Source organism: Mesorhizobium sp. CC13, assembly GCF_039907765.1.
In the GTDB taxonomy this organism is placed as follows: Bacteria; Pseudomonadota; Alphaproteobacteria; order Rhizobiales; family Rhizobiaceae; genus Aminobacter.
This window is the reverse complement of the sequence record NZ_JARDJI010000001.1, coordinates 110,711-168,190: the sequence shown is the minus strand read 5'-3', so window position 1 is coordinate 168,190 and position 57,480 is coordinate 110,711. Positions and strand designations below refer to the sequence as shown.

The following is a 57,480-nucleotide window of genomic DNA, read 5'->3' as shown; positions in this document are numbered from 1 at the left end:
GACCTTTTGATCGTGGCGCGTGGCGGCGGCAGCCTCGAGGATCTCTGGGGTTTCAACGACGAGGCGCTTGTCCGCGCCGTCGCCGCCTCGCATATTCCCGTGATTTCAGCCGTCGGCCACGAGACCGACTGGACGCTGGTCGACCTCGTCGCCGACATGCGCGCGCCGACACCTACGGGCGCTGCCGAACTCGCCGTGCCGGTGAAGGCGGAGCTTGAGGCGACACTCGCCAATCTGCACGCCCGCCTGAAAGGCTGCGTGTCGCGCAATGTCGAGCGCAAGCGCCAGGCGGTTCGGGCTGCTGCCCGCGCCCTGCCGACGCCCGACCAGTTGCTCGCGCTGCCGCGCCGGCGCTTCGACGAGGCAACGAGCCGGCTCGGACGCGCCCTCACCGTAGCGACCGAGCGCAAGCGCGCCAGGCTGTCGGCGGTGCGGCTGTCGCCTGCAACGCTGTCGCGACGGATCGCCGAGACCCGTCGGCACCTCGACCGCGACATGCTGCGGGCGGACGCGGCGCTGCGGGCCATGGTGCGCGAGAAGCGCATCCGCTTCGACCGCACCCAGGGGCGGCTGTCGCCCGAGCCGCTGGCACGCAGGCAACTGGCCTCCAGAGACAAGGTGACCCTTTTGGAGCGCCGTGCCACCCAGGCCGTTGGCCTTCGCCTCGAACGGGCGCGTACCAGGCTGTCGCAGGCGGACCGGCTGATGGCGACGCTGTCGCACAAGGCCGTTCTGGCGCGTGGCTTCGCGCTGGTGCGCGATGCCGAAGGCACCGTGCTCAAGCGCGCCGGTGACGTCGCTGCCGGCATGGCGCTTTCGATCGAATTCGCCGACGGGACCGCCGACGCCGTGGCCACCAGCGGAGAGGGACGACCGAAGGCGGCCAAGCCGGCCGCCAAGGCCAGGGAGACGGGCAAGCAAGGCAGCCTGTTCTAAGGCTGAGGCAGTTCAGTCGCGCGAGGGCACCGGCGGCGCCACGGTCTCGGGTGCCACGAGCGGCGAGATGAACGGCGCTCCCCAGGAGCCGCCGACGAAGAAGGCGATGCGCTTGGCGAGGTTGCTCGTCGAGGCTGTTGTATCCTTCGGCTCGATCGCGCCCGACAGGGCGAGCCCGCGGCCGAGATAAGGCACGATGCCGGTGAGCCAGATGCGGTTGGCGGGCGTGCGCGCCTCGGCCTTGTCGATCCTGGCCACGCCGTTGGAGATCGCCGCCTTCAGTTCGACGCCGTCGACCGGCAGCGTTCCTTCCGCAACCTCGTCGAGAGAGAAGAATCCGCCTTCCGCCGCGCGCGCCGCGAAGGCCTGCAGGTCGAGACCGGCAATCGCACCGACGCCGAAGGTGGCCGAGACCGAGCCGTCGGCGTTCTGCAGCAGGGTTTCCCAGCTCGTACCCGGTCCCTTGAGGATCACGGAAACCGTTCCGCGGCCGATCGGCACCATATGGCTCATGCCAGCCGCCGTGCCGAAGGCGCCGCCGTCGATGTCGGAAGCAAGCAGGCGAAGCTCGGCCTGCGTGCCGCCCGGCTTGCGGTCGAAGCGGACGCCGGCCTGGACATTGCCGCCGAAGGCCTCCGCGTCGGAAATGTCGAATGCCGCGAGGCCGCCCTTGACCTGGGCGGTTGCAGCCACCTCGGCCAGGGTGATGGAGCCGGCGGTCGCCTTGGCGGCAGAGAGCCTGAGGTCGAGATTGACATGGTCGGCGAAGCTGGTGTCGATCGCCGTGGGGCTGCTGCCGGCCGGCGCGAAGGCCGACGCGAAGGCGATGACATCGATGGTGTCGAAGGCAAGCGTGCCGGCAATGGAAGGCACCGAATGCAGCGACAGTTCGAGCACGCCCGTGCCGGGACTGCCGTTCAGCGTGACCTGCGCGCCTTCCAGCTTGAGGCGTGCCGGGTTGCCGGAGACCCTCGCCGAAATGGCGATCGGTCCGACCGGGCTGTCGGGCAGGATGCCGGGGCGGGACCATTCCATCACGCGCCTCAGCGAAGGTGCTGCGAGCTTGGCCTGGCCGTCGAAATGGGCTTCGCCGGCGAAACCTGCGAGGCCATCGAACGACGCCTCGACCGGCGCAGCCTTCAGCGAGGCGGTGAGCGGCGCCTCGCCTCCGGCAAACAGGAGCAGCGGACGCGGCGACGACATTTCCACCGCCACCGGCTCGCCCCGCCACACGCCGGTTGCACTGAGGCTGCCGGATTTGTTGAGCGCGCCCCAGGCGACCTTGCCGGTGAGGTCGCTGAGCACCTCGTCCTCGCCCTTGTCTGTCACGGCGACGACGCGGCCGTCGACGAACTCGATCACGCCGAACTCGTCCGAGGGAAGACTGGCGAGATCCGGCGCGGCCGGATTGGACGAGACGGTGCCCCGGGCCCGTTCGATCGAGCGAATGATGCGCCCGCCGCGCGAACGCGGCCACTCGTAGGTGCCATCGGCCGCGCGTTTGAGGCGAAGCGTCGGCCGTTCGAAATGCGCATCGGAAAAATCGACATTGCCCAGGGCGGCCGACAGCGACGACAGCTCGATCTCGACGCGCTCGGCCTCGAAGACCGGCGCGTTGCTCGGGTCTTCCCAGTCGCTCAGCGTCACGTCGGTGAGCGTAGCCCGGAAGTCGGGCCATATCTCGATGACGGGTGCACCTTCGATGGAAACGCGAAAGCCGCTCCATGCGCTCAGCTCGAAGGCAATGCGATCCCTGACGATCCGGGTGGAGGCGATGAAGGGCAACGCGACGATCACGGCGGCGACCAGGACGGCAATGCCGGCAATCGCCCAGATGCTGCGCCTGAACAGTGGTGATGGCATGTTGCCCTTGTGCCGCCCGTGCTGCGCCTTTGTGAGAACCGGGTGTAACCGACCGGCGCGGCATTTCAAGTCTTTGTGGCCATGCGATGGCGTTTGCGCACAGCGCATTGGCGCAAACCGACATCTCCTTGATCTGCTGCAGTGCGACATGCATAAACCAAACCGGTTCTGGGAGAGACGCAGATGTCAGTTGAAATGCCCCTCTGGACACCCTCGGCCGAGCGGATCGCGGCGGCACCGTTGACGGCCTTTGCGGCGAAGGCGGAGAAGCGGGCGGGACGGTCGCTTTCAAGCTATGCCGAACTGCATGCCTGGTCGATTGCCGAGCGCGAGGCATTCTGGGACCTGGTGTGGGATTTCTGCGACGTCATCGGCCAGAAGGGCGGCCGCGTGCTTGCCGACGGCGACCGGATGCCGGGGGCGAGGTTCTTCCCCGACGCACGGCTCAATTTCGCAGAGAACCTGCTGCGCGGCTCGGGCAGCGGCGAGGCGATCGTCTTCCGAGGCGAGGACAAGGTTTTCCGCCGCATGAGTTGGGACGAGCTGCATAGTCTCGTGTCGAAGCTGCAGCAGCTGTTCGTTTCGCTCGGCGTGACCAGGGGCGACCGCATCGCGGCGATGATGCCCAACATGCCCGAGACGATTGCCGCGATGCTGGCGACCGCCTCGCTCGGGGCGGTGTGGTCGTCCTGCTCGCCCGACTTCGGCGAACAGGGCGTGCTCGACCGCTTCGGCCAGATCGAGCCGAAACTGTTCATCGCTCCCGACGGCTACTGGTATGCCGGAAAGCGCATCGAGGTCGGCCAGAAGATCGCCGCGGTGGCCGACAGGCTGACCAGTGCGACCAAGGTGCTGGTGGTCGACTATCTCGGCACGGCGAAGGAAGTAGCCGCTGGCATCGCCAAGGCGGAAGCGCTGGAGGATGCGCTGGCGCCGTTTGCGGCGCAGCCGGTGACGTTCGAGCCCCTGCCCTTCGACCATCCGCTCTACATCCTGTTCTCTTCGGGCACGACGGGCATTCCCAAATGCATCGTGCATTCGGCCGGCGGCACGCTGCTGCAGCACGTCAAGGAGCACCGGCTGCATGCGGGGCTCGTTCCGGGCGACCGCTTCTTCTACTTCACCACCTGCGGCTGGATGATGTGGAACTGGCTGGTGACGGGGCTCGCCTCGGAAGCGACGCTGTTGCTCTATGACGGCTCGCCCTTCCATCCCGACGGCAACGTGCTGTTCGACTTCGCCGACGCCGAGAAGATGACCTATTTCGGCACTTCGGCGAAGTTCATCGATTCCGTCCGCAAGGCCGGCCTGCGCCCCATCGCCAGCCACGACCTCGGCGCCGTGCGCACCTTGTCGTCGACCGGCTCGCCGCTGTCGCCGGAGGACTTCCAGTTCGTCTATGACGGCATCAAGCGAGACGTTCATCTCGCCTCGATCTCCGGCGGCACCGACATCGTTTCGTGCTTCGTGCTCGGCGTGCCGACGGAGCCCGTCTGGACGGGCGAGATCCAGGGCGCGGGGCTCGGCATGGCGGTCGACGTCTGGGACGATGCCGGCCGGCCGGTGCGCGGCGAAAAGGGCGAGCTCGTCTGCACCAGGGCTTTCCCGTCGATGCCCGTCGGCTTCTGGAACGATGCCGGCGGCGAAAAATACCACGCCGCCTATTTCGACCGCTTCGACAATGTCTGGTGCCATGGCGACTTCGCCGAATGGACGGCCCATGGCGGGCTGGTCATCCACGGCCGCTCGGACGCCACGCTAAACCCCGGCGGGGTGCGCATCGGCACGGCCGAGATCTACAACCAGGTCGAGCAGCTGCCGGAAATCCTGGAGGCCCTGTGCATCGGCCAGGACTGGGACGGCGACGTGCGCGTCGTGCTGTTCGTCCGCCTTGCGCCCGGCGTCGCCCTCGACGCCGACCTCGAAAAGCGCATCCGCACAAAAATCCGCACCGGCGCCAGCCCGCGCCATGTGCCGGCGAAGATCGTCGCCGTCTCCGACATCCCCCGCACCAAATCGGGCAAGATCACCGAGCTTGCCGTGCGCGACATCGTCCACGGCCGCCCCGTCAAGAACAAGGAGGCACTTGCCAATCCCGAGGCCCTCGAACTCTACAGGGATGTCGAGGAGCTCAGGAACTGACGGGCCGCGGCCGAGCTATGGTAAATGACTCGTAAAGGGCAAATTTACCTAGACTTCATGAGTGGTACACTTTGGTAAATGTTTCATATGCGCGGTAATGAGTTGTTAAGGTTCGGCCTCGATAGTCGAGCCTAACTTGAGGGAGAAATCCCTTTCCTCGCAGGAGGATGGCGTTTTTGCTCAAGTCCCCGTTGAAACAGCATCATCTCCAGGGCGCCCGTCGGGCGCCTTTTTCTTTGCGTTCTGACCGGAGGTTGGAACCTACAGCGAAGCCTCGGCGTCGCGCACCAGCGCGCCCGACAGCAGCACCACCGGCACCATGGCGGTGATGATGATGACGATCGCAGCCACAGCCCCTTCCTCAGGCACGCCGCGCGAGGCGTTCTCGTAGACATAGGTGGCGAGCGTGCTGAAGCCGAAGGGCCTGAGCAGGATCGTCGCCGACAGTTCCTTCACCGTGTCGACGAAGACCAGCACCGCGGCGGTCAGGATCGCCGGCCGGAGCAGCGGCAGCAACACCTTGGCGGCACTCTGGCTGGGCGTCTTGCCGAGGCTGCGGGCTGCCTCGTCGAGGCTGCCGGGGAGCTTTTCCATGCCGGAGCGGATCGCGCCCTCGGCGAGCGCGACGAAGCGTATGGTGCAGGCAAGCACGACGGCCGCCGCCGATCCGGTGAGCAGCAAGCCCGTCGAGAAACCGAACTGGGCGCGCGCGAAGCCGTCGACGACATTGTCGAAGCGCGCCAGCACGAAGAGCAGGCCGAGGCCCAGGATGCCGCCCGGCAGCGCATAGCCCACCGAGGCGAGCCGCACGGTCGCCGCCATGGCGCGGCCCTTGGACAGGCGCTGCGCATTGAGCAGGAACAAGGCGATTGCCACGGTGACGATCGCCGTGATCGAGGCGGTCATCAGGCTGTTGAGGAAGGCCTTGGCCACATCAGGCGAGGTGAACTGTTCGAGCCTGCGCGAAGCGTATTGGCCGAACACGGTGATCGGCACGCCGAAGCCGCACAGGATGGGCAGGGCGACCGCGAGCGGCAGGGCGTAGCGCGTCCACCCCTTCAGGGCAACGCGCGGCGGATGCACCTTGAGGTGCGTGCCGCGCCCGGCATGGAAGCGCTGCCGCCGGCGCGCCCACTGCTCCGCCACCAAAAGCAGGACGACGAGCACCAGCATCAGAATGGCGATCTGCGCTCCGCCTTCGAGACTGCCGCGGTTGAGCCAGGTGGTGTACACGGCGACCGTCAGGGTTCGCACGCCGAAATATTCGGCCGCACCGATGTCGTTGATCGTCTCCATGAGCACCAGCGCCACGCCGGCGACGATGGCCGGCCGGGCCACCGGCAGCAGCACGCGCCAGAACACGCGCGCCGGACGGGCGCCGAGCGTGCGGGCGACGTCGGCGATGTTGCGCCCCTGCATGAGGAAAACGATGCGGGTGGTCAGATAGACGTAAGGGTAGAGCACGGAGCCGAGCACGAAGGCCGTGCCCCAGGTCGAGCGAATGTCGGGGAACCAGTAATCGCGTATCGTCTCAAAACCGAAGAGTGCGCGCACCAGGCTCTGCACCGGCCCCTGGTACTGGAAGAACTCGCCGAATGCATAGGCGGCGAGATAGGGCGGCACGGCCAGCGGTAGGACGAGCGCCCAGGATAGGATGCGGCGGAATGGAAATTCGTAGGCGACGACCGCCCAGGCGCAGGCGACGCCCGCGACCGTCGTGAGGACGGCGACCATGGCCAGCAAGGCGATCGTCGTCCGCGTCGCGCCGGGCAGCACATTGTCGATCAGGTGAGGCCAGTCCTCGCCCGTGCCGGAAAGCGCGACGAAGGCCAGCGACAGCACTGGCAGGACCACCACGAGGCCGATGGCGAGCGCGAAGGCGCTGTGGAGCGGATGACGCAGACGTTTGACCGGCAGCGGCCGTCCGTTCGGGATTTCGGCTGCCCCGATCAATTCGCCGCCCTTGTTGCCGCCCGTCAGCAAGTCATTTCCCCTGCAACGCGGAAAAGCCGGGCCGATTGCCCGGCCCGGCCAAGTCCGCAGGTCCTGTCAGCCCGATCAGCTGTTCGGGCCGTCGTCGAGGCCGACGCGGTCGACCATCTCGGAAGCGGCCTTGCGGCCCTTGGCGATGTCGACGAGCGGCAGCGTATCGGCTTTGAGCGTGCCGAAAGCCTTGACCGTCTCGGACGGCTCGAGGCCCGGTTCCACCGGATATTCGTAGTTCTTCTCCGCGTAAACCTGCTGCGCCTTGTGGCTGGCGAGGAACCGGATCAGCTTGACCGCGTCATCGCGGTTCGGCGCATATTTGGCAAGGGCCGCGCCGGAGATGTTGACGTGGGTGCCGCCGTTCTCGAAGGTCGGGAACAGCACGTTGATGGCGTTGCCCCACTCCTTCTCCTTCGGGTCCTTGTCGTTGTTGCGCATCAGGCCGACGTAATAGGTGTTGCCGATGGCGATGTCGCATTCGCCGGCGGCGATGGCGCCGGCCTGCGGGCGGTCGCCGCCGTCGGGCTTCTTGGCGAGATTGGCCTTGAGGCCCTTCATCCATTCCTCGGTCTTTTCCGGGCCCCAGTGGGCGATCGCGGCCGAGAACAGCGCGAGATTGTAGTCGTGCTGGCCCGAACGCATGCAGATCTTGCCCTTCCACTTCGGGTCGGCGAGCTCGGCATAGGTGATGGCGGTGTCCTTGACGCGCTCCTTCGAGGCATAGATGACGCGGGCGCGCTTGGTCAGGCCGAACCAATGGCCCTCGGGGTCGCGGTATTCGGACGGCAGCAGCTTATTGACCTCTTCGTCGACCAGCGGCTGGGTGACGCCCTTTTCCTTGGCCGAGGTCAGTCGGGCGATGTCGACGGTCATGATGACGTCGGCCGGCGAATTCTCGCCCTCGGCGAGGATGCGCTCCTCGAGACCCTTGTCGAGGAAGAGCACTTCCGTCTTGATGCCGGTTTCGGCGGTGAAGGCGTCCAGAACGGGCTTGATGAGGTCGGGCTGACGATAGGTATAGATGTTCACCACGCCGTCGGCGAGCGCCGAGCTGGTGAAAAGGGCCGCAAGGGCGAGGCCGGCCACGATCGACCGCGCGTTTCCAATCTTCATCTTTCTCTCCTGGCCAAAGGGGTCAAAAACCCTCGGGGGAACAATTCATCGCAGCCTCACAAGCGAAGCTGACTTCCCTATCACCAATCTGACTGGAAAGGTCAAGATTAAAGTCCAGCAAATTCAATAGTTTAGAACCATTCTAAACTGGACTATTGCGCACTGGATTCAAGACCTTGCCGGCGTCGCAGGGCAAATATGCAATCAACAGCCGCAACCGGCGCGCACAATGCCGCAGGTCTACTCGGCAAGCACGCGCGTGGACGGGAACGTGACCTCCACCAACGTCCCCTCGCCAGGGGTCGAGGCGATGCTGAATCGGGCGCGGTTGGCCTCCACCATAGCCTTGGTCAGCGGCAGGCCGAGGCCGGTGCCGTCGCCGCGCGCGCGCTTCAGCGAATTGATCTGCTTGAACGGCTTCAGCGCTTGCTCGATCTCGGCCTGCGACATGCCGATGCCGGTATCGCGCACACGCATGACGATGTCGCCCGAGGCCTCATATGCGGTCGACACGATGACCTGGCCACCCGCCTGGGTGTAGCGGACCGCATTGGAAAGGATGTTCAGCGCGATCTGGCGAACGCTGCGCCGGTCGGCGACGACCTCGGGAAGCCGCGAAGCCAGGCTCGACCTGATGATGACGCGCTCGCGGTTGGCCTGCGGCTGCATCATGGCCACGGTCTCGGCCAGCGTGTCGTTGAGCGACACGGCCTCGTAATCCATCTCCTGCTGGCCCGCCTCGATCTTGGAGATGTCGAGCAGGTCGTTGACCAGGTCGAGCACATGGTTGCCGGAGCGGTTGATGTCGCGCAGATAGTCGCGGTAGCGGTCGTTGGCGACAGGCCCGAACTTCTCGTCGATCATGAGTTCGGAGAAGCCGATGATGGCGTTGAGCGGCGTGCGGATCTCGTGGCTGATGCGGGCGAGGAAATCGGTCTTCTGGGACGAGGACCGCTCGGCCGCGGCGCGCGCCTGCGTCAGTTCCTCCTCGGCGCGCTTCCAGGGCGTGATGTCGCGCACGACGGCGCAGAAGCCGGCATCGCTCGGCAGGCGGCCGATGGTCATGAACAGCGGAATGAAGCGGCCCTGGGCCTCGCGGCCGATCACTTCGCGGCCGTCGTTCAGCACGCTCGCCACGCCGTGCTCGGAAAGGCCGGAAAGGTAGTCGCGCGCGGCGCGCTGGCTTTCGATGGCAAAGAGCGAATGGAAGGGCTTGCCGGCCACCTCGTCGCTGTCGAAGCCGAACAATGCCTCCGCCGGGCGGCTGATCGAACGGATGGTGCCGTCGCGGTCGATCAGCACGACCCCGTCGGTCGCCGTGTCGATGATGGTGCGCATCTCGGCGAGGCGCCCTTCGAGTTCGGCCACCTCGTCCGCCACGCGCATGTCGTGGTCGCCATCGCCGGCACGGCGCACGACCAGCATCAGCGCCTTGCCGTCCCGCCAAGGCACCGAGCGAAGCACCGCTTCAATCGGGAACTCCTCGCCGTCGCGGGTCTTCAACCTCAGGTCATGGTCGGAACCCGCCTCGTCGCCGTAGCTCTCGGCAAACAGCGCATCGAGCCCGCCTGCGCGCGCCAGTTCGTCGGCGGAGCCATAGCCGGTAAGGCTCAGGAACTCGGCATTGGCATAATGCAGCACGTCGCCTGCGTGGATGAGCACCGGCACCGGCAACTGTTCGAGGATCGGCGCATCCACCGGCATGTCGCGGCCGCCCGCGAACATTTCCCGGGGAATGATGTCCTCGGCCCTGAGCGCCGGCTTTGCGGGCCGCTCCGCCGCCGTGTCGCGACCGGTTTCGGCTTCGACCGGCCGCACGGAGGACAGGTTGACGACCTCGCCGCTGGACGGTGAACCGCCATGCTCCGCCGCCGCGGCCTCCGAATAGGCGGCGATCTCGGCCGAGTTCTGCTCGCCGTTTTTCTGTTCGACGGCGGGCTGGCCCGCAGCCTTGTCCTGCTGCTGCCGCGCGGCGACAACCTCGCTCGCCCGTTTCAGGCGCTCGCCGATCTCACGGAAGGCATGCCGCTCGACATTGGACAGCCCCTTGCCGTTGCCCGGCTCGGCCGGGCGGTGCTCCGCGAGATGGATGACCTTGTCGGAACGATCGAGGCCGGCCTCATCAGTCGAAGCCAAATCGGCGCTAGGCTGCGTCTCCAAAGACTGCCCGGACAGGTCGTCCTCCGTCGCCTGGGTCGGCTCCGCTTCAGCGTGCGGCTCAGGCTCCTGGTCAGGCTTGCCGTTGGGCACCAGCGCCAGCCCGATGCGCTCGTGATCGATGACGGCCTCGCCCGGACGCGCCACGCCGAAGCCGCGGAAGCCTTCGAAGCTGCGGTCGCGGCCGTAGACCGGCAATGCGGCCAGATCGACCGGGATGCGCCGGTCCGAGCCCGCGACCGGCCAGAGCACCGAACGGCCGGACCACGTGTCGCGCCGCTGCAAAAGGCCGGCGATCTCGCCGGACGGATCCAGTTCGAAGGTGTTGGACACATCCTCGAACCGACGACCGACGACGTCGGCGGCATGCTCGCCAACCAGGGCGACGAACTCCGCCGAGACGGCGCTGAACCGGCCTTCGGCGTCGGTGCGCCAGACGAAGCGCACGGGCGCGGCCGAGCGGCCGGCAAGCTCGTCGCGTTCGGCGACGGCCGGCTCGACCGGCCGGGCTTCCGCGGCAGGGGCGGCGGGGGCCGCTTCGGCCTTTTCAGCCTCCTCCTGCGCCGGCGCGGGCGCTTTGGTCTTCGCTGCCATCTCGCGGACGACGAGGCCGGCCTTGCTCTCGCGCTCCTCGGGGCTGAAATACCAATGGTCGTGGTCGGCGGGCTGCTCCTTGGCCGGAGCCGCAATGGCCACCGGCGGCACTTCCGGGCGCGGCGCAGCCGCCTCCGGGCGGTCCTCGCCCGCTTCGTCGACTACGCCGGCGCGCTCGTCCACCACCACCAGCAGATGGCGCTCGTCGGTCAGGCGCGCGATGCCCGCCGGCACATGGCCGGCGGCGGCGGGAATGGCCCGCTTGATCATCCGGTCGCGTTCGCCGGCAACCGCGGCGACCAGCCCGGCCAGCGTCGGCCGTGCAATGCCCAGTCCGGAAAAGCCGTCCGTCGCAGCCACGACATCGCCGCGGGCATCGACGAAGGCGAGGAAATGGCCAGGCGCTGCAAAGCCGCTGATGGCGGCCGCGGCGACCTCCCCGGCAGAGCGGGACGCGGCGCCGGTGGCCGGCACGGCGAGCAGGATGCCTGGCTCGCCGTCGGGCAGGCGGACCGAACCCGCAACGAAGGCGACGGCCCGGCTGCTCAGGCCGGAGGCCACGCGCACCATGATCGACCGGTCGCGGCCGATGTCCGGAAAGCCCGAGGTGGCGGCGATCTGCCGGCGGGCGGCGAGGCCGAGCCGGGCCGGCGCGCCGATGACCGCGTCGACGTCGCCGTAGCCCAGGACTGAGGCGCCCGGGCCGTTGGCCCACAGCACCTGCTCGAGGTCGACCGACAGCACGACGACGGCGTCGCCGGCAGCGAAACGCTGCCTTACGCCATCGACCACGGCGACGTCGATGAAGGAGTAGGCTGCTGACGGCATTCACATAACCCGCAAGGCACACATTCTCGCAATTAACGGTTTGTTAATAAAAGCCGTCATCGCCTAGGTCTAGCAAACAGCTGTCATAGAGCGTGATTATTCTCGCCATGTGGTTAACCGAGGTGCCCGGCTGATCATGTTGCGCTGCAACATTTTTGTTGCAGCGCACAATGACATGAACTATATCACTGATGCGAATAAACGAGGCGGGTGCCCACCCGTCCAGTCCACAGGGTGAGACAATGTCCAAGACCAAGACCGCAGAATTCGCAGATACCGTCGAAATGCCGAGCTTCGACGTTTCCAAGGCCACCGACCAGTTCCGCGCCTTCGCCGAGAAGGGCGTCGAGCAGTCGAAGGAGGCCTACACCAAGCTCAAGACCGGCGCCGAAGACGCCCAGAAGACGCTCGAGACCACCTACGAGACCGCCCGCAGCGTCGGCAGCGAGCTGTCGCTCAAGACCATCGCCGCGCTGCGCACCAACGCCGAGGCTGGCTTTGCGCATCTCGAGGCGCTGGCCGGCGCCAAGTCGCTCTCCGACATCTTCGAGCTGCAGACCGCCTATCTGCGCAAGCGCGTCGAGCTGAGCGTCGAGCAGGCCAAGGAATTCCAGGCGGTTGCCTCGAAGGCCGCCGAGGACGTGGCCAAGCCGGTCAAGACCGCCTTCGAGAAGGCCCTGAAAGACCTGAAGGCCGCCTGAGGGCGAGCCACACGAAATCCCGGCGGGCGGTTCTCCTCCCTCTGTCTGCCGGGCCAAGCGGCCAGCTCGCATTCCGCTGGCCATGCATAGGAAAAGGCCGGCTCCTCCTCCCGCCGGCCTTTTTCTTTTTTCCGGGGTTGAAAAGCCCGGCAATCAAGGGCTTCGCGGCGGCGGCATAAATCACCGCAGTGGAATATGCGCAAAGCTCTTGAAATGCGGCGGAATTGTCCGTATGGACGCGGCACCAGAGCAAGGCACGCGGTTGTAGCTCAGCTGGTTAGAGCGCCGGATTGTGGATCCGGAGGTCGCTGGTTCGATCCCAGCCAACCGTACCATCTTCTTTTCCAAGACAATCAAAACCGACGACGCATCGAGCGTGCCTCTGGCTCGTCTCGGCGGTTCCACCAGAAGCCGCCGAATCCGATGGATCAGCCAAGCTTCCTAGCGCCGTAGCCGGAAGACCGCCAAAGAAAAACGGCGCCCCTCCGCGAGGAGGCACGCCGTTCGTTGCTGAGGCGGCCCGGAGCTGCCCGTGATTCCATGCCGTTACTGGCAGGGGGCCAGATAGGTCACCGGCCTGCCGTCGCGGTCGTACATCGGCCGGCCGCGGCTGTCGTAGCGGTGGTAGCGGCATTCGCCGGGAGCCGTGCCCGCGCCGATCATGGCGCCGGCGAGGCCGCCGATCACCGCGCCCGCCACCGTGGAACCGGTGTTGCCGCCGATGGCCTGGCCGACCAGGGCGCCGCCCGCCGCGCCGATGGCGCCGCCGCCGACAGCGCGCTCCTGGGGTGTATTGCAGGCAGCAACGGCCAGGCCGGCAAGGGTCAGCGCGGCCGCGGTAACGATCAAATTCGCCATAAACTCAACTCCTTAAGTTCATCGCGGCGACGCTACCACGGCAATCCTTCCACATCCAGTAACCTTCATGCGCAATGGTTGACGGGATTTGACGAACAACCACAATATTGTTGACAGCGGCCGATCCCGCCCGCACCGCGCTCAGTGGCGCTGGGCCATCCGCTCGTCGCGCTGCCGCTGGGCCTCGCGCTGCTTGTTGACCAGCGAGGCGGCGATCACGCCCACCGCGACGACGCCAATCAGGATGGTGCTGGCGGCGTTGATCTCCGGCGTGACGCCGAGGCGCACCTGGCTGTAGATCTTCATCGGCAGCGTGGTTGCCCCCGGCCCCGACGTGAAGCTCGAAATCACCAGGTCGTCGATGGAGAGCGTGAAGGCCAGCATCCAGCCCGAGATGATCGCCGGCAGGATGACCGGCAGCGTGATCTGGAAGAAGGTCTTGACCGGAGGGGCGCCGAGATCCATCGCCGCTTCCTCGAGCGAGCGGTCGAAGGTGACCAGCCGCGACTGCACCACGACGGCGACGAAGCACATGGTGAAGGTGATGTGCGCGAGCGTCAGCGTCACGAAGCCCCTGTCGAGGCCGACGGCGACGAAAAGCAAAAGCAGCGACAGGCCGGTGATGACTTCCGGCATGACCAGCGGCGCAAACACCATGCCCGAGAACAGCACCCTGCCCCTGAAGCGCGTGTAGCGCGTCAGCGTGATGGCGGCGAGCGTGCCGAGCACGGTCGACACGGTCGCGGAGATGAGGCCGACGCGAACCGTCACCCAGGCCGCGTCCATGAGGCCCTTGTTGCGGAACAGTTCGCCGTACCACTTGGTCGAGAACCCGCCCCAGACGGTGACGAGCTTCGATTCGTTGAACGAGAAGATGACCAGCAGCAGGATCGGCAGGTAGAGGAACGCGAACCCCAGGACGATCGCACTGATGTTGAAGCGGCTCCAGGTCGAATTCATGTCAGCGCCCCTGCTCCTGGGCGCGCGCCTGCGCCTGCTGGAAGAACATGATCGGCACGACCAGGATAAGCAGCAGGATCACCGCCACGGCCGAGGACACCGGCCAGTCGCGGTTGGCGAAGAACTCGTTCCACAGCGTCTTGCCGATCATCAGCGTCTGCGAGCCGCCGAGCAGGTCGGGAATGACGAACTCGCCGACCGCCGGGATGAAGACCAAAAGGCAGCCGGCAATGACTCCCGGCAGCGACAGCGGGAAGGTGATCTTCCAGAAGGCGGTCATCGGCGGGCAGCCGAGGTCCTGGGCGGCCTCGATGAGCGAATAGTCCATCTTCTCCAGCGCCGAATAGAGCGGCAGGATCATGAACGGCAGGTAGGAATAGACGATGCCGATGAAGATGGCCGTATGAGTGTTGAGGATCACCAGCGGCTGGTCGATGATGCCGGTGGCGAGCAGGAACTGGTTGAGCAGGCCTTCGGGCTTGAGGATGCCGATCCAGGCATAGACGCGGATCAGGAAGCTGGTCCAGAACGGCAGGATCACCAGCATCAGAAGCGTCGGGCGGATGGCCGTGGGCGCGCGCGCCATGCCGTAGGCGATGGGATAGCCGACAAGCAGGGCCAGCAAGGTCGAAACCCCTGCGATGACGGCGCTGGAGATGTAGGCCGTGTAATAGAGCGGGTCCTCGGTCAGCCAGAGATAGTTGTCGAAGCTGAATTCGCCGAGCTGCGCCATGAGCCCCGAAAAGCCTTCGGAGATGTCGAGCGCCGGGGTGTAGGGCGGCATGGCGATCGCCGTCGTCGACAGCGAAATCTTGAAGACGATGAAGAACGGAACGAGGAAGAAGAACAGCAGCCAGACATAGGGGACGAGAATGACCAGGCGGCTGGTGACGGCTGACGTGAGGCTCTTCATCGCCGCTCCTATCGCGTCAGCAGGACACCGGCATCAGGCCGGAAGCTGATCCAGGCCCTGTCGTCCCAGCTCAGCGGATCTTCCGTGGCGCGGGTCGCGTTCATCGAACTCGCCTTGACCACCTGGCCGTTGCCGAGCTTGACGTGGAAGATGGTCATGTCGCCGAGATAGGCGATGTCGTAGATTTCGCCCTCGAGCACGTTGTCGCCACCCTCCGGCTTCCTGGACGACACCTTGATCTTCTCGGGGCGGATGGCGAAGGCGATGTCGGAGCCCACCGGCGTCTCGCCGGCATTGGCGGCCTTGATCGTCACTCCGCCGGTCCCGGCGATGGTGGCGCCGCCGCCGTTGCGGTCCGTCACCTTGCCGTCGAACATATTGATGTTGCCGACGAAGTCGGCGACGAAGCGCGAGGTCGGCGCCTCGTAGACCTCTGCCGGCGTCGCCACCTGCATCACTTCGCCCTTGTCGAGGATGGCGATGCGGTCGGCCATGGTCATGGCCTCCTCCTGGTCGTGGGTGACGATGACGAAGGTCAGCCCCAGTGTCTGCTGCAGGTCCATGAGTTCGAACTGGGTTTCCTCGCGCAGCTTCTTGTCGAGCGCGCCGAGCGGCTCGTCGAGCAGCAGAACCTTCGGCCGCTTGGCAACCGCACGGGCGAGCGCGACGCGCTGGCGCTGACCGCCGGAAAGCTGGTGCGGCTTGCGCTTGGCGAACTGGCCGAGCTTGACCAGCTTCAGCATCTCGCCGACGCGCTTTTCGATTTCAGGCTTCGGCATGCCGTCCTGCTTCAGGCCGAAGGCGATGTTCTGCTCGACCGTCATGTGCGGGAACAGCGCATAGGACTGGAACATCATGTTGACCGGCCGCTTGTAGGGCGGAATGCCCCTGAGGTCCTGCCCGTCGAGCAGGATCTGCCCCTCGGTCGGCTCCTCGAAGCCGGCGAGCATGCGTAGAAGCGTGGACTTGCCGCAGCCGGATGCGCCCAGGAGCGCGAAGAACTCGCGCTCGTAGATCGACAGCGACAGGTTGTTGACTGCGGTGAAGTCGCCGAACCGCTTGGTGACGTTCTTGAACTGGATGTACGGCCTGGCGTCGGGCTGGTTCCAGGGCGCAAACTCCCTGCGGATGTTGCCGAGCGATTTCATGTCCTCTCCGTCCCCCTGCCCACGCCGGAACATCCCGGCGCCCAGGGCGCCGGGATAGCGTGCGACCGTTACTGCCCCGTGACGACCTTGGTCCAGCTGCGCGTCACCAGGCGCTGGCTCTTGGGATCGTAGGGCGACACGGTGAACAGCTTCTGGAGGGTGGCATCGTCAGGGTAGATGGCCGGATCTCCGATGATGTCCTTCTCGATGAACTGCTGCGACGCCTTGTTGCCGTTGGCGTAGTAGATGTAGTTGGAGGCCTTGGCGGCGACTTCCGGACGCATGATGTAGTTCAGGAACTCGTGCGCCTCGGCGACGTTCTTGGCATCCGCCGGGATGGCCATCTGGTCGAACCACATCTCGGCACCTTCCTTCGGCACGACATAGTCGACGACCACGCCCTGGTCGGCCTCGGCGGCACGGTCGCGCGCCTGGAAGACGTCGCCCGACCAGCCGACGGCCAGGCAGATGTCGCCGTTGGCGAGGGCGTTGATGTATTCGGACGAATGGAACTTGCGGATCGACGGCCGGATCTTGAGCAGTGCCTCTTCGGCCTTGGCGAGATCCTCGGGCGTACGGCTTTCCGTATCGATGCCGAGATAGCGCAGCGTCGTCGGAATGATGTCAGTCGGCGAATCGAGCACGTAGACGCCGCAATCCTTCAGCTTGGCAATGGTGTCGGGATTGTAGACGACATCCCAGCTGTCGATCTTGTCGAGGCCGAGGGCTTCCTTCACCTTCTTCTCGTTGTAGCCGATGCCGACGGTGCCCCACATGTAGTTGATGGAGTATTCGTTGCCCGGGTCGTACTTGGCGGTGCGCTCGTTGACGACGTCCCACATGTTGGAGAGGTTCGGCAGCTTCGACTTGTCGAGCTTCTGGAACACGCCGGCCTCGATCTGGCGGGCGAGGAAATTGGCGGTCGGCACGACCACGTCGTAGCCGCTGCCGCCGGCAAGCAGCTTGGTTTCGAGAATCTCGTTGGAATCGAAAACGTCGTAGACGACCTTGATGCCGGTTTCCTTGGTGAACTCGTCGATGATCGAGGAATCGATATAGTCCGACCAGTTGTAGACGTTGACGACACGCTCCTGGGCGGTGGCACCGGTTGCGGCAATGGCAATCAGAGCTGACGCGGCGGTCAGCCAAAGCGATCTGCGGTTCATGATAGTCTCCTTCCTTGGGCGCGACCTTTCGGCTGCGCCCTGCTCCCTGGGCAGATTCGGGTAATGAGGGTGGCGCTCCCGCCGGTAGGCGGCGTCGCGCTAACATACTGGCGATTTACGTCTCCGGACACCGAAGCCCCGGCAGTGAGACCTGGCAAGATACGCCTGTCTTGTTGTTACCCTCGACCGCAGCCTGCCCGCCCGACAGGTGTATTGTCAATGCCCAACAACCGGCCGCTCAATTGGGCGTCGGTACGCCCGTGACGCCTGGTTTCTGCGCGCGGGCCTGGCGCTTGAATTCGAGCGCGAGATGGACGATCAGCGCCGCGAAAATGACGGCACCGCCGGCGATGGTGCGCGACGACGGCACTTCGGCATGGATGAGCCAGACCCAGATCGGGCTCAGCAACGTCTCGAAGGTTCCGAGCAGCGCCACGATGGCCGCGGGCACGAGGCGGGCACCGGTGGCGAACAGGGCAAGCCCCAGGCCAAGATTGACCGCGCCGAAGGTGAACAGAAAGCCCATGTCGCGCGGTGACATGGCGAGCGTCGATGCCTGGGAAGCAGCGAAGGTGGCCGCAAAGATGGTGCCGAGGCAGGTGGCGGGTGTCATCCGGACATGGGCGAAACGGCGGGTGATGACCGTGGCGATGGAAAAGGCCACCGCGATCAGCAGGGCCAGCCCGTCGCCGACCGGCGAGACGGCGCCTCCGAGCGATTCCGAGACCATGATGGCCACGCCGCCGATGACCGCCGCGATCGCGACCCAGGTGGCTGCCGACACGCGCTCGCCGAACAGCGCCCAGGCGAACAGCGCCGCGAGCAGCGGCACGCCGGCCTGCATAAGCACGATGTTGGCGACCGTCGTGTAGGCGAGTGCCACGACGAAACAGGTCGAGGCGATGCCGAAGCAGGAGGCAACGAGCAGGCCCGGCAGGCCCATGTCGCGGAACAGCCTGAGCGTGCCACGTCCGCCGTCGCGCCAGGCCATGAAGGCGAGCAGGAATGCCGCCGCCCAGAACGAGCGCCAGAACACCACCGTCCAGCTGTCCGGCGCGTCGATGAAGCGGGCGATGGCGCCCCCAAAACTCCACATCAGCGCCGAGAGGAACACCAGAAGCATGCCGACGCGCTGCTCGCGGCCGGTGGCGACGGCGCCGCCGACGGGTCCCAATCCGGATGCTGACGCCTGTTCGCTCATTTGAGGTATCGCCGTAGTTCGAGGCCTCCGCGGTTCGACCGCGCATAGTCACCCATTAGTCAGGCACATTCGATTTCGCGAGGTCCAGTGCTTCCGGCTCATTAGGACACTCGAAAGTAGCTCGTGATCATGACGGCCAGGCTGCGCTCTCGGAAGCTTGCGCAGGGTCGTCAAACTGTCTTGCCCCGTCCCCGGCGGCATTTGATTCGCCCGGGCCCGGCCGGCAACAGATCGGCAAGAATTCGGGTCTAAGCACTGCGGAGCAGTCTCGGGAAACTCGCATGCTGACCGTCATCAATTGCATCGTCTACGCGCATGACTACCGCTTCGTGGCAGCGGCACTCTTCATCTGCACCATCGGTTCCATCGTCACCATCCGGCTGTTCGCGCGCGGGCGCCGGGCCGTGCGGGCCAAGCATGCCGTGCTCATCCTGATGGCCGGCCTCGCCGGCGGCATGACGATCTGGACGACGCATTTCCTGGCGATGCTCGGTTTCATGCCCAAGGTCGACCACGGTTTCGAGCCGATCTACACCCTCGCGTCGCTCGCCGCAGCCATCGCGACCTCGACCGCGGGCCTGTTCCTTGCCGCAAGGCGGCAAACCGGACCGATGGTGGAGTTCGGCGGTTTCATCCTGGGCTGCGGCATTGCCGCGATGCATTTCCTCGGCATGGCCGGTTTCGTCGTTGCCGGCCGCGTCGACTACGATCCTGCCTTCGTCGTTACCGCCATCGTCGGCGGTGCGGCACTTGGCATGTTAGCCACCAACCGCGTCGCCGACGGCAAGGGGCGCCACGGAGTGGTGCTCGGCATTGTCGCGCTGATACTCGGCATCGGCTTCATGCATTTCACCGCGATGGGAGCGGTGCAGATCACGCCGGACCCGCGGGTGGCGGTGCCGACGCAGATTCTCTCCGTACCCGTGATGGTGACCCTGGTCATGGCCATGACGGTGCTTGTCATGCTCCTGGGCCTGGCCACCCACATGGCCGAAGAACAGGGCGAGAAGGAAGCCGTGGAGCACTACCGCCATCTGGCGCTGCACGACCCGCTGACCGGGCTGCCGAACCGCGCCGCCGTGCGGGACGAACTGCCTCACCGGCTCAAGGACGCGGCAGGCATGTCGCTCGCCATCATTGCCGTCGATCTCAACCGGTTCAAGGAAATCAACGACGTCTACGGCCACGCGGCCGGCGACGTGGTACTGACGCAGACCACGGCACGCGTTCGCGCCGCACTGGCGCGCGATGAATTCTTCGCACGCATCGGCGGCGACGAGTTCCTCGCCGTGAAGCCGTTCACGCGGGAAAACGAGATCGAGGAGTTCGCCGCCCGCATGGCAGACGCCTTCTCGCGCCCGAACGAACTCGGCAACGCCACCTTCCAGGCGAGCGCCAGCATCGGCATCGCCGTGTATCCCAAGGACGGCGTCAACATCGACGAGCTCACCATGCGCGCCGACCTCGCCATGTACCGCTCGAAGAAGAGCCAGAGCGGCGCCTGGTGCTGGTATGACGCCGACGCCGATGAAGACGGCAGGCGGCGCGGCCTGATCGCTATCGGCCTGCGCAGTGCCGTGGCCGACGGTGCGCTGCGCCTGGTGTTCCAGCCGCAGATCTCGATGAAGAAGCGCGACCTCCTCGGCTTCGAGGCGCTGCTGCGCTGGGACAGCCCGCAGCTTGGCGAGGTCTCGCCATCGGACTTCATTCCGGTGGCGGAGCAGACCGGCATCATCGTCGGCATCGGCGACTGGGTCTTGCGGGAGGCGTGCCGCGAGGCGACGCAGTGGCCGGAGCCGCTGGGCGTGGCCGTCAACGTCTCGCCGGTGCAGCTGACGCGCCCAAATTTCGGCGACCGGCTGAAGGAGATCCTCGACGAGACGGGCCTCGCCCCCTCGCGCCTCGAAATCGAGGTTACCGAGACGGCGCTGATCGAGAACCCCGGCCAGGCGCTGCTGATCCTGCGCCAGATCAAGACGATGGGCGTGCGCGTCGCCATGGACGACTTCGGCACCGGCTACTCGTCGCTGTCGACGCTGTTTTCCTTCCCGTTCGACAAGATCAAGGTCGACCGTACCTTCCTCAAGGCGCTTGGCCGGCAGGCCCAGGCGACCAGCGTCATCGAGACGGTGATCGAGCTCGGCCACAAGCTGTCGATCCCGGTGCTGGCGGAAGGCGTGGAGACGGATTTCCAGGCCGCATTCCTCAAGGACCGCCGCTGCGACGAGGCGCAGGGCTTCCTCTACGGCAGGCCGCTCGATTCCACCGCCGCCCGGGCCATCGCCAAGACCGGCATCGACAAGGAAGCGCAGGCGGCGATCGCCCGCCTGATTGCCTGACCGCTACTGGAAATCGAAGGCTGAAAGCCCGGTCACCATCTCGTCGAGGCCGAGCGGCCGGGTGACCGGCGGCTCGGCGCGCGACAGGCAGCCCGAGCGCTCGCACAGGCGGCAGGCCGGACCAACCGGCGTCGCCTTGACCGCGCCCGGCTTGCCGCCGAGGGCGCCCGGCAAGGCGGCGCCATAGACAATCTCGTCGCGGAAGGCGATGTCGCAGCCGAGCAGGATGGCCGTGCGCCGCGGCCGTTCGCTGAACGCACCCTGCGGGCCCTCGAGCGTGCGGGCGACGCAGAGGAATTCGGCCCCATCGGGCATCTCCACCGCCTCGACGAAGATCTGGCCCGGCTGGGTGAAGGCCGCGTGCACAGGAAGCTTTGGACAGCCGCCGCCGAAGCGGCTCTGCGGGAAACCCTGCGCGCCGGCCTTGCGGAAGCGGTTGCCGGCGTTGTCCACCTCGAGCATGAAGAAGGGCACGGCCGAGGCGCCGGTCCGCTGCAGCATGGTCAGCCGGTTGGCCGCCTGCTCGAACGATACGCCGAAACGCGAGCGCAGCACGTCGACGTCGTAGCGGGCGCGCTGCGCCGCCGAGTGGAACGCCTGATAGGGCATCATCAGCGCGTGCGCGGCATAACGGCCGAGCTCGAAGCGGGCCAGCCGCCTGGCCTCGTCCGACGACAGCTTCAGCGCCTGGATTTCGGCCGCGACCGCCACCTGCATGCGGATCAGGCTCGCCTCCATCGCCACCTCGCGTAGCTGGTCGAAGGGCGACAGGCGCTCGGACAGGAACAGCCGCTGCGAGTGGCGGTCGTAGCGGCGGCGCCAGTTGGGCATGGTGGCCACCGGCAGCACCTTGACGACGATGCCGTGCTCGCGCTTGAGCCATGCCTTCAGCGCGCCGAACAGATCGTCGCCGGGATCGAGCAGCGAGGTGAAGGCCTCTGCCTCGCCCTCCAGCGAAGCGAAGTGGTTCGGCCGTCGCTCGAACACCTCGTGCACCTCGTCGATCGGCAGGCGCGCTCCGGACAGCGCCGTCGTATGACCTTCACGGGCGAGCAGTTCGGTGAGGTCGGTCAGCCGCTCGGCCTGCTCGCGATAGGCACGGAATAGCTTGATCACGGCCGCTGCCGCGTTCGGTGCGGCCTCGGCAATCTCGATGAGCTCCTGGTCGCCCGGCAATTCGCCCGACAGCAGCGGATCGGCGAAGACCTCGCGCAGCGCCGCGATCGACCCCCTCGCCTCGCCCTGCAGCTCGTCGGGATCGACCTTGTAGACGGACGCCAGCTTGAGGATGAGCTGCACCGTCAGCGGCCGCTGGTTGCGCTCGATGAGGTTGAGGTAGGAGGGCGATATGCCGAGCCCTTCGGCCATGGCCGTCTGGGTCAGCCCCTTCTGGTTGCGGATGCGCCGGATGCGCGGTCCGGCGAAGATTTTTTGCTCGGCCATCGGCTTTTACACCAATTTTACAACGAAAGTAGGGGGCCAACCCTACCCAAACATTTACATTCTTTACAATTTTACAGCGCCTCATTGTCAAACGCAACACAGATTTTCCCTTAAATCAGCTGCATTTTGTTGATTTATCTGGCTGCTTTGGCGCTGCAATGTAAAACAAGTCACATAGAAACCGCCAACAAGCTCCCATGAGGCGGCGGTTCTAGAGGAACCCAGTTTTACCAGACGGAGTCGACAATGACCGATTTTTACAACCTCGTCCCCTCGGCTCCCGAGGGTCGCTTCGACGGCATCGAGCGCCCCTACTCGCCGGAGGACGTGAAGCGGCTGCGCGGCTCCGTCCAGATCAAGCACAGCCTCGCCGAAATGGGCGCCAACCGCCTGTGGAAGCTGATCCACGAGGAGGACTTCGTCAACGCGCTCGGCGCGCTCAGCGGCAACCAGGCCATGCAGATGGTCCGCGCCGGCCTCAAGGCGATCTACCTGTCCGGCTGGCAGGTCGCTGCCGACGCCAACACCGCATCCGCGATGTACCCGGACCAGTCGCTCTACCCGGCGAACGCCGCCCCCGAGCTCGCCAAGCGCATCAACCGCACGCTGCAGCGCGCCGACCAGATCGAGACCTCGGAAGGCAAGGGCCTGTCGGTCGACACCTGGTTCGCGCCGATCGTGGCCGACGCGGAAGCCGGCTTCGGCGGCCCGCTGAACGCCTTCGAGATCATGAAGGCCTTCATCGAGGCAGGTGCTGCCGGCGTCCACTTCGAGGACCAGCTGGCCTCGGAAAAGAAGTGCGGCCATCTCGGCGGCAAGGTGCTGATCCCGACCGCGGCGCACATCCGCAACCTCAACGCAGCGCGCCTCGCCGCCGACGTGATGGGCGTGCCGACGCTGATCGTCGCCCGTACCGACGCGGAAGCCGCGAAGCTGCTCACCTCCGACATCGACGAGCGCGACAAGCCGTTCGTGGACTATGATGCCGGCCGCACGGTCGAGGGCTTCTACCAGGTGAAGAACGGCATCGAGCCGTGCATCGCCCGCGCCATCGCCTATGCGCCGCACTGCGACCTGATCTGGATGGAGACCGGCAAGCCGGATCTCGACCAGGCCAGGAAGTTCGCCGAAGCCGTGCAGAAGGCACACCCGGGCAAGAAGCTTGCCTACAACTGCTCGCCGTCGTTCAACTGGAAGAAGAACCTCGACGACGCCACGATCGCCAAGTTCCAGCGCGAGCTGGGCGCGATGGGCTACAAGTTCCAGTTCATCACGCTGGCCGGCTTCCACCAGCTGAACTTCGGCATGTTCGAACTGGCCCGCGGCTACAAGGATCGCCAGATGGCGGCCTATTCGGAGCTGCAGGAAGCGGAATTCGCGGCGGAAGCCAACGGCTACACCGCGACCAAGCACCAGCGCGAGGTCGGCACCGGCTACTTCGACGCCGTGTCCATGGCGATCACCGGCGGCAAGTCGTCGACGACCGCGATGCACGAGTCGACCGAAACCGAACAGTTCCGCCCGGCCGCCGAATAGGCCGAGGCCTAGCGACAATTCCGGAGGCGCGGTAGCCTCCGGAAGCCAGGAAATAGCCCCGAGGGGCACAAGGCAACACTCCGAGGAGAACCACAATGGCACCGCGCACCCGTGTCAAGGAACGAGCCGAAGAACAGGCGACCACCATGAGCGCCGACCAGCAGGCCGTGATCCGCATCGTCGCCAACGACCTGCACCGGCTGAACCAGTCGGTCATGAAGGCGGTCGAGGCAGGCGTGTCGGTGGAACTGGTCCGCTCGGCCCGTCACCATGGGGGTAACGGCAACTGGGGTGATCTGCTGATCCCCGTCATCGTCACCCAGCAGCCGCACGGCTGACCCGCCAAGCATGCCCCCAAAGATCCCGTCCGCGGTTCGCCGTGGACGGGATTTTTGCATTTGGACCAATGGAAAGAGCGGCTTCAACCCGAGGTTATAGAACTAAATTCACGTATCGTGATGCGCGAGACACTTGACACTTCTCATACATCCGGGCGTAACTCGTCGGACGCAACCAGCCATTGAATCAACGCCCCCCCAAGCTGTCGGTCGCGCTAATGAAAAGAAGAGACATCGGTCCGGGACCGCACCCGGATGCGAATTCGCGCAGCCCCGCGACGCAAGGATCAGCTACAGCCGACCTCAACCGGGTGCTCGTCGTCGGCCGATCGCAGATCAATCGCGTCGTCGTCGCAAAGATCGTCGAACGGTCGGGCCTAAGGCCGGTGACGGAAGGGCCAGACACGGCGGAGCTGGCGCTGCGAAGCCTGGCGCCCGGCACGATCATCCTCGACGGGGGCAGCGACAACAGGGACTGCGATGCGCTGCTGCCGTCGATCGTGTCGCTGCGCCTTGCATCCGGTTCCAACCTGCCGGCGGTCATACTGCTCTCGACCAAGGCGGGCACGCCGGAAAGCCTGTCGCTTTCGACGGCCGTCGACATCGTCGTCGCCAAGCCGATCACGCCGGAGCGGTTGCAGCCCGTTGTCGAAAAGCTTCTCGGCCGCGTCTGACATCAGCCCAGGCTTCGCAGCAATTCCTCGAGTTCGCCGAGATGCCGCAGCTTGCGGAAGCGCTCCGCGCCCGCCGGCTCGTCGACATGCTCGTAGGCCCAGGTCAGGTCGTGCGGCACGTAGACGCCCCAGCTGCCGGCCTCGATCGCCGGCACGACGTCCGATTTCAGCGAGTTGCCGACCATCATCGCCCGGTCCGCGCCCTCGCCGTGGCGGGCGAAGATGCGCTCGTAGGTCGGTCGCGACTTGTCGCTGACGATCTCTACGGCGTCGAAGAAATCGCCGAGGCCCGACTGCGCCAGCTTGCGTTCCTGGTCGAACAGGTCGCCCTTGGTGATGAGCACCAGGCGGTAGCGTCCGGCCAGCCCCTCCAGCGTGTCGTGGACGTGCGGCAACGTCTCGATCGGGTGGCTCAGCATGTCGCGACCGGCGGCCAGGATCTTGCCGATGACCTCGGCCGGCACACGCCCCTCGGTAACGTCGATGGCGGTCTCGATCATCGACAGGGTGAAGCCCTTGATGCCGAAACCATAGGTGCCGAGATTGCGCTTTTCGGCTTCGAGCAACCGGGCCAAGAGATGGTCGGCCTCGCCATGTTCGGCCAGCAGCTCGGCGAAGTGCTTTTCGGTCATGCGGAAGAACTGCTCGTTCTGCCACAGCGTATCGTCGGCGTCGAAACCGACGGTGGTGAGGGTCGGAGAAGCATAAACCATGGCGGCTATCTAGGCCGAAATCGGCCCCAAAACCAGCAGATGGAGGCCAAGGTCCCCGCGGAATCGGTCATTTGCCCCCCTTTTCTTATTTCACGGGCCCCGGCTATACTCCGCCATCTGCAACGACAATCTGGTGATTGATGCCGCCTGCAAAGAAGGAAGTCCGTCCGTCGAACCGGGGGGGACGAGCCCGCACGCCCGCATTTGTGAAGAACAGGCGAGGCGTGAAGAATTGGAAGGAAGCCTCCGAGTGGCTCGAGTGGCGCGGCATCGAAGACATAGAGTGCATCACGCCCGACCAGGCCGGCGTTGCCCGCGGCAAGATGATGCCGTCGAGCAAGTTCACCTCCAACACATCGCTGGCCCTGCCGTCCGCACCGTTCATGATGACGATTTCGGGCGACTACCCGGAGAACGGCAACGGATTCCAGTATCCCGAGGACGACGGCGACCTGAAGCTCGTGCCGGATCTCTCGACGCTGTCGGTGGTGCCATGGGAGGACGATCCGACCGCGCAGGTGATCTGCGACCTCGTCCACCAGGACGGACGCAATGTCGAGTTCACCCCGCGCAACGTGCTGAAGCGCGTGATGGCGGCCTATGACAAGCTCGGCCTCAAGCCGGTCGTCGCGCCCGAGATCGAGTTCTACCTCGTCCGCAAGAACCCCGACCCCGACTATCCGCTGACCCCGCCGGTCGGCCGCTCGGGCCGCCCGATCGGCGGCGGCGCCGGCTATTCGATCGCCGGCGTCAACGAGTTCGACGAACTGATCGACGACATCTACCATTTCTCCGAGGCCCAGGGCCTGGAGATCGACACGCTGATCCATGAAGAGGGTGCCGGCCAGCTCGAGATCAACCTGCGTCATGGCGACCCGATCGAGCTCGCCGACCAGGTGTTCATGTTCAAGCGCACGATCCGCGAGGCGGCACTCAAGCACGATACCTACGCCACCTTCATGGCCAAGCCCATCCAGGGCCAGCCGGGCTCGGCGATGCACATTCACCAGTCGATCATCGACAAGAGGACCGGCAGGAACATCTTCACCAAGGAGGACGGCTCGGAGACCGAAGCGTTCACCCATTTCATCGGCGGCATGCAGAAGCATGTGCCGAACGCACTGGTGATGCTGGCGCCTTACGTCAATTCCTATCGCCGGCTGACGCAGGCGGCCTCCGCCCCGGTCAACAACAAGTGGGGCTACGACAACCGCACCACCGCCTTCCGCGTGCCGCGCTCGGACCCGGCGGCGCGGCGCGTCGAAAACCGCATCCCGTCGTCGGACGCCAATCCTTATCTGGCGCTTGCCGCCTCGCTCGCCTGCGGCCTGATCGGCATGAACAACAAGCTTCCCTGCGAGCCGCCGGTGCTGACCACGGCCAACGAGGACGAGATCGACCTGCCGCGCGGCCTGCTGGAGGCCGTCGACCTGTTCGAGAGCGACGACGAGCTTGCGGCGATGCTCGGCAACTCCTTCGCCTCGACCTTTGCAGCGATCAAGCGGGCCGAGTTCGAGACCTTCATGGAAGTGATCAGCCCGTGGGAGCGGGAGTATCTGCTTCTCAATGTGTGAGGAAGTGAGTGCGTAGGGAATAGTGAGTAGCGAATAGCGAACAAGCGCCATTCTACTCACTGCTCACTACTCACTATTCCTACTGCCTGAAATCCCGGACCCCTCTCCGCATCATGCCCTACCAATCCCCCATTTCCCCCGGGTTGTCCTGGTACGAAGATACCGCCGGACCGCGGCCCGAATACCCCGCCCTCGACGGCGACCGGCAGGCCGACGTCGTCATCGTCGGCGGCGGCTTCACCGGGCTGTCGGCGGCCGTGCATCTCGCCAAGGCCGGCACCAATGTCGTGCTGATCGAGGCGCATCGCTTCGGCGACGGCGCCTCGGGCCGCAACGGCGGCCAGATGGGCACCGGCCAGCGCGCCTGGGCCGAGGAACTCGAAAGCGAATACGGCTTCACCCGAGCGAAGGCGCTGTTCGACCTCGCCGAGGAAGCCAAGGCGCATCTGCTCGACTTCTCGGCCGCCAACGGCATCGACATCGACTACATGCCGGGCCAGATGTCGGTGGCGCACAAGCCGCGCTATGTCGACGACTACAAGGCGCACGCCGACATCATGGCGAGCCGGTTCGATTATCCGCACGTCAGGTTCATGGATGCCAAGGAGACGGCCGAACGGCTGGGCTCGACGCATTATTACGGCGGCACGCGCGACAGCGGCACCGGCCACATCCATCCGCTCAAGCTGGTGATCGGCACCGCGCGCGTGGCGGCGGCGTCAGGCGCACAGATCTTCGAGATGACGCCGGCCACCGGCATCGCCCCGCAAGGCGGCAAGGTCCGGGTGACCACGCCGCGCGGCACGATCACGGCCCAGAAGTGCCTGATCGCGACCAACGCCTATGGCGGCAAGCTGGAGCCGATCAGCGCCTCGCACATCATGCCGATCGGCTCGTTCATCGGCGCGACCGTGCCGCTGGGCGCCGACAGCAAGGTCATCCCCGGCGGCGAGTCGGTCGACGATTCCCGCTTCGTGGTGCGCTATTTCCGCAAGTCGAAGGACGGCAGGCTCCTGTTCGGCGGCCGCGAGATCTATGCGGTCAACGATCCCAAGGACATCCATATCCACATCCGCAAGCAGATCACCGAGATCTACCCGGAGCTGAAGGACGTCGAGATCACCCATGGCTGGGGCGGCTATGTCGGCATCACGGTGCCGCGCAAGCCCTTCGTGCGCGAGGTGATGCCCAATGTCATCTCCGTCGGCGGCTACTCAGGCCACGGGGTGATGCTGTCCAACTTCTTCGGCAAGCTCTATGCGGAGACCGTGTCGGGCAACCGCGACCGGCTGAAGCTGATCGAGGACCTGAAGATCCCGCCGTTCCCCGGCGGACGCCGCTTGCGCGCGCCGCTCCTGTTCCTGGCGCTCAACTGGTTCGCCCTGAGGGATCGCATCTAAGCCGGCCAGCGCCGGGAACCTTTTTCGACAGGCAGCATCCAATGGTTCGAAGCCGCCGCACGACGCGGGGCACGCGACACAAGGAGATGCCCGATGAAAATGGTTTCCGCTGCACTCGCCGTATTGCTCGTCGGTTCGCTGCCGGCATTGGCCGAGGACGTGAGCAAGGCACCGCCCCCGGGCGCCTTCAAGGCGGTGAGCAGCCTGGTCAAGCTGCCCGACTTCCTGCCCGGCATGGGACAGCTGTTCGTCGATCCGGCGACCCTGCCGGCCGGCCCCTTCCTCGCCTACGACCATGACGGCAAGCTGGTCAGCACCATCTACATGCTGCCGGTCAAGGACTTCAATCCGGACAAGCGCTTCGACGACCTGGCCTCGCCCGGCGGCAACGTCGACCACGTAAGCGTGTACTACAATGCCGGCCACCCCGGGGTAGAGGAGCCGCATGTCCACGTCGTGCTGTGGCATGTGGCGAAAGCCGACGAGGCACGGGTGGCGAAATGATCGTCACGCGCAGAACCATCATCGAAGCCGGCGGGGGATTTTTCCTCGCCGCGCTTCTGGCGAGGCCGGCTGCCGCTGCCGGCAATGTCGTCGACCTCGAGATTCGCGGCAAGGACGATGGGGCGCATGTCTGGTTCGACCCAATCGGCATCCGCATCGAGCCGGGCCAGACCTTGCGCTGGACCAATCGAGATCCGGCCAATTCGCACACGGTGACGTCGTATCATCCCAGGATTTTCGACCGGCCGCTGCGCATCCCGGCAGGTGCCGCGCCATGGGACTCGGACTATCTGCTGCCGGGGGAAAGCTTCTCGGTGACCCTGACGGTGCCAGGAGTATATGATTACTACTGCGTACCGCACGAACAGGCCGGCATGGTCGGACGCATCGTTGTGGGGGCGCCGCAAGCTCAGCCGCCGGTCGCTGCGGATCCGTCGCTGACGCCGCTGCCGGAGGTCGCATCGAACGGATTTCCGCCGGTCGCGGAGATCATCGCCAAGGGCATCGTCCGTCGCGCTTAGCGGCGGCGGCCGGAAATGGAGGCGAAAAATGCAACTGGCAGTCTTGCGGCAAGGCGTCGACCTCGACGGCCTTCTCGACGAGGAACTGGTGGCGCTCGCGCGCCACGGCGGCGAGAACGCGATCCGCGCGCTCATCAAACGCAACAACCAGAGGCTCTTCCGGGTCGCCCGCTCTGTCCTGCGCAACGACGCCGAAGCCGAGGACGTGGTGCAGGAGACCTACGTCAGGGCCTTCACCCGGCTCGACGGTTTCAAGGGAGATGCCGCGTTTTCGACCTGGCTGACGCGCATCGCGCTCAACGAGGCGCTGACCCGCGTCCGCCGGCGACGCCCCATGGCGGGCATCGAAGAACTCGACAGCGCAGCCACGGCGGATGGAGGCCGTGTGATCATGTTTCCGACATCGCTCATACCGCCGGGCGCGGATACCGAGGCAGGACGCAGCCAGGCAAGGGAGTTGCTCGAACAGGCGATCGACGAGTTGCCGCAGATGTTCCGCATCGTCTTCATCCTGCGCGACGTCGAGGACATGAGCGTCGAAGAGACGGCCACCCAGCTCTCGATCAGGCCCGAAACCGTCAAGACGCGCCTGTTCAGGGCACGCCGGCTGATGCGCTCGGCCATCGAGAGGCGGCTGTCGGCCGGCTTTGCCGAAGTGTTCCCGTTCGACGGCAAGCGCTGCGAGACCATGGCCGACCGTGTCGTCGACAGGCTGCGAGGGGCTACAACTTCCTGACGATCACGCTGCCGGCGGAATAGCCGGCGCCGAAGGAGCAGATGACGCCGAGGCTGCCCGAAGGCAGGTCGTCGGAGAACCTGGAAAACGCGATGATCGAGCCGGCCGACGAGGTGTTGGCGTAGTCCTGCAGCACGTTGGGCTGCTCGGTGCGGGTCGGCTCGCGGCCGAGCACCCTGGAACCGATCAGGTCGTTCATGCCCTTGTTGGCCTGGTGCAGCCAGAGCCGCGACAGGTTTTGGGGCTCGATGCGCTGCTCGGCGAGATGGGTGAGCATCAGTTCGGCCACCATCGGCACCACCTGCTTGAAGACCTTGCGGCCCTCCTGGTGGAACTGCATGTCGCGGCGGTCGGCCATGCGGCCCTCGCGGGTGCGGCGCAGGAAGCCGTCGTTGTTGCGGATGTTGTTGGAGAACTCGGTGAGGCAGCGGGTGGCCAGCACCTCGTAGGCATTGTCCGACTTCACCTCGTCGGCGCGCTGGAGCACGACGGCGGTGCAGACGTCGCCGAAGATGAAGTGGCAGTCGCGGTCGCGCCACTCCTGGTGGCCCGAGGTGATCTCCGGATTGACCATCAGGATAGCCCGGGCCGAGCCGGCGCGGATCATGTCAGTGGCGAGCTGGATGCCGAAGGTCGCCGACGAACAGGCGACGTTCATGTCGAAGGCGAAACCCTTGATGCCGAGCGCCTGCTGGACCTCGATGGCGATGGCCGGATAGGCGCGCTCATGGTTGGAGGCGGCGCAGATGACGGCGTCGATGTCTTGGGCGGTGAGGCCGGCCTTCTTCATGGCCTCGTCGGCCGCCTTGACCGAGATTTCGGCCATCAGCGACAGCTCGTCCTCGGCACGCTCGGGCAGCACCGGGTGCATGATGCCGGGATCGAGGATGCCGAACTTGGAGATGACGTGGCGGCGCTCGATTCCGGAAGCCTTGACGATGAACTCCTCCGACGACATCGCCATCGGCTCGCGCTCGCCGGCCTCGATGGCGTCGGCGTGCAGACCGTTCTGGCGGTGCGCATACTCGTTGTAGGAGGCCACCAATTCGGCGTTGGTGATGATCTCCTGCGGCGTGAAGACGCCGGTACCGCTGATCGCAACCCTGTGCATGGCGTTTCCCATTGGTTTTGGCCATTGGAATAGGGTCTGCGCCTCCGTGGTCAAGCGCGGAGGCCGCCATTTCGGCCCGATCTGGCGGTTACGGTGCGGAACTTCGCCTCAGATGCAGCGGCCGCCGTCGACTTCCAGCGCCACGCCGGTGACCAGCGATGCTTCGTCCGAAACGAGGTAGAGGGCGGCATTGGCGATATCGAGCGGCGTCGAGAAGCGTCCGAGCGGGATCGACGAGCGGAACTTCTCGCGGATCGCGGGCGTGTCCTTGCCCATGAATTTTTCCAGCATGCCGGTTTCTCCTGCGACCGGGCAAAGGCAGTTGACGCGGATGTTCTTCGGCGCAAGCTCGATCGCCATGGACTTGGTGGCCGTGATCGCCCACCCCTTGGAGGCGTTGTACCAGGTCAGCCCCGGGCGCGGCCTGAGGCCTGCGGTCGAGGCCGTGGTGAGGATCGCGCCGCCGCCCTGTCGCTCCATGATCGGCACCACCGCGCGCGCCGCATGGTAGATCGCCTTCATGTTGACTGCGGTGATGAGGTCGAAGACGTCCTCCTCGACGTCCAGCATGTCGCCGTTGCGATGGGTGTAGCCAGCGTTGTTGACCATGATGTCGATGCGGCCGAAGGCGCCCATGGCGGCATAGACCAGTTCGTCGAATTCCGACTTCAGCGACACGTCCGTTGTGACGGCAATGGCGTTCTTGCCGATTTCGCCGGCGACGCGCTCGGCCTCCTTGGTGTTGAGGTCGGCCACGACGATCCTGGCCCCCTCCTCGGCAAAACGCTTGGCCATGCCCTCGCCGAAGCCGGCCGCAGCGCCGGTAATGATTGCAACCTTGCCCTTGAGACGCATGGTCCTTCGATCCCATCTTTTCATTCGCCTCCGGTCTAGCCGCCGATGATGCGGGCGGCAATGCCTGCCGCCGCGCAGCAGCGGCCAAAGGATCGGGCCAGAGCTTCCGGCTTTGGATTTTGCAGTGGCGAGGGCTTATGCTCGGCCGCGCAAACGCCGAGCGGAAACGAAACTGTGACACCATGGCGCTGGCTTGGGGCTGGCGCTTTTAAATCGATTAGATTATATCAGTCGGCGACGCGACGACCGTCAGGAAATCGGAAAGCCCATGACCAGCCAGATCATCCCCGTCGAACCCTTCGACTTCATCATTTTCGGGGGCACCGGCGATTTGTCGGAACGCAAGCTTTTGCCTGCTCTCTACCACCGGCAGCGCGACCACCAGTTCTCGGAGCCGACGCGCATCATCGGCGCCTCGCGCACCAAGATGGACGACAAGGAATTCCGCGCCTTCGCCAGGAAGGCGATCTCCGATCACGTCAAGCCGGAATATATCGAGGAGAAGGAACTCAAGACCTTCCTCGATCGCCTGAGCTACGTCACCGTGGATGCCAAGTCGGGGGAAGGCTTCGAGGACCTCAAGACGTCGCTGTCCGACAGCAAGCGCATCCGGGTCTTCTATCTCGCAGTTTCGCCGATCCTGTTCGGCGACATCTCGGACAATCTCAAGCAGCAGAAGCTGATCACTCCGGATTCGCGCATCGTCGTCGAGAAGCCGATCGGCCGCGATCTCGAATCGGCCAGGGCGCTGAACGACACCATCGGCGACGACTTCGGCGAACACCAGATCTTCCGCATCGACCACTATCTCGGCAAGGAGACGGTGCAGAATCTGATGGCGCTGCGCTTCGCCAATGCGCTCTACGAGCCGCTGTGGAACTCGGCTCACATCGACCATGTGCAGATCACCGTGGCCGAGACCGTCGGCCTCGAGGACCGCGTCACCTATTACGACAAGGCGGGCGCGCTGCGCGACATGGTGCAGAACCACATGTTGCAGCTGCTCTGCCTCGTCGCCATGGAGGCGCCGGCCTCGATGGAAGCCAATGCGGTGCGCGACGAGAAGCTCAAGGTGCTGAACGCGCTGAAGCGCGTCAATGGCAACGAGGCGCCCAAGCACACGGTGCGCGGCCAGTATCGCGCCGGCGCCTCCGCCGGCGGCCCGGTCAAGGGCTACGTCGAGGAACTCGGCGCCGAGAGCACCACCGAGACCTTCGTCGCCATCAAGGCCGAGATCGCCAACTGGCGCTGGGCGGGCGTGCCGTTCTACTTGCGCACCGGCAAGCGGCTCGCGTCACGCGTCTCCGAGATCGTCATCGAGTTCAAGCCGATCCCACACTCGATCTTCGGCGAGAGCGCCGGGCCGATCTTCAACAACCAGCTGGTCATCCGCCTGCAGCCCGACGAAGGCGTCAAGCAGTACATCATGATCAAGGACCCGGGTCCGGGCGGCATGCGCCTGCGCCAGATCCCGCTCGACATGAGCTTCGCCCAGTCCTTCGACGGTCGCGCGCCGGACGCTTACGAACGCCTGATCATGGACGTGGTGCGCGGAAACCAGACGCTGTTCATGCGCCGCGACGAGGTCGAGGCCGCATGGAAGTGGATCGACCCGATCCAGCACGCCTGGGAGGCGAGCCGCCAGGAAGCGCAGGGCTACACCGCCGGCACCTGGGGCCCGTCGGCATCGATCGCGCTGATCGAGCGCGACGGCCGTACCTGGCACGAGAGCAACTGACGCCATGGCAGCTCCTCGCTGGAACGAGTTCGAGACACGCGACGAGCTGGCGGCAGGCCTTGCCGCCAGGATCGCCGAGACGCTGAAGGCAGCCATCGCCAACCGGGGCGCGGCGTTCCTCGCCGTATCGGGAGGCACGACGCCAGGCCGCTTCTTCGCCGCGCTGTCCAAAGAGACCCTCGACTGGAGCAAGGTCATCGTGACGCTGGTCGACGAGCGCTTCGTGCCGGAGAGCTCGCCGCGTTCCAACGCGGCGCTCGCCAAGTCCAGCCTGCTGCAGAACGAGGCGGCTGCCGCCAACTTCGCACCGCTGTTCCATGAGGCTTCGTCGGTCGAACAGGGCGCGGACATTGCCGACGCCGACCTCCGCCCCCTGCCCTGGCCGCTCGACGCGGCGATCCTCGGCATGGGCGGCGACGGCCATACGGCCTCGTTCTTCCCGGACGCCAAGGATCTGGACGCCTTGCTCGACCCGGCATCGAGCCGTCTTGTAATGCCGGTACACTCGGAAAATGCCGGCGAGGCACGGCTGACGCTGACGCTGCCGGCGCTGGTCAATGCCAGGCTCCTGGTCGTGCATATCGAAGGCGCCGAGAAGCGCAGCGTGATCGAGGCGGCACTCGCTGCCGAGAAGGCACTGCCGATCCGTAGGGTGATCGACCGGTCGCCGCGCGCCGCCGAAATCTACTGGGCGCCCTGACGGACGCCTCTCCGCGCCGCATGCCGGCAAGGCGTGCGACGTCATGAACGCCGAATTCATGCATGGTCCGACGCAATCGGCTGCGCCGTCATCAGGTCCATGCGCCAGCCCGAAGCTCCTCCCAATTCGGGCACCGAGTTGAAAGGACAGGCCATGACCGCCAGGAAAGACATCCAAGCCATCACCGAGCGCATTCGCGAACGCTCGAAGGTCAGCCGCGAAACCTATCTCGGCCGCGTCGACGCCGCCGCCGGAAAGACCGCCAACCGCGCCGTGCTCTCCTGCGGCAACCTCGCCCACGGCTTTGCCGTCTGCAGCCCCTCGGAGAAGGTCGCGCTCGGCGGCGACAAGGTCGCCAACCTCGGCATCATCACCTCCTACAACGACATGCTGTCGGCGCATCAGCCGTTCGAGACCTACCCGCAGCTGATCAAGGATGCGGCGCGCGAGGCCGGCGGCATCGCCCAGGTGGCGGGCGGCGTGCCGGCGATGTGCGACGGCGTCACGCAAGGGCAGCCAGGCATGGAGCTGTCGCTGTTCTCGCGTGACGTGATCGCCATGTCGGCTGCCATCGGCCTCAGCCACAACATGTTCGACGCCGCCGTCTATCTCGGCGTCTGCGACAAGATCGTGCCGGGCCTGGTGATCGCGGCACTGACCTTCGGCCACTTGCCTGCGGTCTTCGTACCGGCCGGGCCGATGACGTCGGGCCTGCCGAACGACGAGAAGGCCAAGGTCCGCCAGCTCTATGCCGAAGGCAAGGTCGGCCGCGCCGAGCTCCTGCAGGCCGAGTCCAAGTCGTATCACGGCCCGGGCACCTGCACCTTCTACGGCACCGCAAACTCCAACCAGATGCTGATGGAGATCATGGGCCTGCACACGCCAGGTGCCTCCTTCGTCAATCCGGGCACGCCGCTGCGCGACGCGCTGACGCGCGAGGCCGCAAAACGCGCACTCGCGATCACAGCGCTCGGCAATGCCTACACGCCTCTCGGCCGCATGATCGACGAGCGCTCGGTGGTCAACGGCGTGGTCGGCCTGCACGCGACCGGCGGGTCGACCAACCACACCATTCACCTGATCGCCATGGCAGCCGCCGCCGGCATCCGCCTGACCTGGCAGGACATTTCCGACCTGTCGGACGTGGTTCCCTTGCTCGCCCGCGTCTATCCGAACGGGCTTTCCGACGTGAACCACTTCCAGGCGGCCGGAGGCATGGGCTTCCTGATCCGCGAACTGCTCGACGCCGGCCTGCTGCACGAGGACGTGCAGACCGTGTGGGGCGAAGGCCTGCGCCCCTATGCCGTCGAAGCCAAGCTCGGCGCCGACGGTTCGGTGGTGCGCGAGGCAGCCCCCGAGGTCAGCGGCGACGAGAAGGTGCTGGCGCCAGCCGCCAAGGCGTTCCAGCCGACCGGCGGGCTCAAGGTGCTGGGCGGCAATCTCGGCCACGCCATCATCAAGACCTCGGCGGTGAAGCCCGAGCGGCGCGTCATCGAGGCGCCGGCGCTGGTGTTCGACAGCCAGCAGGGCCTCAACGACGCCTTCAAGGCCGGCCTGCTCGACCGCGACTTCGTCGCCGTCATCCGCTTCCAGGGCCCCAAGGCCAACGGCATGCCGGAACTGCACAAACTGACCACGGTGCTCGGCATCCTGCAGGACCGCGGCCACAAGGTGGCGCTGGTCACCGACGGCCGCATGTCTGGCGCTTCGGGCAAGGTTCCGGCTGCAATCCACGTCACGCCGGAAGCGCTCGAAGGCGGCTCCATCGGCCGCATCCACGACGGTGACATCGTCCGGCTCGACGCCGAAGCCGGCACGCTGGAAGTGCTGGTGCCGGCGGCCGAACTGGCCAATCGTCCGAAACCCGTCTGCGACCTCTCGGAGAACGAGCACGGCATCGGCCGCGAGCTGTTCGCCGGCTTCCGCCAGATGGTCGGCCGCGCCGACCACGGCGCGAGCGCCTTCGGCACGGCGTGACCTCAGCTTGAAAGTAAGGCAGTTCTGCCTTACTTTTCAGTTTGGAGGTCCACCATGACCATTCTGACCGTCACAGCCAAGGGGCAGGTCACGCTGCGCAAGGAAGTGCTTCAGCATCTGGGCGTCAAACCCGGGGACAAGATTGCCGTCGACGTTCTGCCCGACGGCAAGGCAAGCCTCAGCGCGGTCAAGCCGAAGGACGCGTTGAAAGGCTTCGTCGGCAGCTTGCATCGACCTGGCGAGCCTGCCCGCTCCCTCGAGGAGATCAACCAGGCCATTCGCGATGGCTGGGCCGGCAAGCGGTGAAGATTACGACCGACACAAACGTATTGGTGCGGATTGCGACGATGGACAACGAGGTCCAGACCGCCATGGCGCTGCAAGCACTGGAAAAGGCGGAGGCCATTGTCGTGCCCCTGACCACGCTCTGTGAGTTCGTATGGGTACTGAAGCAGAGCTACAAGCGCCCCGCTGCAGAGGTCGCGGGGTCGTTGCGGAAATTGCTCTCGTCAAGCATCGTCGAGACCAACCGTCCAGCTGCGGACGCAGGACTCACTGTGCTTTTGGCCGGTGGCGATTTCGCCGATGGCGTCATCGCCTTCGAAGGAGCCCAGTCAGGCGGATCGACCTTCCTGACGTTCGACAAGAAGGCGGCAAGGCTGATCAAGAAGATCGGGATCGAAGCAGAACTGCTGGCCTGAGTGTGCCCTACTTCACCGCCTCACACGAAAACACCGCCGGCGCGTCCTCACCCTTGAACAGGTCGTAGAGATCGGCGTTGTCGCCCTTGGTCCACCAGACATATTGCTGGCCGGCATATTTGGCGCCGCTGCCGCTGAGCACGTTGACGGTCACGACCGTATCGTCGCCGAGCGTCAGCACCGCGAGCGAGGTACTGCCGGCGTTGATGTACTCGGCCTTCACGGCCTGGTTGCCGCATTTGTAGCCGACGGTGTTGCGCTCGACTGCAACTTCGCCTGGCAGCTCGAACGTCACGGTCGAGGCCATCGCGGCGCTGGTCGCGGCGGCAAGAATGATCGCGGTAAAGGTCAGGCGCATGGCAGTCTCCGATTGATCCTTGCGTGGACGTTAGCATGACCGGCAAAGGCTATGCGCCGTTTCGCGCCACGTCGGCGAAGAAGGCCTCCGGGCTCTCGACCTCGACCAGCCGCCGCTTCTCGATCTGCCAGAAGCGGTTGCCTGTGGCGCGTACGAAGCTGCGGTCGTGCGACACCAAAAGGCAGCTTGCCTCGTGCTTCAGGAGCTCGTCTTCCAGCGTCTCCTGCCCTTCGATGTCCAAGTGGTTGGTCGGCTCGTCGAGCAGGTAGAAATTGGGGTTGGTGAGCCGCAACACCAGCATGCCGAGCCGCGCCTTCTGGCCGCCGGAGAGGCGGCCGATCGGGTTCGACTGCATGTCGACATTCATGCCGGCGCCGGCGAGCAAGGTGCGGGCGCGCTGCTCGCCAAGGGCGAAACGGCGCGTCAGCACGCCGAGCGGCGTGTCCTTGTCGGGGAGGTCGGAGAGGCCCTGGTCGCCATAGCCCAGCACGAGCGACGGCGTCGCCTTGATGCCGTCGACGGCAACGTCGGGCTGAGCGATGGCGCGGCGGAGCATGCTGACCAGCCGTGTCTTCCCGGTGCCGTTGCGGCCGAGCAGGACGACGCGGTCGCCCTGGCGGATCCACAGCTTGCCGGTCCTGAACAGCAGCGTGCCATCGGGCGTCGTCACCGGCGCGTCGTCGAGCGTCACCAGCACCTTGACGTGCGTGCCTCGGTTGGCGAGCCTGATCGAGCCCGCCGAGCGCTCCAGGTGGGCGGGGCGCGCCGTCTCCTCGATACGCTCGGCCCGCTCCTTCAGCTGCTTGGTCTTGACGACCAGAAGATCGCTGCCGGAGTTGATGCCAATGTTGTTGAGCTTGGCCGCCTGGCGGCGCAGCTGCTGGGCCGTCTTCATGTCCTTCTCGAAGCGCCGCGCATCGGAGGCGTCGATCTCGTCTAGCGCCTCCCGCGCCCTGGAATAGGGCAGCGAGAAGGCTGGCGAGTTCTCCGGCCGCAGGAACAGCGTCCTGTTGGTCACCGCGTCGAGGAAGGCACGGTCGTGGCTGCAGATCACCACCGGCACGTCGCGCGGCAGGGCGTTCAGCCATTCTTCCAGTTGCCCGATGCGCGCGAGGTCGAGATGGTTGGTCGGCTCGTCGAGCAACAGCATGTCGGGCTCGGTCACCCAGACACGCGCGAGCAGCGCCAGCCGTTGCCAGCCGCCGCTCAGCTTCGACAGCGGCCGATGGCGCAGTTCTTCCGGCACGTCGAGTTCGCCGAGCGCCACGTCGACGCGCCAGCTCTCGCTGTCGGCCTGCTCAGCCGGCAGGGCCTGCAGAACGGCGTCGTAGAACGTGGCGTCCAGCAGGCTCGCCGGCACGTCCTGCTCGACATGGCCGACGCGCAAGCCGCGCGAACGGGTGATGTCGCCTGACGTCGGCTCGAAGCTGCCGGTGATGGCGCGCAGCAAGGTCGACTTGCCGCGGCCGTTGGCCGCGACGATGCCCAGGCGGTCGCCCGGTTCGATCGACAGGTTGAGATTGGAGAAGAGCGGCGCACCGATGGTGACGCCGAGCGACCGCAGATTGATCAAAGCCATTTTCGTTCTCTGGTCTGTCCAGACCGTCGCCCGCATCCGCTAGAGCGGGATGCACAATGGGGAACACCGGGTCCGGTGGGGATCTCACGATGCAGGCGCGAGTGAAAAGGCTCAGCGCTGCATCACCACAAAGGGCAGACCGGAAAGAGAACAGCTTCAATAAGGCTGGCGTCTCGTCTGTGGTCAGCCCTGCAAACGCATTTGCAGGGCGTGGACGGGGCCGCGCTGGCGGTGGAGATAAAAATGCTCGATCACGCAGCCCTCCTTTCCTTTTCGAGTTGCGCCGCCTTCATAGCCGCAATGGCGGGGCGAGACAATCCTACTGGACGGTGACCTACTGGACGGTGAGCTCGGTGCGCTCGCCGGCCTTGACGGCGGTATTGGCCTCCTTCTTGCCGCTGTCGCCGAGGTCGATCTCGACGACATAGTCGCCCGTCGGCAAGGTCGTCTGGTGCTTCTGGTCGTAGGTGTAGCCGAAGTCCTTGCGATTGCCCTGGATATCCTTCTTGGCTGAATAGACCCGGATTTGCCTGGCGCCGGGAGCGTCGATCGCCAGCACGCCGGCGTCGAGCACGGCCGTCACGTCACCCGCTTCGCCGACGCGCGCGTTGAACGCCTGTTCCACCTCGGCCTGGTCCATGCGCACCACCGCGACATAGTCGCCGGCAGGCAGGTCGAACTTGTTGTCAGGGCCGTAGCCATAGGTCACCTGCTCACGCGTGCCGTCTATCTTCTTCCTGGCCTTGTAGATCTTCACGTCGAGGCCGCCGGCATCGACCTTGTCGCCGCCCTGGGCGTAAAGCGCGTTGACGACGACGCGGCCAACGCCGGCGACGATGTCCTTCTCCGCGGTCTGGCCGGCCGCCAGTTGGATCGTCTCGTTCGCCTCACCCTGTCCGATGGTGACCTTCACCTTCTGCTCGCCGGCGGGCAGAACCACCTTGGTCTCGCCATAATAGGTCGCCGGGTTCTCGGCGCCGGGGAAGTCTATGACGACAGCTGCACTGGCATTGATGTCACCGCCCTCGCTCGGGCGCGGACGGATGACCAGCGTGCCGGCATCGAGAACGAAGGTCGGCTTGTAGACCTGGCCTGCCTCGACCTCGAGCGGCTGCTCGACGCCCGCTTCGCCAAGCGTGGCGCGGATGACGTAGTCGCCCGGCTCGAGCGAGCCCTTGTAGTTATTGTATTCGGTGGTTAGCCGCTCGCCCTTTGAACCGTCAGCATTGGCCTTGTAGATTTCCCACGCGTTGCCCGCGTCCTTGAGCGGCTCGCTGCCCGCGGCCATCGTCAGTTCGGGCACGAAATTGAACTCGGGCTTGGCAGGCTCGGGCGCCGGCTGGGGAGCGGGAGCCGGCGCGGGCGCCGCCACCGTCTGGACCAGTGCCTCCTCGAGACCATTGGCGTCGGAGGCCTGGATGTATTTGCCGCCGGTGTTCTGCGCCAGGCACGCCACCTGCCTGCCCTCTTCCGCCGTGAGACCGAAGCCGACGACATGGGCGGTGAAGTCGACGCCCGCCTGCTCCAGTTCCTTGCCCAGTGCGCAGGCATCGGCGTTGCAGGTCTCGAGCCCGTCGGTGATGAGAATGACGGTCGCCTTGTCCTCCGTGTATTTGAGGTCCTCGGCAGCCTGCTTGACGGCAGCCGTCAGCGGCGTCTTGCCCAGGAATTTCAGGCTGTCGGCAGCGGCGGTGATGGCACCAGCAGAACCGGCCGCCGGCGGCACCACCAGCTCGATGTCGGTGCAGCTGCCCTTTTCGCGGTGGCCATAGGCCATGAGCCCGAGTTCGGTGTCGGCGGGAACCGTCTTCAGCACCGAGCGCAGCGCCTGACGGGCGATCTCGAGCTTCGGCTTGCCGTCGATCTGTCCCCACATGGATCCTGAGGCGTCGAGCACGATGATGGCGCGCTCGGCGGCATGCACGGCTACCGCGCCCGACAGCATGAACATGGCCGTCAGGATTCCTCGTGAGAACGTCTTCATGCTGCCCCCTCGCCGGTTCAGATGTTCCGTTCAGTGGAAGCTAAACAAGCCCGCAGGCCCTGACAACCCTGCAGCCTAGTAGGTCGTCCGCCGCTCCTCGCTTGGCGGGCGGCCGAACTGGAGGCGGTAGCTCTGGGCGAAATAGGAATGCGAGGTGAAGCCGGTGGCGATCGCCACGTCGAGGATCGGCATGTTGGTCTGGCGCAGCAGTTCGCGGGCGCGCTCGAGCCTCAGCCGCATGTAGTAGCGGCCGGGCGTGACGTTGAGATGGCGCAGGAACAGCCGCTCGACCTGGCGGACCGAAAGCCCCGCCGTCTTGGCGAGCTGCACGGCCGACAGCGGCTCGTCGAGGTGATCGGCCATCAGCTCGACGATGCGCTTGAGCTTGTCCGACTTGCCGGTCAGGTCGCGTTCGGGGCCGACGCGCTGGCGGTCGCCGGCGTTGCGGATTCGCTCGTGCTGGAACTGGTTGGCGACCTCGTTGGCGAGATTGGAGCCGAAGTCGCGCCGGATGATCTCCAGCATCAGGTCGATCGAGGTCGTCACGCCGGCGCAGGTGTAGCGCTTGCGGTCGATCTCGAAGACGTTGTTGGTGCAGTCGATGTCCGGGAATTTCTCCATGAACCCGGCACGGTTTTCCCAGTGGATGGTGCAGCGATAGCCGTCGAGCTGGCCGGCCTCGGCCAGGATCTGGGAGCCGACCGAAAGCGCGCCGAGCGCGCCGCCCCGCCGCCCCCAGGAGCGTAGTGCGCCGAGCACCTTGCTCTTGCCGGGGAACTCCGTGACCACGCCGACGCAGACGAACAGGATGTCGACCGGGGGTATATCGGCGACGCTGTAGTCGACCTTGAGCGGCAGGCCGTTAGAGGCCATGACGGCCTCGCCATCGGCAGAGACCGTGGTCCAGCTGTAGATATCGCGGCCGATCAGGCGGTTGGCCGAGCGGCAGGTGTCGATGGCCGCGACCAGCGAGAACATCGAAAACTTGTCGACCAGAAGGAAGGCGAACTGGCGATGTTCGGGATCGGCATTCGACATGGGGGCCAAATCTACAGGATGCTTCGAAAGAAGGCAGCGCCGGGCTGGACAGCGCCGCCCCTGCTCAGAAGGCCTGACGGCCCACGCCCGCGTGCCGGGATGCCGACACCAGCGTGTTAGCCATCAGCATGGCGATGGTCATGGGGCCGACACCGCCCGGAACCGGGGTTATGGCGCCGGCCAGCCGCTCGGCTTCCGCATAGGCGACATCGCCCACCAGCTTCGCCCTGCCCTCGCCCTTCTCCGGCGCGGGAACGCGGTTGATGCCGACATCGATGACGGTGGCACCGGGCTTCACCCAGTCGCCCCTGACGATTTCGGGCCGCCCCACTGCGGCGACCAGGATATCGGCCGTCCGGCAGAGCGCCGGCAGGTCCTTGGTGCGGCTGTGGGCGATGGTGACGGTGGCGTTGGCGGCAAGCAGCAAATTGGCCATCGGCTTGCCGACGATGTTGGAGCGGCCGACCACCACGGCGCTGAGACCGGAAAGATCCTTGCCGTGGCGGCGCTCGATGAGCAGCATCGAGCCGAAGGGCGTGCAGGGCACGAGTGCTGTCTCGATCTCGCCGGTGGCGAGCTTGCCGACGTTGATGAAATGGAAGCCGTCGACGTCCTTGTCCGGCGCGATCGTCTGGATGATCCTGCCGGCGTCGATGTGGGCGGGCAGCGGTAGCTGGACCAATATGCCGTGGATGGCCGGATCGGCGTTGAGCCGCTCGACCAGGGCGACCAGCTCGGCCTCCGAGGTTTCGGCGGCCAGCGTATGCTGGACCGAATGGAAGCCGCATTCCTTGGCCGTGCGCGACTTGTTGGCCACATAGACCTGGCTGGCCGGATCCTCGCCGACGATCACCACGGCGAGGCCCGGCTGGACGCCCTTGGCAGCGAGTTCGGCAACGGACTTCTTGACGCCCGCGACCACCTCGGCCGCTACACTCTTGCCGTCTATGATCTCTGCCATGGGCTTTCTCCGTATGCCTTCAGTCTCGCGGCGGCATTGTCACCATATTTTCGACCTGCAACACCGCCAATGCGGCGTCCAGTGCCGTAAACTCGAAACCGAAGTCTATTTCAGAAATAGCGACGCGCCCGCCGCTCCCGCAGCAGATTCAGCTCCTTGCGCAGTTCGCGCAAGCTCTCGCTGATTTCATCGATCTGGCTCCGCGACGCATGCTCGGACGACGACGCGGCCACCGGCTCGGCCGGCTCGTGCCGCGGCCGGTCGCTGCCGCGACGTTCGGCGGCCGTTTCCGCCCGCGGCGCGGCCTGTCCATGGCCGGGGCGCGGCGACACCGGCGGAGCATCGCTGTCCGCATCGCGCGACCGGGGCTGGGACCATTCCCTTTCCGTGGCATGGTTCTCGGACGTCGTGGCCACTTCGGCGAATGCGGCAGCGGCGGGAACATCACCACCCATCATCTCCGGAACGCGTTCCTGTGACGGGCCCTCAGCCCTTCGCCGCGCGCGGGCACGGCGACGATCGGCTGTCTCGCGCAGCCCGTCGAGCGCGCCGCGCAGGCCGCCCAGGCCGATGCCGGCGAGAAGCCCCAGCAGCGATCCGGCCACGGCGATGACCGCACGCCGCGGTCCCGTCGATTCGAGCGGGGGATTGGCGCGGGAAATGACCGTGATGTTGGCCGGGTTGATGTCCTTCTGTTCACCCGTCTCGCGGGCGCGCAGCAGGAAGGATTCATACACGGCGCGCTTGGCTGCCACGTCGCGGTCGAGTTCGCGCAACGTGACGAGTTCGTTGCTGACCTCACCCTGGCGCACCTTGAGCCGGGCCAGCCGCGCGGCGAGTTCCTGTTCCGTCTGGACGGCGCGCCGGAGTTCGACCTGGATCGAGGCGGCGACCCGGCGCAACTCGGCGGCGATGCGTTCGCGCGCGCCGGTCAGCTGGGCCTCCACGGCGAGCCGTTCGGGATGGCGGGGGCCCAGCTTCACCGACAGCCTGTCGGCTTCCTGGGTGAGCGTCGCATACTGCGCCCGCAACTCGGTGATCGCCTGCGAGGCCACCGCCTCCGGCAGCGAGCCGCTCAGCGCCGACTCGACATCGACGTTGCGCGTCGAAGCCGCGCGCGCATTGAGTTCGAGCGTGCGCGCCCGGGCCGCAGTGAGCTGGTCGTTGACGCGCTGGATCTCGTCGTCGGTGATCAGGCGGCCCTGGGCATCGATGATGTCGTTTTCCGCCTTGAAGGCCTCGACCTTGCGCTCGGCCCCCTCGACTGCCTTGCGCAGTTCCTCCAGCCGGGCGTTGAGCTCCTCGGTCGCCCGGCCGGCCGTCCCCGCCTGCATCTCGGCGTTGGTCTGCATGAAGACTTCGGTCATCGTGTTGGCGATGAGCGCGGATTTTTCGGCGCTTTGCGTCTTGGCGCCGATCGAGACGACGAAACTCTTGTTGCCGCGCTCGATGGTCAGCGCCTCGAAGAGGTTGTTGACCGCCAGCACGTGGGCACGGTCCGCTCCGTTCGCCGCAGGCGTCGTCTCGCGGCTGGGCATGATCTCGCCCAGGAGCGACCGGAGGCCACCCCCGCCGGTCCCCTTGCCGTTGAACTCGGGATCGTTGGCAAGGTCGAGCCGGTCGACGACCTTGGTAAGAACCGATCCCGACGTCAGCACGCGCACCTGGTTCTCGACCAGCGTCAGCGTGGCATCCCACGGCAATCCGCTGTCGGTGAGTTCCCGTTCGGTCAGCTTGAGATTGCGCGGATCGACGATCATCTCCGTCCACGCCTGGAACATCTTCGGCGTCGAAAGCGCGATGGCAACGCCGGCCAGCGCGCCGATCAGGGTGGTCGTGGCGATCAGGAGCTTGGACCGGGCGATCCCGCGCAGGATCGCCATCGGCTCGATCATCGGCTCGCGCGGGCCGTCGTCCCGCATCTGCTGTTCCTCGAGCGAAGGGGCGTCCGGGGGGGGCGGCATGTTCTGGATGGCGGCGATCTGTTCTGCCACCGGCGCGACGCTGCGCGCCAGCCGGCCGCGCCAGCCGTTGCCGGATGCGGCGTCATCCTTGGCGTCCGAATCGGCGGTGACTTCCGGCTCGCGGTCGGCCACCTCGGCGCCCCGAGCGGCTTCCGACGACGCGATGTCTGCTTCGGCCGCGCGTTCGGCTTCGCGGCGGAACCGCGCGAAGCGATGGCGGACGGCCTGGCCCTGCCCGTCATCCGGTTCCGACGGCGTGACCGACAGCAGCGATCCGCCTCGGGGCTTGCCGGACGCGTCGCGTGCGCGCCGCAAGGGCTGCCGATCGTCAGTGTCTCCGATGTCCGCCATAGGGGGCTGCTTCCAACACGATGGGCCCGGATCGGGTGCCGGGGCGTTAACCCACGCTAAACAGACATGGGAAACAAAAGGTTAATCAATCGGCTGCGGATGATCATCGAAGCAAATCACGCGCCAGCCATAGTCATGCGGGCCGTGATGGAAAGCTTGATCGCAGCATCGGCAGGGAACATTGTGCGGGCATGAGCCGACCGATCTCGAGACGTCGACTTCTGGCGCAGGCCATGGGCGCGGGCCTGCTTTTCCTGACGGGAGCGCGGGAGGCCAATGCCAACTGGCCGACGTCGACGCGACGTCACGTTTACCAATGCCGTCACCAAACGGCTGGACGATGCACGTTGAGCGGGCATTCGGGCTTCCTCCAGGTGGAGAGTCGGTCTATGTCAGGTTGTTCGGAGGGCATTGAATGAGCACCAGACTGATCCTGGCCGGCTGCGGCAACATGGGCTACGCCATGCTCAAGGGCTGGCTGAATTCCGGCAAGCTGGCGCCAGGCGAGACCTTCGTGGTCGAACCCAATGCGGAACTCAGGGCCCGGGCGGCGGAGCTCGGCAGCCGCGTCGCCTCCGAGGTCGGCGGCATACCGGCCGATGCCGCTCCCGAGATCGTCGTCATCGCGGTCAAGCCGCAGGTCATCCGCGAAGTCACCTCCGATTACCGCCGCTTCGGCAATGGCCGCACCACCTTCGTCAGCGTCGCCGCCGGCACGCCGGTCAGCACCTTCGCCGACATACTGGGCACGCGCACCCCGATCGTCCGCTGCATGCCCAACACGCCGGCATCTATCGGCAAGGGCATGATGGTGGTCTACGCCAACGATCACGTGAGCGACCAGGCAAAAGACTTCGTCGGCGAGCTGTTGTCGGCCAGCGGCGAGGTGACGACGATCGCCGACGAAGGCCTGATGGACGCCGTGACGGCGGTTTCGGGTTCGGGCCCGGCCTATATCTTCCACTTCATCGAATGCCTGACGGCGGCAGCCGAGAGCGCCGGCCTCCCGGGCGATACGGCCCGGCTGCTCGCGATGCAGACCGTCTACGGCGCGGCGAGCCTCGCCGCCGAGAGCCGGGAGGACCCGGCCATGCTGCGCAGGCAGGTGACCAGCCCGAACGGCACGACCGCGGCGGCCCTCGCCGTGCTGATGGGCGAGGACAGGCTCAGGAACCTGCTCACCGAGGCGGTCGAGGCTGCCCGACTGCGTTCGATCGAGCTCGGAAAATAGCTACCGTTTGTCGGCTTCGGCCTGCAGCGCCCTGATGTGGGGAGCCGCGGCCTCGTTGACCGCGCGCTCCATGTCGCGGAACTGGCGGACGATCGCCGCGCCAAGCGGCGTCAACTCGGCGCCGCCGCCATGCCTGCCGCCGGTCTTGGCCTCCACGACCGGCTTGCCGAACATGTCCTTGAGTTCCTCGACCAGGTCCCAGGCGCGCTTGTAGGACATCTCCATGGCGCGTGCGGCCGCCGAGATCGAGCCGGTCGCGGCGATCTGTTCGAGAAGCTCGACCTTGCCGGGGCCAAGCCGGCCCTTGGGGTCGAGATAGAGGCGCAAGGTCAGCGACGGCATCGGCTACTCCAGTCAGTCGCTGGTTAGCACAGCCCCGGCCCCTCTAGAAAGATTGGCGCGGTCGAAGGCCACCGTCTTGATCACCGCAAAGACGTCGCGGCCAGGCGTCAGCCCGAGTGTTTCCAGCGACTGGCGGGTGATGCGCGAGACTAGCATGTCGCCGCCGCAATCGAGGCGGAGGTCGACCTGGGCACCGTCGACCGCGCCGATCTCGACGATGCGTCCCGGCAGGACGTTGAGCGCGCTCAGCCCATGCGGCCGTTCGGTGGCGATCATCACGTCGCGTGCCCTGACGCGGACGCGCACCGTCGCGCCATCGCCGAGCGGGAGCCGCGGCACGCGCATCTGCCCCGCCGCGGTACCCAGCACCGTCATGCCGAATGCCTCGTCGTGGCCGAGCACCTTCATGTCGAGCACGGCACCGCCCTCGCCCACTTCCTCCGGCGGCAACAGGTCGAGCCGCTGCATGATGTCGGTGGTCGGGCCGGCGGCGGCGACCTTGCCGTTCGCCATCACCACGATGTCGGTGGCGAGCCGCGCCACCTCGGCGACGGAGTGGCTGACATAGACGATCGGGATCTTCGTCTCGTCGCGCAGCCGCTCGAGATAGGGCATGATCTCGGCCTTGCGGGCGTCATCCAGCGAAGCCAGCGGCTCGTCCATCAGCAACAGCCGGGGACTGGCGAGCAGCGCCCGTCCGATGGCGACGCGTTGCTTTTCGCCGCCCGACAGCAGCGCCGGGCGTCGCGCCAGGATATGGCCGATGCCGAGCATGTCGACCACGCGGTCGAATTCGGCATAGCGCTCGGCGCGCGGCGTGAACCAGCGACCGTAGAGCAGGTTCGAGCGCACGGTCAAATGCGGGAACAGCCGGGCGTCCTGAAACACGAAGCCGACGCGTCGCCCGTGGGCGGGCAGGAAGGTGCGGGACGCGGTGTCGACCAGCGTCCGCCCGTCGATGACGATGCGGCCCGTATCCGGGCGGATCAGGCCGGCAACGAGGTTGACGAGCGAGGTCTTGCCCGAGCCCGACGGCCCGAACAGGGCGGTCAGATGCCCGGCACTCTCGAACCGGACTTCGAGCTTCAGAGCGCCGAGGCGGTGGCCGATGTCGACGGAGAGCGTCATTCCACGACCATCCGCTGGCCGACCTTGCGGGCGAACATCTCCGACACCACGAGCGCCAGCATCGATATGGCGACCGAGATCAGCGTCAGCCTCAGCGCGCCGGCATCGCCGCCGGGCACCTGGGTGAATGTGTAGATCGCAGAGGGAAGGGTCTGGGTTTCGCCGGGAATGTTGGAAACGAAGGTGATGGTGGCGCCGAATTCGCCCATTGCCTTGGCAAAGGACAGGATCATGCCGGCGACGATGCCCGGCAGGATCAGCGGCAGGGTCACGGTCGCAAACACCCAGGCCGGGCTCGCGCCCAGCGTGCCTGCGGCCTGTTCCAGCCGGCGGTCGACCGATTCGATGGAGAGGCGGATGGCGCGCACCATGAGCGGAAAGCCCATGACGGCGCAGGCAAGGGCGGCACCCGTCCAGCGGAACGAAAGGACGATGCCGAAATTCTCGGCCAGGAAGGAGCCGATCGGCCCGCGGCGGCCGAAGCTCAGGAGCAGCAGGTAGCCGGTCACCACTGGCGGCAGGACGAGCGGCAGGTGGACGACGCCGTTGAGCAGCGACTTGCCCCAGAACTTTCCGCGCGCCAGCAGAAGCGCAATCAGGATGCCGAAAGGCAGGCTGCCGGCCATCGCCCACAGCCCGACCTTGATCGACAGGCGGACCGCATTCCATTCGTCAGGAGTGAGGTCCAGCATTCCCTTGTCGCATTCCCTCAAAAAGCCTGTCCCACCCCGGCAGGCGGGATGGGACGCAAGTTTCCCCTATGGCGTGAGCTTACCCGGAAAGCGGTAAACCACTCCCTAGTCTAATTGGACGCCACCGGGGCGATCATGATGAAGCCCTGCGCTTCGAAAAGCTCCTTGGCCTTGGCGGACTGAAGATACTTCACGTACGCAGCCGCGTCCGGGTTCTTCGTGTCCGCCGTCAGGCCTACCGGATAGACGATGGGAGGATGCGTCTCTTCCGGGAAGGTGGCGATGATCTTGACGCCCGGCTCGGCCGCTGCGTCGGTCTGGTAGACGATGCCTGCCGGCGCCTCGCCGGTGGCGACCAGCTTGAGCGCGGCGCGCACGTTCTCGGCCTGGGCCAGCTTGCCCTCCACCGACGACCAGACGCCGAGCTTTTCCAGCGCGGCCTTGCCGTATTTGCCGGCCGGCACGGCCTTGACGTCACCGATCGCGAGGCGGCCGTCGCCGAGCAGCTTGGCGAGATCGAAATTGGGCGCGATCTCGACGGCCGCGGCCGAGTCCTTCGGCGCGATGAGCACGATGCGGTTGCCGAGCAGCTTGACGTCGGAGCCTTGCTTGATGAGCTGCCTGTCGGCAAGATACTTCATCCAGTCGAGATCGGCGGAGACGAACACGTCGGCCGGCGCGCCGTCCTCGATCTGCCTGGCGAGTGCCGGGCTTGCCGCATAGGAGACGGTCACGGCCTTGCCGCTGTCGGCCTTCCAGGCCGCGCCGACGGCGTCGAGCGCGTTCTTGAGGCTTGCCGCCGCGAACACGACAACCTCGCCGTCGGCGCGCGCCGAAGACAGGCCGAACGACAGCGCAACGGCCAAGCCGCCCGCCATTGCGGCGAGCCGCAAACCAAATCCCCTACGCGTGAACATCATGATCCCTCCGAAATCTTTCGACCGTCGGCGGCCGAGATCGTTATATTCATACGGATATAACACATGGCAGGCAACTACCCGACCAGGTGGTTTTCCGAAGAAAGATCTGTCGTCCATTTGACGGTTGTCGACTGCACTTGGCACTGCAATCCGAGGGAGACTGGCCGCCCGGTTCATGGCATATGTCGCTGGTTTACCATCGGGATCGGGAAGTCTTGGCGACCGTGCCGGCGCCCCTACCCCTGCCGCCAAACCGAGAAGAGCTTCCCCCAATGTCCGGCATCACCACCTACGAGATCATCTGGCTTGCCGTCGCCCTGCTCGGAGCAGGCGCCATCACCGGCCTCCTCGCGGGCGTGTTCGGCGTCGGCGGCGGCGCAGTCATCGTGCCGGTACTCTATGAGCTGTTCCAGGCCGTCGGAGTGCCCGAAGAGGTACGCATGCCGCTCTGCGTCGGCACCTCGCTCGCCATCATCATCCCGACCTCGATCCGATCGTTCGCGGCGCACCGCGCCAAGGGCGCGGTCGACATGACCATCCTCAGGCAGTGGGCTGTTCCCGTCATCGTCGGCGTCGCCATGGGCAGCGTGATCGCCCGCTTCGCGCCAGCCGACCTGTTCAAGGCGGTGTTCGTGGTGGTGGCCGGCATTTCGGCGATCCGGCTCTTGTTCGGCAAGGATTCCTGGCGGCTCGGCCTCGACATGCCGGGCAAGCTGGTAATGAACGCCTACGGCTGGATCATCGGCGTGCTGTCGAGCCTGATGGGCATCGGCGGCGGCCAATTGTCGAACCTGTTCATGACCTTCTACGGCCGCCCCATCCACCAGGCGGTGGCGACCTCCTCGGGCCTCGGCGTGCTGATCTCGATCCCCGGCGCGATCGGCTACGTTTATGCCGGCTGGCCGCGTGCCGCCGAGTATCCCGACGTGGCGGCGCTGCAGTTCCCCTTCGCGCTCGGCTATGTCTCGCTCGTCGGCCTGATCCTGTTCGTGCCCACCAGCGTGCTGACCGCGCCGCTCGGCGCAAGACTCGCGCACGCGCTGTCGAAGCGCAAGCTGGAGGTCGCCTTCGGCATCTTCCTGCTGCTCATCAGCCTGCGTTTCCTGCTCAGTCTGATCGGCTGAGGCGTTCCGATCTCACCAAACGAAAACGCCCGGCACCGCCGGGCATTCGCATTTTGAAGGTGAGCCGGTCACGCCCTTTCGAGAGCGACCGCTATGCCCTGCCCGACCCCGATGCACATGGTGGCAAGCGCCAGCCTGCCGCCGCGCAGGTTAAGCTCCAGCGCCGCCGTGCCGGCGATGCGGGCGCCCGACATGCCCAGCGGGTGGCCAAGCGCGATCGCGCCGCCGTTCGGGTTCACGTGCTCGGCGTCCTCGGCGATGCCGAGTTCACGAAGCACCGCGATGCCCTGGGAGGCGAATGCCTCGTTGAGTTCGATCACGTCGAAGGCGGAAGGCTGGATGCCGAGCCGCGCGCACAGCTTCTTGGTCGCCGGTGCCGGGCCGATACCCATGACGCGCGGCGCGACACCCGCACTAGCGCCGCCGAGGACGCGGGCGATCGGGGTCAGGCCGTACTTCTTTACCGCCGCCTCGGAGGCGACGATGAGTGCCGCCGCCCCATCGTTGACGCCCGAGGCATTGCCGGCCGTCACCGTGCCGCCCTGGCGGAATGGCGTCGGCAGCTTGGCAAGCGTCTCGATTGTGGTGCCGGCGCGCGGATGCTCGTCCTTGGCAACGACGATCGGATCGCCCTTGCGCTGCGGGATCGTCACCGGGGTGATCTCCTTGCCCAGCCGGCCGTTCTCCTGCGCCGCGACCGCCTTGTTCTGGCTGCGCACGGCAAAGGCGTCCTGGTCGGCGCGGCTGACGGAGAAGTCCTCGGCGACGTTCTCGCCGGTCTCGGGCATCGAATCGACGCCGTATTGCTTCTTCATGACGGGATTGACGAAGCGCCAGCCGATGGTCGTGTCATGGATCTCGGCATGGCGCGAGAACGCAGTCTCCGCCTTGGGCATGACGAAGGGGGCGCGGCTCATGCTTTCGACGCCGCCGGCGATCATCAGTTCGGCCTCGCCGGCCTTGATCGCACGGGCGGCGTAGATCAGCGCGTCCATGCCCGAGCCGCAGAGCCGGTTGATGGTCGTGCCCGGCACCTCGACCGGCAGTCCGGCCAGAAGCAGCGACATGCGCGCCACGTTGCGGTTGTCCTCGCCGGCCTGGTTGGCGCAGCCGAAGACGACGTCGTCGACGGCCGCCCAGTCCACCGAGGCGTTGCGTTCCAGGAGCGCCTTGAGCGGCACCGCGCCAAGGTCGTCGGCGCGGACCGACGACAGCACGCCGCCGAAACGGCCGATGGGGGTGCGGATGTAGTCGCAGATGAAGGCTTCAGCCATCCTTGGATCCTCTCTTGGCGGAAACTGCCTCGCCCTTGTGGGCGGCGTCGGTGCGCGCCTTTAGATCACGCAGCGTCTGCAATTCCAACTGTGTCGGCACTGGCGTTTCCTCCAGCGTATCGGCGAATTTCACCGTCCAGCCGCAGGTCTCCTGGACCTTGTCGCGGGTGACGCCGGGATGCAGCGAAACGACCGTGAATTCCTTGGTCACCGGGTCCGGCTTCCAGATCGCCAGGTCGGTGATCAGCAGCGTCGGCCCCTTGGTGTCAATGCCGAGGCGCCGGCGGTGGTCGCCGCCCTCGCCATGGCCGAAGGAGGTGTAGAAGTCGATCTTCTCGACCATGCCGCGCTTGGACTGCGCCATGGTGATGTAGATCTCCTTCGAGGAGGTCGCGATCTCCGGCGCGCCGCCGCCGCCCGGCAGGCGGGTCTTCGGATGGGCGTAGTCGCCGATGACGGTGGTGTTGATGTTGCCGAACTTGTCGAGCTGGGCAGCGCCGAGGAAGCCGATCGAGATGCGCCCGCCCTGCAGCCAGTAGCGGAACATCTCGGGCACCGAGACGGTGGTGACGGCGGTGTCGCAGAGTTCGCCGTCGCCTATCGACAGCGGCAGCACGTCTGGTGCGGTGCCGATGGTGCCCGATTCATAGATCAGCGTGATGTCCGGCGCATGCGTCAGCCGCGCGACATTGCAGGCGGCCGAGGGCGCGCCGATGCCGACGAAGCAGACGTCGTCGTTCCTGAGCGCGCGCGAGGCGGCGATCGTCATCATTTCGTTGGGGGTGAAGCCGAGCTCGCTCATGCCGCGTTCCTCAGGTGTTCGACGCGCCCGGCAAAGTCGTCGGCGGTCTTTTCGATGACGTTCTTCTGCATCCATGCGGCGAAGCGGTCGCGGTCGGCGGCGATCTCGTCCCATTCGAGATAGGCGGCGTTGTCGCGAATGTAGTAGCCATGGGCGTAGGACGGGTGCGCCCCGCCCGGCACCACCGAGATCGCCGTCACCGACCAGTTGGGCAGCACGGTCAGGTTCGGGTGAAGATCGTCGAAATTGTCGACCACCTCCTCGACGGTCACCACTGCGCGCCTGGCGGCAAGGGCCGCCTCCTTCTGGATGCCGATGATGCCTTCGACCAGCACGTCGCCCTTCCTGTTGGCCTTCTGGGCATGGATGAAGGTGACGTCGGGGCGAACCGCCGGCACCGCCGCCAGCACCTCGCCGGTGAACGGGCATGTCACCGACTTGATGTTCGGGTTGACCCTTGCGAGTTCGGCGCCGCGATAGCCGCGGAAGATGGCGCAAGGCAGACCGGCCGCCCCCGCCTCATAGGCGTTGGCCATGGCGGCATGGCTGTGCTCCTCGATCTCGAGGGCGTGCGGAAAACCGTTCTCGACGGCGTCGCGCAGGCGGCGCAGCAGGCCGACGCCGGGATTGCCGGCATAGGAGAAGATCGCCTTCTTCGCCATGCCCATGCCGATCATCTGGTCGTAGATCAGGTCCGGCGTCATGCGCACCAGCGTCAGATCCTTGAAGCCCTGTCGGATCGCCTCATGCGCGGCGGCCGTGGGAATGAGATGCGTAAAGCCTTCGAAGGCCACGGTGTCGCCGTTGCCGAGGTTTTCGGCGACCGCCCTCGACAAGGGGAGGAATTTGGTCATCGCGTTTCGTCCCAATGGTCAAAAGTTCGTATTGCGAACATTTGTTTTCTATGCGATACATTCTTGGAGCAAGATTGCCGCAGAGTCAAGAACGAGGCTCTGCCCAGCCGGTTTTCGGGGAATGCCGCCATGCGCGACGATGAGAATGGGCGAGACCACGTCACCTCGCTTGAGCGCGGCCTAGCCGTGATGGAGATCCTGGCGGCCAATCCGCGCGGACTGACGCTCACCGAAACGGCCGAGAAGGCCGGGCTGACGCGCGCCGGCGCACGCCGCTTCCTGCTGACGCTTACGGCAACCGGCTACGCCGTTCAGGCCGGCCGCAACTTCTCGCTGTCGCCTAGGCTCTTGGCGCAGGCGCGCATCTGGCTGCACGGCGTGCCGCTATGGACCTTCGCCGAACCCTTCATGAAGGAAACGGCCGCCAAGCTGCACGAGTCCTGCTCGGCCGCGATCCTCTCGGGCGAGGACATGGTCTATGTCGCGCGCGTTCCCGGCCCGCGCATCATCGCCGTCGACCTGCAGGTCGGCGCCCACCTGCCCGCCTTCTGCACCGCCATGGGCCGGGTACTGCTGTCGGGACTTTCCGAGCCGGACCTCGGGGCCTTCCTGGCGCGCGCGGCACTGGAGCGGCGCACGCCGAAGACCGTCACAGACGTGGCGAAGCTCGGCGAGATCATCGCCTCGGTGCGGACGAACGGCTACGCCCTGGTCGACGAGGAACTGGAAATCGGCCTGCGCTCGATCGCCGTGCCCCTGCGCGATCGCTCGGGCGCGATCGTCGCGGCCGTCAACGTCTCGACGCAGTCGACGCGCCACACGCCGGCCGAAATGGAAACGGAGATCCTGCCGATCCTGAAGCAGACCGCGGCGCGGATCAGCGACTTCTTCGTCGGCCAGTGATCAGCAGCGCATTAAGACGATCTCGGCATAGCGCTGGTGCCAGGACTGCGCCTCGTAGAGCCGCGATCAGGCGGCTTCGGCCAGTCCGTTGCGCTTGCCGTTGAGGCGGATCACCGCCTTGATCGGTAGATGGTCCGAGGCGACGCGCGCCAGCGCGCTGTCATGCGCCTCGATGTCGACGAGCAGATTGTGCGGCCGCGCCATCACCCTGTCGAGCGCGAGCACGGGGAAGCGCGACGGGAAGCTCGGCACGACGGCGTGCGTGGGGCCGAAGGCCGGCTCCAGGCTGCGCAGCGACGAGCGCTTGCCCAGCCGCCACTCGTTGAGGTCGCCGACCAGCACCGTGGGCTTGTCGCTATGCAGTTCGGCGGCGGTCAGCAGCGTGCCGGCCTGCAGCTTGCGCGAATGGCGCAGCAGGCCGAAATGCGCGGCGATCACGCGCAGGGGACCGGCGTCGAGTTCGAGATCGACGATGACCGCGCCGCGCGGCTCGGCGCCGGGCAGCACGAGCTGCCGTGCCGAACTCACCGACCCCTTGCGGAACAGCACGACGTTGCCATGCCAGCCGTGGCTCTTGCGCCGCCCGGCCAGCGGAACCGGCATCAGCCCGGTCTCGCGTTCCACTTCGGCCAGGTCCAGCAGGCCCGCGCGGTCGCCGAAACGCTGGTCGGCTTCCTGCAGGGCTATGACGTCGGCGTCGATCTCGGAGATCACCTGCATCGTCCGCCGCGGATCGAAACGGCGGTCCAGCCCGACGCATTTGTGAACGTTGTACGAGGCGATCACGATCTCGCTGAAGCCGGCGTTCTCGTGGGGCTGCTCCGCCGCCCGCTGCGAGGGGGCGTCGATGAGCTGTTCTCCACTGGCCTTTGCGGGACTCTCCAAGCCGTGTCTGCTAACCATCACTCGTCTGGAATCTCTGGGAAATTCGTGGTCACTTGAGGCAGGCGTTGTCGTCGAGTGTAACCTATATGGTCCAAGTGTTCGAGATTTTCCACGTGCGTCACTATGGCCATCCACGATACAGATATTGCGGGCATGCGGCCGCATGGGCCGCCAGGCAGGACGCGGCATGAAACTCCTGGCCATCGTGATCGCCGTGGTGGGGGTTCTGGTCATCGCCTCCCTGCTGGCCGTCTATGCCTACGGGCGCTTTGCCAAGCGTGCACGCGGGGCACCGACCTTCGCCCTGCCAAGGGCACCGGGCGAAACCGAGTTCGATGTGCTGGCCGAGCCGCTTCTGGCCGACCACCCGGGACAAACCGGTCTGGCGCTGCTCTCCAGCAACCTTCACGCCTTTGCGGTCCGGGCCTATCTGGCGCGCCATGCGGCACGCAGCCTCGACCTGCAGTACTACTACTGGAAAGGCGACCTGACCGGGCGCCTGCTCGCCCGCGAAATCCTCGCCGCCGCCGACCGCGGTGTCCGCGTGCGGCTGCTCATTGACGACATCAACACGCGCGGCTTCGACCGCGACTACCTTGCCCTCGACAGCCACCCCAACATCCACCTGCGGCTGTTCAACCCCAGCTGGGCGCGCTCGTTCGGGCTGCAGCGCGGGCTGGAGCTGGCGCTGCGCGCCGTGCGAACCACGCGCCGCATGCACAACAAGGCCTGGATCGCCGACGGCAGGCTGGCCATCGTCGGCGGCCGCAACATCGGCGACGCCTATTTCGACGCCTCGGAAGAGGCCAATTTCCGCGACATGGACCTGCTGATCGTGGGTCCTGCGGTCGACCAGGCCGAAAGCATCTTCGACCGGTACTGGAACAGCGAGGCGGTGCTGCCGATCCGCCCGCTCGCCGGCTTCGCCAGGCCCGACCTTCCGGCCCTAAGGAAGCGCCTCGACCGCGCCGCGACCACCGGCCGGGCGGAGCCCTATCTCCGCCGCATCGCCGAGGAGCGCAGCGAATGGTCGGGCTCCGGCATGGGCCGGCTGCGCTGGAGCGGCGAGGTCGCTGTGGTTTCCGATCCGCCGGAAAAGGCGATGGGCGTCGGCGAGGACGGATGGCTGATCCGGTCGATCGGCCCGGTGCTGCGGTCGGCGGTGCGCGAACTGAGGATCGTCTCGCCCTACTTCATACCGGGCGAGGACGGCACGCGGCAGCTCGCGGCGCTGGCCCGAAGCGGCGTGGCGGTCACGGTGTTGACGAATTCCCTGGCCGCGACCGACGTTGCCGCAGTGCACGGCGCCTATGTCCGCTATCGCAAGACCCTCATCGACCAGGGCGTCGAGATCTTCGAGCTCAAGCCGGACGACGAGCGCACCGACATGTCGCTGTTCGGTTCGAAGGGCGCGAGCCTCCACACCAAGGCTTTCGTCGCGGACGGATCGGCCGGGTTCGTCGGCTCCTTCAACTTCGACCCGCGCTCGGCGTCGCTCAACACCGAGATGGGCGTGCTGTTCCGCCAGGAGCAATTGGCCCGCGAGGTGGAGCAGGTCATCGCCACGCAGACCTCCCCACGGGCCAGCTTCCGGGTGACGGTCGCCGATGGCGCGCTCAGGTGGACCGACATGTCGTCGAACCGGCCGCGCGAGATGAAACACG

At 66.1% G+C, this 57,480-nt stretch carries 49 protein-coding genes and 1 tRNA gene (2 of these 50 only partly in view); 22 read left to right on the top strand and 28 right to left on the bottom strand.

The genetic code is table 11. The features are described from left to right. Positions 1-936: the 3' portion of an exodeoxyribonuclease VII large subunit gene (gene xseA / locus PV773_RS00810; protein WP_347964502.1), read on the top strand. It extends 627 nt beyond the left edge of the window; 936 of the gene's 1,563 nt are visible here — the last part of the coding sequence; the start codon falls outside the window, past its left edge; its stop codon occupies positions 934-936. Positions 937-948: 12 nt separating this feature from the next. On the opposite strand, the gene PV773_RS00805 is transcribed toward xseA, so the two are convergent. Continuing rightward, positions 949-2,799, bottom strand: coding sequence for an AsmA family protein (locus tag PV773_RS00805; RefSeq protein ID WP_347964501.1), 1,851 nt, complete (start codon positions 2,797-2,799; stop codon positions 949-951). Positions 2,800-2,982: 183 nt separating this feature from the next. On the opposite strand from PV773_RS00805, the gene PV773_RS00800 reads away from it, so the two are divergent. Then, the gene (locus PV773_RS00800) at positions 2,983-4,941 is read left to right on the top strand and encodes an acetoacetate--CoA ligase (RefSeq protein ID WP_347964500.1); all 1,959 of its coding nucleotides are present in this window, start codon (positions 2,983-2,985) and stop codon (positions 4,939-4,941) included. A 261-nt stretch (positions 4,942-5,202) separates the two neighbouring features. On the opposite strand, the gene PV773_RS00795 is transcribed toward PV773_RS00800, so the two are convergent. The 3 genes from PV773_RS00795 to PV773_RS00785 form a co-directional block, all read right to left on the bottom strand. Then, the gene (locus PV773_RS00795; RefSeq protein ID WP_347964499.1) at positions 5,203-6,924 is read right to left on the bottom strand and encodes an iron ABC transporter permease; all 1,722 of its coding nucleotides are present in this window, start codon (positions 6,922-6,924) and stop codon (positions 5,203-5,205) included. A gap of 75 nt (positions 6,925-6,999) precedes the next feature. Beyond that, on the bottom strand, positions 7,000-8,040 hold the full coding sequence (locus PV773_RS00790; RefSeq protein ID WP_347964498.1) for a Fe(3+) ABC transporter substrate-binding protein: 1,041 nt from the start codon (positions 8,038-8,040) through the stop codon (positions 7,000-7,002). Positions 8,041-8,280: 240 nt separating this feature from the next. Then, a complete protein-coding gene (locus tag PV773_RS00785) occupies positions 8,281-11,619 on the bottom strand; it encodes a PAS domain S-box protein (protein WP_347964497.1) in 3,339 nt (1,112 codons plus the stop codon). 242 nt (positions 11,620-11,861) lie between these two features. Between PV773_RS00785 and PV773_RS00780 the strand changes: the two genes are divergently transcribed. Then, positions 11,862-12,320: a phasin gene (locus tag PV773_RS00780; protein ID WP_340036405.1), complete on the top strand. Its 459-nt coding sequence runs from the start codon at positions 11,862-11,864 to the stop codon at positions 12,318-12,320. Positions 12,321-12,578: 258 nt separating this feature from the next. Beyond that, positions 12,579-12,655, top strand: a tRNA-His gene (locus tag PV773_RS00775). Between the two features lie 211 nt (positions 12,656-12,866). On the opposite strand, the gene PV773_RS00770 is transcribed toward PV773_RS00775, so the two are convergent. The 6 genes from PV773_RS00770 to PV773_RS00745 form a co-directional block, all read right to left on the bottom strand. After that, entirely contained in the window at positions 12,867-13,178 is a 312-nt protein-coding gene (locus PV773_RS00770) for a hypothetical protein (protein ID WP_340036403.1), read from the bottom strand. A 141-nt stretch (positions 13,179-13,319) separates the two neighbouring features. Continuing rightward, the gene (locus PV773_RS00765; protein ID WP_347964496.1) at positions 13,320-14,138 is read right to left on the bottom strand and encodes an ABC transporter permease subunit; all 819 of its coding nucleotides are present in this window, start codon (positions 14,136-14,138) and stop codon (positions 13,320-13,322) included. Between the two features lies 1 nt (position 14,139). Next, positions 14,140-15,051 carry an ABC transporter permease subunit gene (locus PV773_RS00760; protein ID WP_347964495.1) on the bottom strand — a complete coding sequence of 304 codons (912 nt, stop codon included), beginning with the start codon at positions 15,049-15,051 and terminating at the stop codon, positions 14,140-14,142. Between the two features lie 8 nt (positions 15,052-15,059). Continuing rightward, positions 15,060-16,199, bottom strand: a complete 1,140-nt coding sequence (locus PV773_RS00755; RefSeq protein ID WP_347964494.1) for an ABC transporter ATP-binding protein — start codon at positions 16,197-16,199, stop codon at positions 15,060-15,062. 68 nt (positions 16,200-16,267) lie between these two features. Further along, the gene (locus tag PV773_RS00750) at positions 16,268-17,365 is read right to left on the bottom strand and encodes a polyamine ABC transporter substrate-binding protein (RefSeq protein WP_347964493.1); all 1,098 of its coding nucleotides are present in this window, start codon (positions 17,363-17,365) and stop codon (positions 16,268-16,270) included. A gap of 238 nt (positions 17,366-17,603) precedes the next feature. Next, positions 17,604-18,566: a DMT family transporter gene (locus tag PV773_RS00745; protein WP_347964492.1), complete on the bottom strand. Its 963-nt coding sequence runs from the start codon at positions 18,564-18,566 to the stop codon at positions 17,604-17,606. Between the two features lie 281 nt (positions 18,567-18,847). Between PV773_RS00745 and PV773_RS00740 the strand changes: the two genes are divergently transcribed. Then, positions 18,848-20,905, top strand: a complete 2,058-nt coding sequence (locus PV773_RS00740; RefSeq protein ID WP_347964491.1) for an EAL domain-containing protein — start codon at positions 18,848-18,850, stop codon at positions 20,903-20,905. Positions 20,906-20,908: 3 nt separating this feature from the next. Here PV773_RS00740 and PV773_RS00735 read toward each other — a convergent pair whose 3' ends face one another. Next, positions 20,909-22,348: a short-chain fatty acyl-CoA regulator family protein gene (locus PV773_RS00735; protein ID WP_347964490.1), complete on the bottom strand. Its 1,440-nt coding sequence runs from the start codon at positions 22,346-22,348 to the stop codon at positions 20,909-20,911. Between the two features lie 246 nt (positions 22,349-22,594). On the opposite strand from PV773_RS00735, the gene aceA reads away from it, so the two are divergent. From aceA to PV773_RS00720, 3 genes are all read left to right on the top strand, one after another. Beyond that, positions 22,595-23,884 carry an isocitrate lyase gene (aceA, locus tag PV773_RS00730; protein ID WP_347964489.1) on the top strand — a complete coding sequence of 430 codons (1,290 nt, stop codon included), beginning with the start codon at positions 22,595-22,597 and terminating at the stop codon, positions 23,882-23,884. A gap of 95 nt (positions 23,885-23,979) precedes the next feature. Beyond that, on the top strand, positions 23,980-24,222 hold the full coding sequence (locus PV773_RS00725; RefSeq protein ID WP_018426579.1) for a hypothetical protein: 243 nt from the start codon (positions 23,980-23,982) through the stop codon (positions 24,220-24,222). A gap of 218 nt (positions 24,223-24,440) precedes the next feature. Beyond that, positions 24,441-24,896: a response regulator gene (locus PV773_RS00720; RefSeq protein WP_347964488.1), complete on the top strand. Its 456-nt coding sequence runs from the start codon at positions 24,441-24,443 to the stop codon at positions 24,894-24,896. A 2-nt stretch (positions 24,897-24,898) separates the two neighbouring features. Here PV773_RS00720 and PV773_RS00715 read toward each other — a convergent pair whose 3' ends face one another. Continuing rightward, positions 24,899-25,609 (bottom strand): HAD family hydrolase, encoded by a 711-nt coding sequence (locus PV773_RS00715; RefSeq protein ID WP_347964487.1) that lies wholly within the window; start codon positions 25,607-25,609, stop codon positions 24,899-24,901. 140 nt (positions 25,610-25,749) lie between these two features. Between PV773_RS00715 and PV773_RS00710 the strand changes: the two genes are divergently transcribed. The 5 genes from PV773_RS00710 (at position 25,750) to PV773_RS00690 (ending at position 30,344) form a co-directional block, all read left to right on the top strand. After that, entirely contained in the window at positions 25,750-27,183 is a 1,434-nt protein-coding gene (locus PV773_RS00710; protein WP_347964908.1) for a glutamine synthetase family protein, read from the top strand. A gap of 113 nt (positions 27,184-27,296) precedes the next feature. Then, a complete protein-coding gene (locus PV773_RS00705; protein ID WP_347964486.1) occupies positions 27,297-28,583 on the top strand; it encodes an FAD-binding oxidoreductase in 1,287 nt (428 codons plus the stop codon). A 93-nt stretch (positions 28,584-28,676) separates the two neighbouring features. Next, the gene (locus PV773_RS00700; protein WP_347964485.1) at positions 28,677-29,087 is read left to right on the top strand and encodes a DUF5602 domain-containing protein; all 411 of its coding nucleotides are present in this window, start codon (positions 28,677-28,679) and stop codon (positions 29,085-29,087) included. Continuing rightward, positions 29,084-29,608, top strand: a complete 525-nt coding sequence (locus PV773_RS00695; protein ID WP_347964484.1) for a plastocyanin/azurin family copper-binding protein — start codon at positions 29,084-29,086, stop codon at positions 29,606-29,608. Before PV773_RS00700 ends, PV773_RS00695 begins: the two co-directional genes overlap by 4 nt. A gap of 28 nt (positions 29,609-29,636) precedes the next feature. Beyond that, positions 29,637-30,344, top strand: a complete 708-nt coding sequence (locus PV773_RS00690; protein ID WP_347964483.1) for an RNA polymerase sigma factor — start codon at positions 29,637-29,639, stop codon at positions 30,342-30,344. Here PV773_RS00690 and PV773_RS00685 read toward each other — a convergent pair. Both PV773_RS00685 and PV773_RS00680 read right to left on the bottom strand, forming a co-directional pair. Next, positions 30,331-31,455 carry a beta-ketoacyl-ACP synthase III gene (locus PV773_RS00685; protein WP_347964482.1) on the bottom strand — a complete coding sequence of 375 codons (1,125 nt, stop codon included), beginning with the start codon at positions 31,453-31,455 and terminating at the stop codon, positions 30,331-30,333. The genes PV773_RS00690 and PV773_RS00685 overlap by 14 nt on opposite strands. A 108-nt stretch (positions 31,456-31,563) precedes the next feature. Beyond that, a complete protein-coding gene (locus tag PV773_RS00680; protein WP_347964481.1) occupies positions 31,564-32,310 on the bottom strand; it encodes an SDR family oxidoreductase in 747 nt (248 codons plus the stop codon). Between the two features lie 268 nt (positions 32,311-32,578). On the opposite strand from PV773_RS00680, the gene zwf reads away from it, so the two are divergent. The 5 genes from zwf (at position 32,579) to PV773_RS00655 (ending at position 37,426) form a co-directional block, all read left to right on the top strand. After that, positions 32,579-34,048, top strand: a complete 1,470-nt coding sequence (gene zwf / locus PV773_RS00675; protein WP_347964480.1) for a glucose-6-phosphate dehydrogenase — start codon at positions 32,579-32,581, stop codon at positions 34,046-34,048. A gap of 4 nt (positions 34,049-34,052) precedes the next feature. Continuing rightward, positions 34,053-34,748: a 6-phosphogluconolactonase gene (pgl, locus tag PV773_RS00670; protein ID WP_347964479.1), complete on the top strand. Its 696-nt coding sequence runs from the start codon at positions 34,053-34,055 to the stop codon at positions 34,746-34,748. 153 nt (positions 34,749-34,901) lie between these two features. Continuing rightward, entirely contained in the window at positions 34,902-36,725 is a 1,824-nt protein-coding gene (edd, locus tag PV773_RS00665; protein ID WP_347964478.1) for a phosphogluconate dehydratase, read from the top strand. Between the two features lie 54 nt (positions 36,726-36,779). Further along, positions 36,780-37,031: an AbrB/MazE/SpoVT family DNA-binding domain-containing protein gene (locus PV773_RS00660; protein ID WP_347964477.1), complete on the top strand. Its 252-nt coding sequence runs from the start codon at positions 36,780-36,782 to the stop codon at positions 37,029-37,031. Then, on the top strand, positions 37,028-37,426 hold the full coding sequence (locus PV773_RS00655; RefSeq protein ID WP_347964476.1) for a type II toxin-antitoxin system VapC family toxin: 399 nt from the start codon (positions 37,028-37,030) through the stop codon (positions 37,424-37,426). Before PV773_RS00660 ends, PV773_RS00655 begins: the two co-directional genes overlap by 4 nt. Positions 37,427-37,433: 7 nt before the next feature. On the opposite strand, the gene PV773_RS00650 is transcribed toward PV773_RS00655, so the two are convergent. The 6 genes from PV773_RS00650 to PV773_RS00625 all read right to left on the bottom strand — a co-directional run bounded on the left by PV773_RS00650 (position 37,434) and on the right by PV773_RS00625 (position 45,661). After that, positions 37,434-37,784, bottom strand: coding sequence for an MliC family protein (locus tag PV773_RS00650; protein WP_347964475.1), 351 nt, complete (start codon positions 37,782-37,784; stop codon positions 37,434-37,436). 49 nt (positions 37,785-37,833) lie between these two features. Then, positions 37,834-39,363 (bottom strand): ABC-F family ATP-binding cassette domain-containing protein, encoded by a 1,530-nt coding sequence (locus PV773_RS00645; protein WP_347964474.1) that lies wholly within the window; start codon positions 39,361-39,363, stop codon positions 37,834-37,836. Between the two features lie 334 nt (positions 39,364-39,697). Further along, the gene (locus tag PV773_RS00640; RefSeq protein WP_347964473.1) at positions 39,698-41,347 is read right to left on the bottom strand and encodes a VWA domain-containing protein; all 1,650 of its coding nucleotides are present in this window, start codon (positions 41,345-41,347) and stop codon (positions 39,698-39,700) included. Positions 41,348-41,422: 75 nt separating this feature from the next. Next, positions 41,423-42,385: a GlxA family transcriptional regulator gene (locus PV773_RS00635; RefSeq protein ID WP_347964472.1), complete on the bottom strand. Its 963-nt coding sequence runs from the start codon at positions 42,383-42,385 to the stop codon at positions 41,423-41,425. Between the two features lie 64 nt (positions 42,386-42,449). After that, a complete protein-coding gene (gene folD, locus PV773_RS00630) occupies positions 42,450-43,346 on the bottom strand; it encodes a bifunctional methylenetetrahydrofolate dehydrogenase/methenyltetrahydrofolate cyclohydrolase FolD (protein ID WP_347964471.1) in 897 nt (298 codons plus the stop codon). A 110-nt stretch (positions 43,347-43,456) separates the two neighbouring features. Then, entirely contained in the window at positions 43,457-45,661 is a 2,205-nt protein-coding gene (locus PV773_RS00625) for a GumC family protein (protein WP_347964470.1), read from the bottom strand. A 415-nt stretch (positions 45,662-46,076) separates the two neighbouring features. Here PV773_RS00625 and proC point away from each other — a divergent pair, with 415 nt between their 5' ends. Continuing rightward, positions 46,077-46,892 (top strand): pyrroline-5-carboxylate reductase, encoded by an 816-nt coding sequence (proC, locus tag PV773_RS00620; RefSeq protein ID WP_347964469.1) that lies wholly within the window; start codon positions 46,077-46,079, stop codon positions 46,890-46,892. Here the strand turns inward: proC and PV773_RS00615 are convergent, their stop codons facing one another. The 4 genes from PV773_RS00615 to modA all read right to left on the bottom strand — a co-directional run bounded on the left by PV773_RS00615 (position 46,893) and on the right by modA (position 49,971). Beyond that, the gene (locus PV773_RS00615; RefSeq protein ID WP_347964468.1) at positions 46,893-47,234 is read right to left on the bottom strand and encodes a winged helix-turn-helix domain-containing protein; all 342 of its coding nucleotides are present in this window, start codon (positions 47,232-47,234) and stop codon (positions 46,893-46,895) included. 12 nt (positions 47,235-47,246) lie between these two features. Further along, positions 47,247-48,362, bottom strand: coding sequence for a molybdenum ABC transporter ATP-binding protein (modC, locus tag PV773_RS00610; protein ID WP_347964467.1), 1,116 nt, complete (start codon positions 48,360-48,362; stop codon positions 47,247-47,249). Continuing rightward, a complete protein-coding gene (gene modB, locus PV773_RS00605; RefSeq protein WP_347964466.1) occupies positions 48,359-49,054 on the bottom strand; it encodes a molybdate ABC transporter permease subunit in 696 nt (231 codons plus the stop codon). Before modB ends, modC begins: the two co-directional genes overlap by 4 nt. A 110-nt stretch (positions 49,055-49,164) precedes the next feature. Then, positions 49,165-49,971 (bottom strand): molybdate ABC transporter substrate-binding protein, encoded by an 807-nt coding sequence (gene modA / locus PV773_RS00600; RefSeq protein ID WP_347964907.1) that lies wholly within the window; start codon positions 49,969-49,971, stop codon positions 49,165-49,167. A gap of 275 nt (positions 49,972-50,246) precedes the next feature. Here modA and PV773_RS00595 point away from each other — a divergent pair, with 275 nt between their 5' ends. Further along, positions 50,247-51,098 carry a sulfite exporter TauE/SafE family protein gene (locus PV773_RS00595; RefSeq protein ID WP_347964465.1) on the top strand — a complete coding sequence of 284 codons (852 nt, stop codon included), beginning with the start codon at positions 50,247-50,249 and terminating at the stop codon, positions 51,096-51,098. A 68-nt stretch (positions 51,099-51,166) separates the two neighbouring features. Here PV773_RS00595 and pcaF read toward each other — a convergent pair whose 3' ends face one another. From pcaF to PV773_RS00580, 3 genes are read right to left on the bottom strand one after another with little or no spacing between them, the layout of a single operon-like run. Continuing rightward, on the bottom strand, positions 51,167-52,372 hold the full coding sequence (gene pcaF / locus PV773_RS00590; protein WP_347964464.1) for a 3-oxoadipyl-CoA thiolase: 1,206 nt from the start codon (positions 52,370-52,372) through the stop codon (positions 51,167-51,169). Continuing rightward, a complete protein-coding gene (locus tag PV773_RS00585) occupies positions 52,365-53,174 on the bottom strand; it encodes a CoA-transferase subunit beta (protein WP_347964463.1) in 810 nt (269 codons plus the stop codon). Before PV773_RS00585 ends, pcaF begins: the two co-directional genes overlap by 8 nt. Beyond that, a complete protein-coding gene (locus PV773_RS00580; RefSeq protein ID WP_347964462.1) occupies positions 53,171-54,028 on the bottom strand; it encodes a CoA-transferase in 858 nt (285 codons plus the stop codon). The genes PV773_RS00585 and PV773_RS00580 overlap by 4 nt, the downstream gene beginning before the upstream one ends. A 129-nt stretch (positions 54,029-54,157) precedes the next feature. Between PV773_RS00580 and PV773_RS00575 the strand changes: the two genes are divergently transcribed. Next, on the top strand, positions 54,158-54,931 hold the full coding sequence (locus PV773_RS00575; RefSeq protein WP_347964461.1) for an IclR family transcriptional regulator C-terminal domain-containing protein: 774 nt from the start codon (positions 54,158-54,160) through the stop codon (positions 54,929-54,931). Between the two features lie 66 nt (positions 54,932-54,997). Here PV773_RS00575 and PV773_RS00570 read toward each other — a convergent pair whose 3' ends face one another. After that, positions 54,998-55,816, bottom strand: a complete 819-nt coding sequence (locus tag PV773_RS00570; protein WP_347964460.1) for an endonuclease/exonuclease/phosphatase family protein — start codon at positions 55,814-55,816, stop codon at positions 54,998-55,000. Positions 55,817-56,003: 187 nt separating this feature from the next. Between PV773_RS00570 and PV773_RS00565 the strand changes: the two genes are divergently transcribed. Next, a protein-coding gene (locus PV773_RS00565; protein ID WP_347964459.1) for a phospholipase D family protein crosses the window boundary here: on the top strand, positions 56,004-57,480 show its 5' portion. The gene runs 74 nt beyond the window's last position; the window shows 1,477 of its 1,551 coding nt (coding positions 1-1,477); its start codon is at positions 56,004-56,006; its stop codon lies off the right edge, out of view.

Coding starts and splice junctions, on each gene's coding strand:
- PV773_RS00700 (WP_347964485.1), top strand. CDS start 28,677: ATGAAAATGGTTTCCGCTGCACTCGCCGTATTGCTCGTCGGTTCGCTG.
- PV773_RS00770 (WP_340036403.1), bottom strand. CDS start 13,178: ATGGCGAATTTGATCGTTACCGCGGCCGCGCTGACCCTTGCCGGCCTG.
- PV773_RS00790 (WP_347964498.1), bottom strand. CDS start 8,040: ATGAAGATTGGAAACGCGCGGTCGATCGTGGCCGGCCTCGCCCTTGCG.
- folD (WP_347964471.1), bottom strand. CDS start 43,346: ATGGCAGAGATCATAGACGGCAAGAGTGTAGCGGCCGAGGTGGTCGCG.
- PV773_RS00580 (WP_347964462.1), bottom strand. CDS start 54,028: ATGACCAAATTCCTCCCCTTGTCGAGGGCGGTCGCCGAAAACCTCGGC.
- PV773_RS00705 (WP_347964486.1), top strand. CDS start 27,297: ATGCCCTACCAATCCCCCATTTCCCCCGGGTTGTCCTGGTACGAAGAT.
- PV773_RS00625 (WP_347964470.1), bottom strand. CDS start 45,661: ATGGCGGACATCGGAGACACTGACGATCGGCAGCCCTTGCGGCGCGCA.
- PV773_RS00800 (WP_347964500.1), top strand. CDS start 2,983: ATGTCAGTTGAAATGCCCCTCTGGACACCCTCGGCCGAGCGGATCGCG.
- PV773_RS00735 (WP_347964490.1), bottom strand. CDS start 22,348: ATGGCCGAGCAAAAAATCTTCGCCGGACCGCGCATCCGGCGCATCCGC.
- PV773_RS00725 (WP_018426579.1), top strand. CDS start 23,980: ATGGCACCGCGCACCCGTGTCAAGGAACGAGCCGAAGAACAGGCGACC.
- PV773_RS00765 (WP_347964496.1), bottom strand. CDS start 14,138: ATGAATTCGACCTGGAGCCGCTTCAACATCAGTGCGATCGTCCTGGGG.
- PV773_RS00805 (WP_347964501.1), bottom strand. CDS start 2,799: ATGCCATCACCACTGTTCAGGCGCAGCATCTGGGCGATTGCCGGCATT.
- PV773_RS00780 (WP_340036405.1), top strand. CDS start 11,862: ATGTCCAAGACCAAGACCGCAGAATTCGCAGATACCGTCGAAATGCCG.
- PV773_RS00720 (WP_347964488.1), top strand. CDS start 24,441: ATGAAAAGAAGAGACATCGGTCCGGGACCGCACCCGGATGCGAATTCG.
- PV773_RS00575 (WP_347964461.1), top strand. CDS start 54,158: ATGCGCGACGATGAGAATGGGCGAGACCACGTCACCTCGCTTGAGCGC.
- PV773_RS00660 (WP_347964477.1), top strand. CDS start 36,780: ATGACCATTCTGACCGTCACAGCCAAGGGGCAGGTCACGCTGCGCAAG.
- edd (WP_347964478.1), top strand. CDS start 34,902: ATGACCGCCAGGAAAGACATCCAAGCCATCACCGAGCGCATTCGCGAA.
- PV773_RS00740 (WP_347964491.1), top strand. CDS start 18,848: ATGCTGACCGTCATCAATTGCATCGTCTACGCGCATGACTACCGCTTC.
- PV773_RS00760 (WP_347964495.1), bottom strand. CDS start 15,051: ATGAAGAGCCTCACGTCAGCCGTCACCAGCCGCCTGGTCATTCTCGTC.
- proC (WP_347964469.1), top strand. CDS start 46,077: ATGAGCACCAGACTGATCCTGGCCGGCTGCGGCAACATGGGCTACGCC.
- PV773_RS00595 (WP_347964465.1), top strand. CDS start 50,247: ATGTCCGGCATCACCACCTACGAGATCATCTGGCTTGCCGTCGCCCTG.
- PV773_RS00690 (WP_347964483.1), top strand. CDS start 29,637: ATGCAACTGGCAGTCTTGCGGCAAGGCGTCGACCTCGACGGCCTTCTC.
- PV773_RS00695 (WP_347964484.1), top strand. CDS start 29,084: ATGATCGTCACGCGCAGAACCATCATCGAAGCCGGCGGGGGATTTTTC.
- PV773_RS00785 (WP_347964497.1), bottom strand. CDS start 11,619: ATGCCGTCAGCAGCCTACTCCTTCATCGACGTCGCCGTGGTCGATGGC.
- aceA (WP_347964489.1), top strand. CDS start 22,595: ATGACCGATTTTTACAACCTCGTCCCCTCGGCTCCCGAGGGTCGCTTC.
- PV773_RS00750 (WP_347964493.1), bottom strand. CDS start 17,365: ATGAACCGCAGATCGCTTTGGCTGACCGCCGCGTCAGCTCTGATTGCC.
- PV773_RS00650 (WP_347964475.1), bottom strand. CDS start 37,784: ATGCGCCTGACCTTTACCGCGATCATTCTTGCCGCCGCGACCAGCGCC.
- pgl (WP_347964479.1), top strand. CDS start 34,053: ATGGCAGCTCCTCGCTGGAACGAGTTCGAGACACGCGACGAGCTGGCG.
- PV773_RS00685 (WP_347964482.1), bottom strand. CDS start 31,455: ATGCACAGGGTTGCGATCAGCGGTACCGGCGTCTTCACGCCGCAGGAG.
- PV773_RS00585 (WP_347964463.1), bottom strand. CDS start 53,174: ATGAGCGAGCTCGGCTTCACCCCCAACGAAATGATGACGATCGCCGCC.
- PV773_RS00640 (WP_347964473.1), bottom strand. CDS start 41,347: ATGAAGACGTTCTCACGAGGAATCCTGACGGCCATGTTCATGCTGTCG.
- zwf (WP_347964480.1), top strand. CDS start 32,579: ATGACCAGCCAGATCATCCCCGTCGAACCCTTCGACTTCATCATTTTC.
- PV773_RS00715 (WP_347964487.1), bottom strand. CDS start 25,609: ATGGTTTATGCTTCTCCGACCCTCACCACCGTCGGTTTCGACGCCGAC.
- modA (WP_347964907.1), bottom strand. CDS start 49,971: ATGTTCACGCGTAGGGGATTTGGTTTGCGGCTCGCCGCAATGGCGGGC.
- PV773_RS00755 (WP_347964494.1), bottom strand. CDS start 16,199: ATGAAATCGCTCGGCAACATCCGCAGGGAGTTTGCGCCCTGGAACCAG.
- modC (WP_347964467.1), bottom strand. CDS start 48,362: ATGACGCTCTCCGTCGACATCGGCCACCGCCTCGGCGCTCTGAAGCTC.
- PV773_RS00745 (WP_347964492.1), bottom strand. CDS start 18,566: ATGAGCGAACAGGCGTCAGCATCCGGATTGGGACCCGTCGGCGGCGCC.
- pcaF (WP_347964464.1), bottom strand. CDS start 52,372: ATGGCTGAAGCCTTCATCTGCGACTACATCCGCACCCCCATCGGCCGT.
- PV773_RS00710 (WP_347964908.1), top strand. CDS start 25,750: ATGCCGCCTGCAAAGAAGGAAGTCCGTCCGTCGAACCGGGGGGGACGA.
- PV773_RS00680 (WP_347964481.1), bottom strand. CDS start 32,310: ATGCGTCTCAAGGGCAAGGTTGCAATCATTACCGGCGCTGCGGCCGGC.
- modB (WP_347964466.1), bottom strand. CDS start 49,054: ATGCTGGACCTCACTCCTGACGAATGGAATGCGGTCCGCCTGTCGATC.
- PV773_RS00635 (WP_347964472.1), bottom strand. CDS start 42,385: ATGTCGAATGCCGATCCCGAACATCGCCAGTTCGCCTTCCTTCTGGTC.
- PV773_RS00615 (WP_347964468.1), bottom strand. CDS start 47,234: ATGCCGTCGCTGACCTTGCGCCTCTATCTCGACCCCAAGGGCCGGCTT.
- PV773_RS00645 (WP_347964474.1), bottom strand. CDS start 39,363: ATGGCTTTGATCAATCTGCGGTCGCTCGGCGTCACCATCGGTGCGCCG.